The following is a 57,671-nucleotide window of genomic DNA, read 5'->3' as shown; positions in this document are numbered from 1 at the left end:
TTCTATCTTTTTGTCATGCATTAGTAAAATTGCAAGTTGCACCTGAGCCAAGTCCCTGTATATTGCATCCTGTTTTTCAGTGTACTCTTCAAGTTTATTGCTATCCTGAAGATTTTGTGCCACTTCATAGCTTGACAAATCACCAAGCAGTAAAGCCTGAGAATTTTGCAGTTTTTCCAATTCTTTTATATTTTTGCTCACAACGGCCCGGGAATAGACCCAAAGATCATGCAGGTTCGGACTTAAAGTTGCCAAAGTTGCCAGTGTCGCTTCATCTTTCGGATTTTTCTGTAATGTCAAAAGTGCCTGGTTTGCCGCTTCAAGTGTATGCTGTTTGTTAATATTGTATGCAATGTCACCGGCAACAAACAGTGCAATTGCCACAACAGAACCTATCATTACTTTTTTGTATTTTTTTACAAATTTCTCCGTAACCACTGCTTTTTCAAAAAACTTTTCTTCTGATGTCAGCTCTTCTTTTACCATTTCAATATTTTCTTTTAAACTCAAAAATTCTTCCTTATATCTATTGCCATCCAAAAGCAAACTTAAGCATACCAGCGATTAAAAGAATATGCAATTGCGAGGCACAAATTCGCAGGAGCTACTAGTAGCTTCAAGGATTTGTAACGAAGTCAAGTGTATGTTCTTTTAATCGTCCTTTGGATAACACATAAAGAGGCAACCTGCAAAGCATCTATTCCTCAACTCTACTAGTAGAGCCTTCAGAATAGCTACTTCACATCTTACCTCTTGATGAGTTACTGGTATGCTTAAGTTTACTTTTGGATGGCAATATATCAATTGTTTTATAAAGTTTCTAATATTACCCATAAATAAGTTAAAGTTTTATCAAATATATGATAAAATCAAAATAAACTATTATACAGGACAGACAATGCAAGTAGATGACACACTATTAACACGACTGGAAAAACTTTCCTATTTACATGTAAGCGATGATAAACGTGAAGAAATTATATCGCAGCTCTCAGAAATAGTAAGTTTTGTAGATAATTTAAGTGAGTTGGATACAAGTGAAGTGGATAGTACTTTTGCTATGGATGACCGAGCAACACCTTTACGCGAAGATATTCCCAAATGTGACAGTACCATCAGCCAGGAAATTTTAAAACACGCTCCAAAAAGTGCAGATGATTTTTTCATCGTTCCTAAAATCATTGAGTAGTGCCATGATAAAAGTTTATGGCATTAAAAACTGTGACAGCGTCAAAAAAGCACTCTCTTTTTTTAAAAAACACAATCTGGCGTATGAACTTTTTGATTTTAAAACACAGCAGCTTCCATGTGAAAAAGTAGACTACTGGGTGTCAAAAGTCGGCATCAAACCCCTCTTCAATACCAGAAGCACCACCTACAGAAATCTCAAACTCAAAGAACTGAACCTGGACGAGCAGCAACAACAGGAATGGCTCTGCAAAGAAAACCTGCTGATTAAGCGTCCTGTCGTAGAGTATAACGATGATGTTCTTGTCGGTTTTAATGAAGAACAATACCAAAGGAGTTTTTTATGAATGAAGAAGTAAAAACAGAGAGTTCCACGCAACGCTTAGATATCAAAAAGCTGTTAAAAAGTGTCTTGGCATTTAAATCTTCGGATTTACACCTTGTTGTAGGCAGTGAACCGCAAATCAGAATAGACAAAGAGTTGCGTGCTTTGAATCTTCCTGTCCTTACCGCCAATGATATTGAAGAGATGGCCTATTCTCTCATTGAAGACAAACAAAAGAAAGTTTTTGAAGAGCGCAATGAACTGGACTTCTCATTTGAACTCAAAGATGTTGGTCGTTTTCGTGCAAACTTTTACAGAACCATTCACGGAATTGCCTGTGCTTTTCGTATGATTCCTATAGAAATTCCGACACTGGACGAATATGGAAATCCGCCTATTTTCAAAGAACTGGTAAAAAAAGAAAAAGGACTGATTTTGGTCACCGGTCCGACAGGTTCGGGTAAATCAACAACACTCGCTTCCATGCTGCATGAGATAAATATGACAGAACGTCGTCATATTATCACCATTGAGGATCCTGTGGAATTCGTTCATAAAAACATCAAATCTCTTTTTTCCCAACGTGATGTGGGAAACAGTACAGAATCTTTTGCCACAGCACTCAAATACTCACTGCGTCAAGATCCGGACATCATTCTCATCGGGGAAATGCGTGATGCCGAAACCATCGGTGCCGCACTTACAGCAGCCGAAACAGGGCACCTGGTATTTGGAACCCTGCATACAAACTCTGCACCGGGAACAATCAACCGTATTATTGATGTCTTTGACGGAGAAGAACAGGCCCAAATTCGAGCACAACTCTCCTCTTCTTTGGTAGCGGTTATTGCACAGACACTTATTCCAAGAATAGGCGGCGGTAAAGTAGCCACACAAGAGATACTTATTACAAATCCGGCAATCCAAAATCAGATTCGAGAAGACAAAGTGCACCAGATTTATTCTCAAATGCAGTTAAACCAGCAAGAGACACATATGACAACACAGACACAACAACTCATAGAACTGCTTCAGAAAAATATTATCTCAAAAGAAAATGCCATTAAAAACTCCAACAGACCCGAAGAGTTAATGAAAATGATAGGTTCCCTTTAGGAACCTTTTCTAAAACGAATCATTTTAAATCTTTCCCCCAAAAAGTTTGGCATGATGAGCATCTTTACTTTTTCAAGTTCCTGTTTGTATATTTTTTCATCAGCATGCTCTCTAAGCATCTCCAAAAGTTCTAAAATACCCATATCAACGAGTGCGACCATCTGCGCTTTGAATTCTACAAACTTCACCCCTGCCTCTTCATAGGCATCCTTTACATGTAAGAAGGTGACATCATAGGTGATATCGCTTTTTGCAAAGAGTTCTTCTGTGTTTAAACCCTCTTCAAAGAACGGATGCACTTCATGCTTTGTATAAATTCTGAGTGAAAAATCGGGACGGGCCTGCATCTCACCGTAATCAAAGCTTATAAATTCAAACTTCTTCGCAGCATTTGCCATCTCTTTTGCAAATGCTTCATATCCTCGTGCAATTTCCCCTCTGTCTTTGTGGTATTTTTTTGCCTTTTGCTCCACCCAGTCATCTTGCTCATCAAAAATCACTTTATGGTTTTGTACCCGTGCACTTTTGCCTTTAAAATACAGTTCACAGGGAAATGCATCAAATATTTCATTGGCTATAAAAAAGGCATTGTTACATGTAAGGTCAGAGAGAGATTTGTAATGTTTCAAAGATACAGCATCACCAAAACTTTCTGAAAAATATTCTCTTTGATGTTTCTGCAAATCATCAAAACGTTCTATAATGACAAACTCAAAACTTGACAACAGCTCCGGTCGCAGAGTATAAAGAAACTCACACACATCCGCCAAAAAGTACCCATGATGTGCCCCTATTTCACAAATAACCGCATCTTTTTGTAAAAAACCTTCATCAACAAGTGAAATAATATGCCTGGCAATGGTACCGCCAAAAAATTTGCTTGTACTGACTGCCGTATAAAAATCACCCTCTTTGCCTATATTTTTGTATGTTGCATAATAGCCGTTTTCACCATACAGCCACTCTGCCATATATTCACTAAATTTTTGACTCATTCTTTTTCCCGTTTATTTTTCATTGCTGATATACATTTCATACAGATTCAAGAGTTCCAACTGCTTGTCCAGCTCATATATTTTTGTATCTATATTTTGTATCTGCAAAGAATTTGCAAGTCTTTGCACATCATATTCTGTCTTGTACCCAGCCTTAAAAAGTTTTTTTGTATCTTCCAAAAGCTTCGTATATAATACGATATTTTCATTACTCAACGCTATCTTTTTATTATAATTTTCTATATTGTGCATGACCTGTTCATACAAAGAGTTCAATTCTCTTTGTTTGTCTTTTAACACAATTTTTGCCTTTAAGTAGTCTACTTTTGCAGATTCTATATCTCTGAATGTATTGATATCGAGTGGAATTGAAAGGGCAATACCATAATCATAATAGTTTAACTCATTTGAATTGCTGACTATTGTCGGACCTACCTGAAAAGCCTGATTTGTCGTAAGCTTCCAGTTATATCCTGCTGTAAGATTTACTTTTGGAAGATATTTTGCAAGAGTAACATTTTTATTGTATCTGTTTTTCTCTGTCTGGGCTCTATCCATTTGCAGCACTATATTATGTTGTAAAAACTCGTCATGTTCTAAAAGTTTTAATTTCGGAATAGCGACTTTTGTATAATCCAAATCACTCAAAGCATGAAAGGAGCTTACAAGTTTTTCCTTCGCAGCCTGAATATCGTACAAAACAGACAAGGCTGTATTTTTTTGAATCACAGCATCATCCAAAAACCCTGAATCAAGCTGTCCGCTGAAATACTCCTCTTTTTTCTGTTGCAGATTTATTTCACTGTTTTTAATTTGCAGTTTTTGCTTTTGCTCTTTGAACTCTGTTTGTTTTATCTGCATCAAAACAGCAATAGTATCTTTAATCATTTTTCGCTTTGCCACATCAATAGAGTATTTCGTATAATATTTACTCGCATTGGCAAATTTTATGCCGTAATAGATCCCTCCGCTTTGAAAAATTGGCTGATTTATGCGAATAGCCGCATTTTGGTTTGACTGTCCAACACCAAAAGCATTGTTTTTGGAGTAACTGTAATTGATCTGAACAGGAACTATCCATGAGTCACGCAGTTTGGAACTCTCCGCTTCATTTTTTTCATAATCATACTGAAACTGCAACTGCTTGTAAGAAGATATGAATTGCTCCAGACCAGCATTGTCATCAGCTCCAAAAAGAGGGAAACTACAGCTGAGACATAGCAGAGTTAAGAGCACTGAAGCCTTCATCAATTTCCTCTTTTGTAATTGTCAGCGGTGGTAAAAATCTTAATGTGTTTCTTCCTGCTTTAAGCATAATGACACCATTTTCCTTTGCCAGGTTTATAATATTTGTCAGTGTATCTGCATCTTTGACACGCAGACCACACATCATACCAATCCCGACTTTTTGTGTAAATATTTCCCTGTTGGCATTATAAAATTTTTCCAAAGACTGATTGAACATCAAAGAGGTTATTTCCAAATCACCGCTTTGTTTTTTTTCATTGAGTATATCTACCACTTCACATACAGCACGGCTGCTCAGATAGTTTCCGCCAAATGTCGATCCGTGATCTCCTGCGCTGAGAACATGCTTGAGTGTTGTCATGACTATTCCTACAGGAACACCTCCTCCGATGCCTTTTGCCAGGGTGATAATCTCAGGGGAGATTCCATAAGCCTGCGATGCCGTAAATTCACCGATTCTATAGGCACCGGTTTGTACTTCATCGACAATCAAAGGAATTTCACGCTCTTTTAAAAGCTTTGCCAGTGCCTGTACTTTTTCTTTGTCCTGCGGCTCTACTCCGCCCTCGCCCTGAATCAGTTCTATCATTACACCTGCTGTATGGTCGTCCAGCAGTGCTTCTATTTCGTCTATACCGTCTGCATACACAAAACCGTCAGGAAAAGGTCCGAAATAGTTATGCATCGCCTCCTGCCCTGTTGCCTTGACTGTTGTAATGGTTCGTCCGTGAAAAGAGTGGTTGAGTGTAATTATTTTGTATCTTTTTATCTCTCCGTCACGCTCCCCGTGTTTTCTGGCAATTTTTATAGCTCCTTCATTTGCTTCTGCACCACTGTTTGCAAAAAAGCACTGCATATCATACCCGCTTGTCTCGACAACTTTTTGAGCAGCCAGTGCCTGGGGTGCTATATAGTAAAGATTCGATGTATGTGTCACACTTGCCAGCTGTTCGCACAAAGCCCTGCTCACTCTTTCATTTGCATGACCGACTGAAACAACACCGATACCGGAAGTAAAATCTATATACTTTTTCCCCTCACTGTCAAAGAGAGTAGCGTTTTTTCCTCTTACAAACTCTATATCTGCCCGTGCATATGTCGGTAAAACATATTTTTTATCCATTTCTTTAATGTTCATTTTGTCTACTCTCTTTATTTTTTAGCAATTTTAACTTTATTTTCTTGAAAAACAGCACATTTACCCTCATAAGAGTGCTTTGAGGATGTCAGATTGTTGACACCCGGTGTGCCGCTGTATATAAGCACAGTATCTGTACGCAGTCTGCTGTCATTTTTTACTCTCAGAACAACACTTCCGTTTTGTGAACTTATTTCAATCTCTTCACCGTCTTTATATCCATGAAAGGGATGTATATAGAGATGTTTTTCTCTGTAAAACTGAGAATTTAAACTTCTGGGACTCTTGGGTGTTATGAGATTAAACTCATCCTCAGCCTCACTCTGCTGTGTTTCAAACTCTTCCAAAAAAACAAATTCACCGTCATTGGTATCAAAACCGTTTTGATACGGAACTGCTTCTCTGTTTTCAACCTCAAAACATCCGTTAATTTTTTTCACACCAAAATTTTTAAAATACTGCAGATACTCCTCTTCTGCTTTAATTTCTATATCAAATGCCTGACACAGATACGCTGCCAAATCATACTCACTGATACCGATGTCACTCTCAATCTGTTTATGCATCACCATCAGTCCGTTATGGGCATAGGAGGTACGTATATCATCTTTTTCCAAAAATGTTTTTGCAGGAATCACCAAGTCTGCCATTGCACTTGTTTCATTCTCGTACAAACCGAAATAAACTACATTTTGTGTTTTTTGTAAAGCATTTTTGACTCTCAAACTGTCTGGCATCTGTGCAAGAGGATTTGCACCCTGAATAAACACGGTTTCAAAGGCATCAAAGTCAGTATTGACCTTGGAGACTCGTTTGGCTTTTGTTTCAAATGGAGAACTGATTCCCTCTTTGGAATTTCCAAGATATGCCACACCGCAGCCCTCTTTTCCAAAAAAGCCAAGGGAGACGGCAAAGGCATCAATACTGCGCATCACATCCGCCCCGTCTCTGTATTTTTGAATACCTACACCACAGACAATAGCAACCTTTTTATCTATAGTCATATGTAAAATATCGCCAATATCGCCCAATGTCACACCGATATCTTCAAGTGTTGCTTTAATACGCACACCCTGGGTCAATTCGTAATACTCCTCAAATTCACTTGCATACTGTTGTATAAACGCTTCATTCAAACTGTCATTAATATATACAAATCGTGCTAAAAGCAATGCAAGATATATATCTGTATGCGGTTTTATCTGTACATGTAAATCAGCCATCTGGGCAATTTTGGTTTTAACCGGGTCTATCACTATAATGGTTTTGTCTTTTATAAGCGGTAGTATGTGAGAAGAAGTCGTATGCGGATTTCTTCCCCAGAATATAATCACATCTGATTTTTCAATTTCACTCAAAGGCATATTTTTGTTGCTGCCTCTGCCTTCTATTATTCCGGCTTCTCCTGCTCCGTCACACAAGCTTCCATCCGTAAGCGTTGCCCCAAAATTCGCAAAAAAGTGGTCTGTCACTTCCTGCATCAAAGCAAAATTTCCGCTGCCTCTGTAATGTAAAACATCACTTTTAAACTCTACTGCAAGCAACTCTTTTAGTTTTAACAGTGCTTCTTCCATCGTAATTTCTTTTCCCTGAAATCGTGCTTTTTCTATCCTTTCAAATTTGTCATAATGGTTGAGATGGGGGCATAAAAATCCCTTTGTATGTCCAATTTTAAGAGGTTTGAGTTTTTTTTCATCATACACTAACCCGCAGGCGTCATAACAGTCAAGAGGACAGGCCGTAAGACTACTTTTCATTATTTCTCGCTTTGAATTCAATTTTTACCAATCCGGAAAATACTTTTTGCGCATCAATAATAATTTGCGCTTTGTATTTTGAAATATTTTTTGTATCTGCTATATAAGAAACACGTGAGACTTTATACGGTGTCTCTTTTCCGTTGATATATATCACTTTTTTCTTCACATTTTTTAAATCATTTTTATCCAAATAAACACTCAGCAGAGCCTTGGAGGTATCTGCAATTTTGGCCAAAGGGGTAGAAACCCCTACCGTTTGACCCGCTTTGACGGAGATTTCATACAATACAAAGTTTTTGGCACTGATGTTTTTGTCTTTTATGGTTTTTAGAAGCTGTTTTCGTCTTAACTCCAAATCGGCTATAGTGGTTTTTAGATTGTTTATCTCTTTTTGTGTTGCAAGAAAAGAGTTTTCACTGTTTAGCAAGTCATAAAACTCTTTGTCTTTTTCTATACTGGATTTTATCTTTAAATGCTTGATTTTTTGATAATTTTCTCGCTTTTTTTCTACAAGTTGTTGCAGGTTTTGCAGTATTTTTTCATTCAAAAGCAAGGTGTTTTTTTGATAAGAGAGCTTTTTCTCAACAGCCTTTAATTCATCTTCATCAAGTTCTGAATCAATTTTTATAAAGACTTTTGATGTGAGTTTTTTTCCAGTCATATTGTCATCTGTGTAAAGCACTTTGCCCGAAACATTTGATGCAATTGTTCTTATTTCATAAGGTTCTACTTTTGAATAGTATACGTTGGAAAACAAAAAGGTAGTGATAAAAAGTAATGTTACTATTATTTTCAAAAATTCTTTCCTGAGTGATATTATAAAGCTATTTTAACATTTCATTACTAATATTCAAGCCAAATTCATTTTATTTTCGCTACTATTAATGCCTATTTAAAATTAAAGGTATTATATGTCTGTATTAGACAATGTCGACGCTGCCACAAATCTGGCAAAAAATAATGAATTACAACTGTTGGTCTTTAGGGTAAGTGAGAAGAGAGACTCAGCTTTTTATGCTATCAATATCTTTAAAACCCGAGAAGTGGTCGAATCTAAAAATCATTTTTTGACACAGATACCCTCTGCTCATCCCTTGTTTGAAGGGACAATCGTTCTTCGAAACCTGCAAATACCCATTTTAAATCTTCCTGCATGGCTGGATGTGACATTAAATGAAAATGAAATTTCTCATTCCAAAATTTTAATTTGTGACTTTAACGGTATTATTATAGGACTGAGAATTATGTCCGCCTACAGAGTGATCAAAAAGAACTGGAATGAGATGCACGCACCGGACAGTTACAGACTCAAAGAAGACGGTGTAGTCATGAATGACACAAGGCTTGAAGATGGAAGTCTCTGTCTTATCCTGGACTATGAAAAACTTCTTGCTGATGTCTTACCGCAGGCACTTGTAAATGTAGACAAAGATATAGAATTTTTAAAAGATATTGTCATTCCCGATAAGCTGAAATACGGAACCGTCCTCATCGCAGAAGATTCAAAAACAGCACAGCGACACCTTATACAGCTTTTTCAAAAAGCAAACATCAATATCAAACTTTTTGACAATGGTAAAAAACTGATTGACTACATTAAAACGCTCGGTGAATCTGTAAAAGAGATACCGGCAATAATTACAGATATTGAAATGCCGGAAATGTCCGGTTTTACCGTCATTCAAAATTTAAAAGCCAATCTGCTCACAAGAGATATTCCTGTAATTGTCAACAGCTCAATGACAGGAGACAATAACAAAAGAGAAGCAGAAGATTTAGGCGCAAGCGGTTTTATAGATAAAACAAAAAGTCATAATGTCATCCCTTTGATTGTTTCGGTAATGGAATCATAAAAACAGTACAAGTTTTTCAGTTAGTCTTTTCTCTTAAATCTAGCATAAAACAAACTCCATCATCCCTGTTTTTAACAGTAAGTTTTCCGTTGTGATGTTCTTCAACAATTATTTTAGACATATAGAGTCCAAGTCCTGTACCATTTTTTTCACTCTTAGTAGAAAAATAAGGGTCAAAAATATTTTGTAGGATATTTTCTGAAATTCCCCCTCCATTATCACAGATTGAGAGTACTTTATTATTAACTGTTATATCAATACAAGGGTTTGAAATATTTTTTTCCCGAAAATTATCCTGTGCATTTTTTAAAATATTTAGAATAACCTGCATAATTTCGCTGTCATACATTTTTATTTTTTCTAAACGAATATAATTAAAAGTCACTTGAATATTATTATTTTTCAAAGATGCAAGAATGATATTTAATGATTTATCAATAACTTCTTCAAACGTGCATAAAATTGACTGCTTGTTTGGTTTATAAAAATTTCTGAAATCATCAATGGTATTTGTCAGGTTTTGAACAAGATTTTCAATAACATTTAGCTGTTGTAAAAAATAATTTTGACACGCTTCCTGCTCTTGTAAATTATTCAGATTATAAGATTCCAGCTCTATTTTCATAGATAAGTTAACAGATGTACTGGCAATGGCACCAAGAGGCTGTCTCCACTGATGTGCAATCATTGAGATCATCTCTCCCATTTGTGCCAAACGGGATTGTTGTTGGAGTTGCTGATCCTGTTTTCTGTTTTTCGCTACTTCTTGTTGAATCCGCTCTTCGAGTGTTTTGTTTAACTCTCTGAGTTTCTTCTCCTGCTGGACCCTTTGTGTAATATCTTCTATAATAAAAATCGTCCCGTCAAGCATCGCTCTCATTTTTATATTCAAAATTTTATCTTTAAAAGAAAACTGTTCTATATCAACGCTTAGTTGATTTTTCTGAATCATTTTCTCCACATAGATATCAATAATTTCCGGAACCTCAAAAAAAAGTTTTTTGTAATCTTTATCTATATAATTATGTAAATTTTCTTCGTTGATTTCTAAAATTTCTAATATATTACTGTTGAGCATACTAATTTCTGAATTTTCTGAAACAGTAAGAATCCCGTAGGGAATATTTGTAATGATGCCACTTAAATATTGATGCAGGGCGAGGGACTGCTTAGTTTCTGACATTGTTCTCTTCCCTCTTTACAGCTATTATCGTTGAAGCATCATCAAGATTATATTTATTGAAAATATCTGTTGCCAACTCTAAAGTTGATAAATTACAGACCTCTTTATTTAAAAAATCATTATACTCAATACCGTCACTTGCCAGTACAATACAAAACTGCTCAGGAAGCAACTCTTGTTGTACTGATAAATCTTCAGGCAATTTCAGGCAGGAAGCTTGCGTATATGCTTGAAATTTCATCTCAGGATAAGAGAGAATAAAACCATTTCCCAAAATCAGATATTCAAGTTTATCAGGCAACAAACGCAACAGCACAAGAGTGATATCTTCAAAAGCATCATTATTCGAAAGCATAAGGTTGATATACCTTACAATGTCTTTTAAAGGCAACCGGTACTCTTCCAACAGAAGTCCTTTTACACTTTGTACGGTTTTATATGCCGACAGATCATCTCCTTTGCCTTCAATAATAGCAAATAAACTTTTATCTCCATCATAATGTTTAATAAAATATGCATCACTGTTAAACTGACTTGCCTCTTTTTTTACAGAAACTGGAGAGTATTCATATGTAGGTTCATCAATATATTTTCTAAGAATAATTGATGTTCCGCTTGTATCACTTTTTTCAATCAAAAACTCATCAACCGATCTTTTTGCAGCACCAAGCCCAAATCCCAGACTGTCTTTTGCAGAAGAGTTACCATCTTGTAAGGAGTGTTGAATATTTTTTATACCTTTGCCTTTGTCTTCAATATAAACTTCCAGCCCTTTGTTGTTTTGTGTATATCTGCAACTTACTTTGACATCCTTTGCATAGCGAATACTATTAATAACAATCTCTGTAACTGCAATTGAAAACATGCCTGCATCAAACTGGGAAAAACCAAACTCTTTCGCTATTTCGTTTATTTGTCTTGCACACTGATAGGCTTCAATCTCATCTAAAATATGGAAAACAAGTGACATAATACAACTATTTTTCTGTTTTTATAAGTTCATACCCTGTAACTTTAAAACTCACAAGCAGTGCATCTTGCAAATTTCTGATTATCTGTATTCCGCTAAACTGAATATCTGTTTTTACCATCTTCTCTGCCAACTCTGCTTTAATACCGCATATAATAGGTTCAATACCCATCAGTTTAAGTATATTTCCCAATCTGTTTATATATCCGGCAACTGCTGTATCAATTGCATCAACATTGTATAAATCTAATATTACGCATACAATTTTGTCTGATTCACTGATTTTGGTTATTTTTTTTGAGACATCTTCTATACGAGCTGAATCCAACAGTCCAAATAAGCTTACATAAATACACTCATCTGTTAATTTGTTTGCAACCATAGAAGTTTCAAGTCCGATTTGCTTCTTGCTTAGTGCCATTTTTTTATCCATTTTTTTCTCCTAAATTATTTTTTCATTTGGTTCATAAAAATAAAAACCTTGATAATCATCCACCTGAAAAGATTTTAATATTTCAAAAATCTTTTTAGAGTGTACAAATTCAGCAATTACTTTTATATTGAGTTTATGAGAAAACTCCACTATCGCTTCTACAAGAATAAAAGATTTTTCATTTTTGTCAATATCTTTTATAAGCGAACCATCTATTTTAATATAGTCTGGTGCTATGTTTAAAATATTTTCAAAATTTGAAAATCCGCTGCCAAAATCATCAATGGCAAATTTTACACCATATTTCCTAAAACGATTAATAAATATTTTTATATCATCAAAATTTTCCATACTCTGACTCTCAGTAATCTCCATAACAACCAATGAACCGACATCAGGATTCTTTCGAATATAATCCTCAATCTCATCGATAAAAAGTTTGTTTTTAATATCATTGACTGTAAAATTAATGCCAATAGGTGTTTGTATCTCTTTTATCTTTTTCAGACTCGTAAATATTACATACGAAGAGAGTTGCGGGTAGAGTCCTGTTTTTATTGCAATATCCAAAAAAAAGTAAGGAGAGATCAGCGTGCCATCCTCATCACGAAGTCGCATGAGTGCTTCATATTTGACTACTTTTTCTTCCTGATTGACGATACCTTGGTAAACTGTAACAATATCATTATTCTCAATTGCATTTTTAATCTTATCTTTCCAGATAAGAATATCCTGTTTTGCAGATCGGTTATCAATAGTATTGGAATACATCATATACTGTTTTTTATGTTTTTTAGCATACTCCAATGCAATTGTTGCATATTCGTACGAATTATATTGTGAAGTTGATATACCTACAGTAACTTCTATGGAAATTATGTCCTGCTCAGTTACAACCCGAAAAGATGCAAACTCTCTGAAGAAGTCTTGTAGAAAAATTTCATATTTTTCAAAGTCAATATATTCACAGTCATCCAAAACAACAAACTCATCTGCAGAAATTCTATAGGTTTTATAGTTTTTACCTGCAGTAAAATGTTGTAAAAAATGCGCAAACTCTTGTAATACAAAAGAACCTGTCTCTGCGCCATAAATTTCATTAATAGATTTAAATCCATTGATATCTATAATAAAAATAATTGGTACCGTAATTTTTTTTAAATCTTCAAACAAAGCATAGCGGTTGCACAAACCGGTTAAATCATCAAAATATAGCTTATGCCTCAACTCCTGCGTTTGTTTTTTAATTTCTCTTTCAAGGTGTTCTTGATAATTTTTAGCAAGTGTCTCCAGGTGAATCTTTTCCAATGCTTTTTTTAAAACTGTAAGAAACTGTTGATAGATAAGCGGTTTTATAATAAATCCGTCAATCCCAAGCTGAATCGCTCGTAAAATATATTCTGCATCATTATAGGCAGATAAAATGAAGATTGGAATTTTTGTATCTTGTTGGCGAATTTGTTCTATCATATCAAGACCATTCATTACAGGCATATTTATATCTGTGATAATTATATGAAATTTTTCATTTTTAAATTTTTCTATTCCCTCCTGACCGTTTGTAACGACTGTAATATGGGTAAAGATATTTTTCAACATCTCAAATGTGCTTGTTCGCGCATCTAAATCATCTTCGACAAAAAGCAAGTGAAGTTCTTTGGCGTAATTTTTCAACTCCTGCAGTGGCACTGTTTTACTCCTCTATCATTAAATCAAGTAAATTAAAAAGCTCATTACTTGCATTTTCCATAACAGTAAAGTTTTTGATAATCTCTTCTGTGTTTTCAGGGAAAAGAGCTGTTTTACTCTCGGCAAACTTCATGTTTTTTATGGCAGAGTCATGAACTGCTTTGTGGTGGGCATCAAGTTTGTTATACACTTTTGTTTTGCCAAACTGCTTTTTACCGTCATTAAGATACCATTTTCCAAAACGGCATGAAAGATGATCTGCTAACGGTTCCGAAATATTCTGACTTAAGAGTGTCGAATACGCTTTTGATTTAAAGACTATATGATCAATTTTTGCAACGGATACAAGGAAAATATTGTTAATATGATTTGCATTATCGGCAGTTTCTTTTGCTGATTTGTTAAAACTTTTCAGTGTCGTATATAAACTCTCCAGATATTTTTGAGACTCTTTTGCTAATTCATACATTGTCTCAGACTCTTCCGATATTTCATTGGTTTCTTGTTTTAGAGTTGAAATAGTCATAGATATCTCTGTCGTAGCTTTTTGTGTTCTTTCTGCCAGTTTTCTTACTTCATCGGCAACAACGGCAAAACCTCTGCCGTGTTCACCGGCACGTGCGGCTTCTATCGCAGCATTGAGCGCAAGCAGGTTTGTCTGTTCTGCTATATCTTGAATCAATTCAACAATGGTAGAAATTTCTAATGACTGTTGATTGAGGGCATCAATCCCTTTTACTGTTTCATTTATGCTTTCGTCAAGTTTTTCAAAATTATTTTGAACAGATTCTATTGATTGAATGCTGTCCTGCGATGCTTTGCTGGTATCTTTTGATGTTTGTAAAATTGTCTTGGATATCTCATTACCAAACTCTATATCTTTTTTCACCTGTAAAACACCGCCAACACTGCCGCCTCCGATTTCATTAAATTTTTTCGAAAGATTTCCCTGTGTTCTTAACTGTATTCCTGACTTAATACCCTCTAATGATTTGTTAATCGGCTCAACTGAACGGGCAAATATACCTTTAAATCCATCTTGAAACATCACTATACTCTTATTACCATTAGTTGCAAGCTTTATAGCAGTTTCACTGTCACGCATGAATGCCTCAACCTGGTCTAATAAATTATTGTAATTCCATGCCATATTATAGTATTTGGAATCTTCCGGAATATTGGTAACTCTTTTTTCAAGGTTGCCGTTTGCCGCGTCTGCCATGACACTGTTTATCTGATCCAGTAGTGCTTCATCACTTTTTCTTTTTTTATTTTTGAAGATTGAGAATAAATTCATCGTAGTTTTTCCCTTCTTGTTGTAATTGTTTTTCCAATATTTTCAATGAAGCATCCATTCCGCCACTCGCTTCAGCTTGACGTAACTCTCTATAGAGTTTTTCAATTATATGTATACCTCTTGCAGAGGGAGCTCTTCTAACCGAATAGTAGCCTACAATATTTCCATGGACATCTAAAGATGCAGTAACATTTGCAAAAACCCAATAATAATCTCCGTTCTTTGTAAGGTTTTTCACATAAGCATTGATATACTTTTTGACTTGAATACGATCCCACAAAAGTTTAAAAATGACACGCGGCATATCGGGATGACGCAAAATATTATGCGGGGCATTGAGTAACTCTTTTTCTGAATAACCCGATATTGAGATAAAATATAAATTACCATAAGTAATCCGCCCCTTCGTATCTGTTTTTGAGACAATAAGCTCATCTTGCTTCATTTGTATTTCCATAAAATATCCTAGTAAAATTCTATTAGAAAAATTATATTATTTAGAAGTGTCAAGAAGGTGTCAAAAACTAGATACTCAGAGAATAACCTAAATCTTTGTGTGTTTGTATTAAGGATGAAGGGATTTTTTTTCTAAGGCGCTTAATAAAGCTTTTTATAGAATCTTCCGAAAACTCTTTCGTGTCTTCAAAAAGATAAAGGTGTAGATCAATAGCAGAAAAAACAGTATTAGGATAGCTTAAAAACAGATCTAAAAGTTTAGTTTCATTGGCACTCAATATAATTTCTTTCCCTTCCAAAAAAAGTTTTTTCAACTCTCTATTCCATAAAAATCCATCTTGAAAGGGGAGAATTGTTTCATATTCCTCTTTATAAAAAAGAGATACAGTCGTTAAAATATTCAACAGTTCTTGACGCTTAATAGGTTTTTGCAAAAACCCTATAACAGCTCCAGTATTAATAAGTTCAATAAAATAGCTTGTTTCATTATAAGCAGATATAACGATAAATTTTTGTTCTATATTTATAGATAATATTTCTTTTGTAAGTTCTATGCCGTTTAAGTGTGGCATCAAAATATCTGTGATTACAAGATCGATATTCGCAAGATTGTTCTTATATGCCGCTAAAGCTTCCCTCCCGTCAGATGCAGTATATACATGAGAGAAAAAATTTTTCAATAAAGCAGTTGTACTTTTTCTCATCTCCAGGTCATCTTCCGCATATAAAACAGTAAGTTTTTTTGTTGTAGATAATAATTCTGTATTTGTCACCTGTTCGCCTGATTTAATTAGTTACAATTTATTATATTTTTATTCTATATAGTGAATATTCAAAAATGTAATTGTTCGATACAATTATGCGAATATTATTTGATATGTCAGCCAAACTTCATACTTATGCATAAATATTTTCAGCTGTTGTTTCAAGTTGTAACAGCAGTATTGGGGTTTAAGATAGTAGAAATTGAGAAGGAAGTGTATTCATAGTGCGGGAAGAGGAGATAACGACGCAATTGCGCCGCTATTTGAATTTCGTGCCGATTAATTACTGAAAAAGTGAAATAAGCACACCAGCTGCTACTGCTGAACCGATAACTCCTGCCACATTCGGACCCATTGCATGCATTAAAAGCATGTTTGTACGGTCATATTCCATACCGACCTTATTTGACACACGTGCCGCCATCGGAACGGCAGAAACACCTGCTGAACCGATTAACGGATTGATTTTGTGCCCAGGGAAAAGGTTCATAAATTTCGCCATCAATACACCTGCTGCAGTTCCTACAGAAAATGCAATAATTCCTAAAACCATAATAAACAAAGTTTCAGGTACAAGGAACTGATCGGCTGCAAGCTTCGAACCGACACCAAGTCCCAAGAAAATAGTTGTAATATTGATAAGGGCATTTTGTAATGTATCATTCAAACGTTCAACAACACCTGATTCTTTTAAGAAATTACCGAACATAAATGCACCGATAAGCGGTGTAGATTCCGGTAAAACCAAAATTGCCAGCATCAAAACAAGAATCGGGAAAACAAGTTTTTCCAAACGGGAAACATGACGAAGTGTCGTCATCTTGATCTTTCTCTCTTTTTCGCTTGTCAGTGCTTTCATAATAGGAGGCTGAATAATAGGCACCATCGCCATATAACTGTATGATGCAACAGCAATAGCTCCCAAAAGTTCCGGTGCAAGTTTCGTTGCGATAAAGATGGATGTAGGACCATCCGCCCCGCCGATAATCGAAATTGCAGAAGCCTGCTGCAGAGTAAAATCAACAAAGCCGTAATGTGCAAGCGCAACAGCACCCACAAGTGTTCCAAAAATACCAAACTGAGCCGCTCCGCCAAGCAGTGCTGTTTTAGGGTTTGACAACAGTGGACCAAAATCAGTCATTGCCCCGACACCCATAAAGATGATAATAGGAAAAAGCTCATTTGAAAGTCCCATATTGTAAATTACACCAAGGAAACCATGCTCTCCTGCAATACCGGCTATAGGAATATTTGCCAGCAGTCCGCCAAAGGCAATTGGCAAGAGTAACAATGGTTCAAACCCTTTTGCAATTCCAAGATAAAAAAGCAAAAAGACGATAAGAATCATAATCACACGGCCCAGACCTTTATGAAAATCACTCATTTTTTGCCCTGTTGCACTCATCTCATCATCTCTTGGGCTTACAAGAGCGACAATTCCTGTTGATTTAAGAAAATTTACTATCATTTCACCCATTGGTTTTGGATGATAGTTTTCTTCTTTATGTGTTGATTGTGCTTCTTGAGCAACTGTTGCATGCTCTGATGCCATTGCATTTGAAAATGCAAAGAGCATTATAAGAGCTAAAAACTTAAGTACAATTTTTTTCATTCGCTTATCCTAATACTGCTACGACTTGACCTTCTACAACTTTATCGTTTGTAGCTACATTAATAGACTTAATAACACCACCGCGAGGCGCCACAACATCTATTTCCATTTTCATAGATTCTAAAATCATGATTACGTCACCTTCGTTAACACTTTGACCCGGATTTGCGACAATTTTCCAAACATTACCCGGAAGAAGTGCTTTGATTTCTACATCATTTCCTGACACAGCAGGTGCTGCCGAAGTTGTTGATGGAGCAGTGCTCTCACCATTTACTGCTGTTACCTGAATATCTGCATCACCCTCTGCTACTTGAACACTAAACTTTTGACCATCTACTACTACTGTATAATTTCCGCTACCCATTGAACTTCCTTCACAATCTTTTTCTGTTTCTTTTTTCATTTCTGATATTTTACGAACGTTTAACTCACCTTCACCTTTAAGGAAAGTGATTCCTTTTTCCTGACATGCAGCCGCTATAAAAATATTTTCTTCTGTTATTTCTATACCTTCTTCTTTAAGTCTGTTAATCCAGTTCTCTAAAGATTTTGCAGGATCCGCATCTGCCAAATCAAGTGCTTTTTTTGTTGTCGGCTCAAGTTTTAACTGCTCTGAAGCAATTTTAACAATTTCCGGATCCGGTTCAACCGGAGTTTTTCCGAAGTATCCTAAAACCATTTTTCCGTAACCAGGGGCAATGGCTTTCCATGGTCCCTGCATTACATTGTTAAGCGCCTGTTGGAAATAAAACTGAGAAACCGGCGTTACCGATGTACCGTAACCGCCTTTTTCTACTACTTCCTGCATTGCCGCGATAACATCCGGGAATTTATCCATGATGCCGTTGTCGCGCATCATTTGCGTATTTGCAGTCAAAGCACCGCCAGGCATTGGTGAAAATGGAATAATCGGAGAAACCATTGTCGCTTCAGGAGGCATAAAATAATCACTCAGACATGACTGTAACTCTTTCTCATAAGTAAGAATTTTACCAAGTTCAAGTCCGCCAAGGTCATAATTCATTCCCTTTGTTGCATGAAGCATTGTCAAAATATCAGGCTGAGATGTTCCACCGCTTACAGGAGAAGCCGCCATATCTATACCGTCAACACCCGCCTCAAGCGCAGCCATATAAGCAGCTACAGAAACACCGGCAGTCTCATGTGTATGCAGACGTATGTGTGTATCTTCTCCTAAAAGTTTTCTTGCCATTGTAATGGTCTCAAAAACTTTTTGAGGATTTGATGTCCCGCTTGCATCTTTAAAACAGATACTGTCAAACGGAAGACCGCTGTCCAGAATATCACGAAGTGTTTTTTCATAAAACTCGACATTATGAGCACCGTGACATCCCGGTGGCAAGTCCATCATAGTGACAACCGCTTCATGTTTCAAGCCGTGATGTTTGATTCTTTCAGCAGAATACTTCAGGTTTTCCACATCATTGAGTGCATCAAAGTTACGGATTGTCGTTGTTCCGTGTTTTTTAAACATTTTTGCATGCAGGTCTATCAGTTCTTTTGAACCGGTATCCAGCATTACAGTATTTACTCCGCGGGCAAGTGTCTGCAAATTTGCATCCGGACCTACAATTTTACGGAACTTGTCCATCATTTCAAATGCATCTTCTCTCAAATAAAAGTATAACGATTGAAATCTTGCTCCCCCACCAAATTCAAAGTGGTTAATCCCTGCCATTTTTGCGGCTTCTACTGCCGGAAAAAAATCTTCCATCAATACACGCCCGCCAAATACTGACTGGAAACCATCCCTGAAAGTTGTATCCATTACATCTATAAATTTCTTAGCCATTATAATCCTTAACCTTGTTTATGGTGTGCAATTGCAGCTGTTATTGCTGCAATTATCTTTTTTTTGTCTTGTTGTTGCTGTGTTGCATTCCCAGAAACAGTCTCTTCAGCTGCCTGTGGTTCAGGAAAAAATTTATGTATTATCAATGACATCAGATTGACTGAAAGAATCATTATAATTAGAAATACGAACACTGTTCCCATTCCTAAAAACATAAATTTAACTCCCTCCATAATGAGGTTTGCTTCCATAAAATTACCCTTTATTCATAATTTGTGGGCTTAGTATAGTATAAAGATGTTTAAATAAAGTTGTTGAAAAAACTTTATTTTTAAATTACTGCACAATTGTTACTTTTTGGTGACTTAATTTCATCACTTAAACTAAACACTAATTGTTTTTAGCTAAAATGTTTTTGACAGATAAAATATTAGGATGTTTTTCAGATGATAGCAGGTATGTACGAACAGAACTTCATGGCTTATATAATTTTTGGTCTTATCTTGAATTTTGTATTTTCAATTATGTTTGGAATATATTTAAGTAACAATATCGGCATGAAAGAGATGATAGAATCCAAGGGAGACAAAGAACAGCCATTACTCATACGCTTAAGTCTTTTTATTCCTTATGCAAAAATGCTTGTTACTCTTTACAGAGTTACAATTTTACAGCTCTTTTTTCTCAACAAAGGATATACACATAAAGAGTTTTGGATTTATATGACGAATGAGCAAAAAGAAAACTCCTAAAGGAACAATATGAAAGATTTTAAGCTTAAACTTGTCCTTACTGCTTTAAGCGCAATTGTTTTCTCATTTATATTTATACTTTTGGCATTTGCCTTGCCCATACACAAAAAAGAAGAAAAAATATCCATCAAGCCAAAAGGGAAACTTGAACAGATTTCTCATTCCTTAAAAAACAGATAACTGTCTTGGAGACGCTCTTTATTTATAAAGAACTTTTCACTTCAATAAGCTTGAGTGTATCATAAGCACACTTTGGACTCAGTTTGATGGCGCAAACCTTTAAAGCCTCCAGACAGGCAAGCAAATAGTCCAGGTTGTCTTTTTTCATTAATTCATAAAGAAGTATTTCTGCATCTTTTATGCGTAAATTTCTTGCGACACCGAGATTTTTATGTGCCAATTCTCTCAATGGGGTGTAATCCAAATTGTCATGATTGTCCTGTGAATCCTGAAGTGCAGCCAAATAACTCTCAAACTGCACAATTGCCTTGATTACCTGAGCAACATAATCATCAACCAGTTGAGAGACCAACTCTGTGTCTAATCCTAATTCGTGTACGGCAATCGAAATATCATACCGGTAACCGTCAATTTCCAAATCACGCAATACACCTGTTCCCAGTAAAGTGCATACCCGTTTGGCTTCATGCAGCAGTTGATCAACAGATTGTCTGTCCGATGGTTTTAAAAAGAATTTTAATTTTTTTAACATAATCATAAGATATCATATAATTTGTGTGAAACAGATAAAAAAGAAAAATAAAAGAAGAGAGTTTGGAGGAGTGCTACGATTGCACTCATCCAAAAAAGTTATAATGCTTTTGCTATAATTCTGTTGAGTCTCATTGCAAAATCTGCAGTATCATCAAGTTCTCTGCCATCAAAGAGTTTTGCCTGATCAAACAATACATGCGCTGCATCTTCAATCAGATTCTGATCACTCGAATCTTTTAATTTTGCAATCAATTCATGTTTAGGATTGATTTGTAAAATAGGTGCCGGCTCAGGCACTTCACCGCCCTGTCCCATCTGTTTCATCATCTGTGCCATCATGTAAGAAGGGTCTTCTTTGTCTGTTTTTAAAGCAACAGGAGATTCTGTCAACTCCGTTGTCACTTCAACTTCTTTTATAGCTTCACCCAGTGTCTCTTTAAACTCTTTTGCAAGGCCTTCAAACTCTTTTTCAAGTTCTTCTTTTGCTTTTTTCTCTTCTTCACTCTCTTCAAATTTCGCATCTGATGCAGGAATAAGTTTATACTCTTTATATTCTGTCACCATCGGGAAAATGATAGTATCTACCTCTTCATTTAAGAGAAGCACATCGATACCGCGTGCCTTGAATTTTTCGAGCACAGGAGAGTGTTTGAGCATGTCAACAGAGCCTTTGTTCGCAAGATAATAAATCTCTTTTTTGTCTTCATCGACATTTTTCACAAACTCTTCGATAGTCGTCATTTCATCAGAATTCAACGTATGGAATTTGAGTAATTCTAAAATCTTTTCTCTGTTGGCAAAATCATTGTAAAGTCCTTCTTTAAGTACATTTCCAAACTCTTTATAGAATGTGTCATATTTTTCAGGCTCTTTTTTCATCATTTTAGCAAGTTCGGAAAGCACTTTTTTCACCGAAGCGTTTTTGATTTTTGCCATCACCGGATTTGACTGTAAAATTTCACGACTTACATTTAACGGTAAATCTTTTGAATCAATTACGCCGCGTAAGAAACGCAGGTATGTAGGCATTAACTCTTTGTCATCATCTGTAATAAAGACACGGTTAATATAGAGTTTGATACCAGGCTGATAATCAACTCTGTAAATATCCATCGGTGCCTTGCTTGGGATGTAAAAGAGTGTCGTGTACTCTATAGCACCCTCTGCTTTATGATGCATCCATTTTAACGGTTCTTCGTTTGAATGTGCAAGTGTTTCATAAAAAGCTTTATAGTCTTCATCTTTTAATTCACTTTTGGCAATCGTCCAGAGTGCATTTGCAGAGTTAATTTGTACATTTTCTATTTCAGTACGTGCAGGCTCTGTCTCTTTGCCCTCATCATCGGTAACAGCCGGAATATGCTTCTCTTTGTCCATAAAAATCGGGAACGGAATATGGTTGGAGTATTTTTTCACAACAGCCTCTATGCGATATTCTTCCAAAAACTCCTCTTCACCCTCTTTTAAATGAAGAATAATTTCTGTTCCGTGTCCCTCTTTTGTTGCTGCTTCTACTTCAAATTCGCCGTTTCCGGTACTCGTCCATTTGTAAGCCTGATCTTCTCCTGCTTTTTTCGTGATGACCTCAATGCTGTCAGCCACCATAAATGCAGCATAAAAACCGACACCAAACTGACCAATCAGGTTAGAATCTACTTTTTGATCCCCTGTCAGATTTTCCAAGAATGCTTTTGTTCCTGATTTTGCAATTGTTCCGAGATTATTCAAAAGATCTACTTCGTTCATACCGATTCCGGTATCTGAAACAGTCAAAGTTTTTTTCTCTTTGTCTCTTTTAATATCTATTCTCGGATCAAACTTTATGCCTTTGTATGCTTCATTTGTTAAAACGAGCATATTCAGCTTGTCAAGTGCATCCGATGCATTGGAAATAAGTTCACGAAGGAAAATCTCCTTGTTGGAATAAAGTGAATGAATCATAAGTTGTAAAATCTGATTTGCTTCTGTTTGAAATTGATGTTTAGCCATAATAGTAATCCTTTTTTAAAATTTGACAGTATTTTACCAAAAAAAGTTAATAGTTGCAAGTTTTATCAATATTCTTTAGTCATTTTAACTCAAGTTTATAATATTTTTATTTTGCTATAATAACTTTATGAAAAATGATTATATAGATTTAATAGAACCTACTCCTGTTCTAAAGACAAAAAAATGTCAAATCATCGCTTTTTTACTAAAATTTTTATTGCAGTTTACTCCTGTATTTACTGCTCTTATCGTCTGGTACATGTATGATTATTTTATAGCAGGCGCTACTTTGTTGATTACATTTATAGTTGTTGGCATTGTAAGAGCTAAAATGAGAAACAGTGTCATCCCTCTTTCTCAAAGAGAATATCACTATAATGATGAAGGGATAGCAAAATGGTTTACGGCAAAAGAATTATGCCCGAAAGAGAAAGATTAAGTACCTATTAAAGCATTGCGCGAATCATAATTGCATAATGCAGAACAAAAAGATTTAAAAAAAATATGAGCAGGGAAGTTCCGCGTGACAAAATGTTTTGTATTTTCGTTCGCTCTTTCCCGTTTGTGCGAAATGCAATAAAAAAATGAACTATTGTTGCCACGATTATAACAGCTACGATTATGAGTTTTTTGCGTAACTCCTGGACTATAATATTATCATCATGGGTCAAAAGCATATGGTACAAACCATTATCTACAATCATCACAGTACCGGTCAACAGTAAAACAACAATGGAAACCAATTCAAAGTAACCGAAAATAGGCCCTATTACCGGATAAACCTGTTGTTGTTTTTCTTTATCAAGCAGTGTAACACCCAAAATAAACATAAATATGGAACCGCCTATCCAGGCAATGGCAGCAATAAGATGAATATGTATAAATAAACCCAAATAAAATCCTTTAAATGAGTCCGTATAATATTATAATTTAAATAACGAAGTCTTGATATACAACAATATTTTTTAAATTATTCTCTAAAGCATCTTCCAATCTGCAAAACAGTTCATATATCATATTTGCATAATCTTTTGCTTCATATTCTTTAGAGTGAATTGTACTTATATAATAGTCATTATTTGAGTTTAGATGCAAGAGATTGTAGTTTATGTTTTCGGCGGCTTTGATATAATGTTCCTCATCCACAGAATCCTGAATGATACAATGAAGTTTATCATTTAAGGTAATAAATTTATCGGTACTTCTTAATCTCTTTTTTAATTCGTTAAAATCTATTGCAATTTTACATTCACAATATATTGCAATGAAGGAAAACTCACTGCCATATCGCTCTTTTCTGTAAAAGAACTCTTTTCCTTCTTCTTTAAGAACTTCCATATACTGATGTTCATTTTTTCTTATTTCTGCTATTACCTGTAACATGATTCTACTCCTATGACATACAAGATTATAATCTATTAAAATAAATAAGCCCTTATTAATGACCAAAATGCTATTATCTCTATTAAAAAGTAAACTATATTATGGCATTAATTGATCTACAAAAAATCAGCAAACACTATTCGGCACAAAAAATTCTCACTGAGGTTGACTTTCATGTGGATGCAGGTGAGCGTATAGTCATCATCGGAAAAAACGGCAGTGGAAAATCCACCTTGATGAAAATACTCAACGGGACACTCATACCTGATGGCGGACGCCGTATCATCAAAAATGATTTGGAAATCAAAATGCTGGATCAGCGTCCGGCATTTGAAGAAGGCCACACTGTCCGTCAGGCAGTTGAAGCAGGTCTGAAAGAGCTCAATGCCGCAAAAGAACGCTATAATGAACTCTCACTGCTTTTAAGTGAAGATTTTGAAAACAAACTGCTTTTGGAAGAGCATGAAAAGCTCTCTCGCTATATTGAACATCATAATGCCTGGAATCTGGATGATAAAATAGAGCGTATCATTGGGCATTTTCAGCTCAAACCTTATGAAAACAAGCCTGTTATGCTCTTAAGCGGAGGCGAACAGCGGCGTGTGGCACTTGCTTCACTCCTTTTGCAAAAACCGGATGTCCTGCTTCTTGATGAACCGACGAACCACCTTGATGTTTACATGGTTGAATTTTTAGAAGAGCTGATTCTCAAAGAGAAATTCACTCTTGTTTTTATCTCGCATGACCGATATTTCATTGACCGAATTGCGACAAAGAGTGTTGAAGTCGAAGACTGCATTTTGCGTGAATACAAGGGCGGATACAATGACTACCTCACACAAAAAGAGGAGTACCTAAGAACCCTGCAAAAGCAGCATGACAATCTGCTGGGCATTCTAAAAAGAGAAAACGAGTGGTTTGCCAGAGGGGTGCGTGCAAGGCTCAAACGAAACGAAGGGCGCAAAGAGCGTTTGATGCAACTGCGCGAAGAGGCGAAAACAAATCCTGCCAAAATCAGAAAAATGTCTGTAGAACTCCAAAGAGAAACAAAACATTTTAACCGTGACAAAAGCGTCAACAAACAAAAAATGCTTTTTGAAGTCGAAGATCTGTCTCTCAAACTCGGTGACAAAGAGCTGTTACACGGCTTTACAACACGCATACTCCAAAAAGATGTCATCGCCATTGTCGGGCCCAACGGCAGTGGAAAATCAACACTGCTAAAAGCTCTGCTTGGACGCATAGAGCCGACAAGCGGCAAGATAAAACGCGGAGAATTCAAAGTAGGCTATTTTGACCAGCACAGAGAGATGCTTGATGATGACAAAAACCTCATAGAGACTTTTTGTCCGCACGGCGGAGACCGTGTCAATGTACGAGGCAGTGATTTACATGTATACGGCTACCTTAAAAACTTTCTCTTTCCGCGTGAATTTTTAGACAAAAAGATAGGTGTACTCAGCGGCGGCGAGAAAAACCGTGTTGCCCTTGCTCTGCTTTTTACACAGGATGTTGACATCCTCATTTTGGATGAGCCGACCAATGATCTGGATATTCCTACGATTAATATTTTGGAAGAACAGTTGACAAATTTTCCCGGTGCCGTCATTATTGTATCGCATGACAGATATTTTGTTGACAAAATCGCCAAAAAACTCTTTATTTTTAAGCCTGATAAAACCATTGAAGAGTCACATCAGCAATACTCCGAGTATCTGGAGATAGAAAAAGAGCTGCAAGAGCTGAACACTATGGAAAAAGAGGCGACAAAAAAAGAGGAAAAACCGCGTTTACATGTAACGCAAAAACCAAAAACACTCAAACTTACTTTTAAAGAAAAAATAGCCCTGGAAAAACTTCCGGCCGAGATAGAAGAACTAGAAGCAAAAATAGAAGAAAAAAACACCTGTTTATCCGATCCGAAATGTTATGAGGAGACAGGTCTGAGCAAACTTGCCAAAGAGTTGGCAGATATGGAAGCGTTGTATGAGCAAAAAGTTGAAGAGCTTTTAACAATTCAGGAAAAAGAAGAAGAGATTAACAATGGATGAACAAGAGTATAAAGAAAAACGCGCCCAAGAGGTCAGCCAACTCGGAGCCGGACATACAGAGTACAAATATGAATATGCACCCGAGCTTTTAGAAACTTTTGAAAATGTTCATCCTGAAATGGACTACTGGGTGACACTCAATGCAGACGAATTCACATCACTTTGCCCTAAAACAAATCAGCCGGATTTTGGAACACTCATTATCAACTATATTCCTGATGTAAAAATGGTGGAAAGCAAATCACTCAAACTCTATCTTTTTAGTTTTATCAACAGTGGTGAGTTTCATGAAGACGTCGTCAATAAAATAGGCAAAGATTTGGTCGCCTTGATGCAGCCGAAGTATCTTGAAGTTGTAGGTCTGTTTTACCCACGAGGCAATATCAGCATCCATCCGACTTTCAGTTATGCAAATGGTGAAGAAAAGTACAAAGAACTGGAAAAATACAGATTTTTAAACAGAAATCTCAATCCGCTAAGAGTAGGATAATATGCAATTAACACCTTTACATGTAAAAGAAAATACAGGCATACAGTATATGTCTCGTGAACTTCTGTTTCTGGCACACAGCGGACAGCCTTACAGAGGAACTGTTTACATCAACTTTACCAGCAGTGGTGAGACCTTTGATTTACGTGATTTTAAAAAATACCTGACCTCACTCAGAGACAAAAAGTTTACTGCCGAAGATATTGCTTTTGAAATCTATGAGACAATTACACAAAGTATACAGACAAAAAATCTGGGTGTAGTAGTTGATTTGAGCGCACGCGGAGGTTTGCAACAGCGACTCTGTTACGGAGCAGACTTTATACCTGTAAAAAAAGAAAATATCTTTCAGGTATGATAAAAAAGACGCACAGCCCAGACTGCAGTGACTCTTCGGAATCGGCACTTCCGTGCCGACTGTTCCAACTTAGGGAAAAGCTCCTTATTTATTCGCATCCTGTAAAGAATCAGCGATTAAAAATGCCAACTCTAATGACTGATCAGCATTGAGACGCGGGTCACAGTGTGTATGATAACGAGAACTTAAATCCTCTTCTGTTACAGTAAATGAACCGCCGATACACTCCGTAACATTTTTTCCTGTCATCTCCAAATGAACTCCGCCGGCAAATGTACCCTCAGCCTTATGTACCTGAAAGAACTGCTTCATCTCGGTTAATATAGCATCAACAGGACGTGTTTTATAGTTGTTGGATGATTTTATAGTATTTCCGTGCATTGGGTCACATGACCAGACAACGTTGAGTCCCTCTCTCTCAACAGCACGAATCAATGCAGGCATATGCTCGCCGACTTTGTTCGCACCCATTCTCACAATGATATTGAGACGCCCTGCTTCATTTTCAGGATTTACCGCCTGAGCCAACCGTACCAGATCATCCGGGTTCATAGTAGGTCCCGCTTTAATGCCTATAGGGTTTTTAATGCCTTTCATATACTCAACATGCGCACCGTCAAGCTGGCGTGTTCTATCCCCTATCCATACCATGTGTGCTGCAGTATTATACCAGTCACCGGTAAGAGAATCCTGTCTTGTAAAAGCCTCTTCATACGGTAAAAGCAGTGCTTCATGGGAAGTAAAAAAATCTGTTTCACGCAATGTTCTGTATGTTTTAGAAGTTACACCACAGGCTTCCATAAACTTTAATGATTTTTCTATATCCTCTGCCAATGCTTCGTATTTCTCACCCACTTCACTTTTATGGGCAAAATCCAGGTTCCACTTACTGACCTGGTGCAAGTCAGCCAATCCGCCTGATGCAAAAGCACGGAGCAGATTTTGTGTAGCCGTTGCCTGGTTATAGGCTCTTATCATACGTTCCGGATCCGGTGTACGTGACTTTTCGTCAAAGTCTATACCGTTAATAATATCCCCACGGTAAGAGTCAAGAGTAATATCCCCTTTTGTTTCCGTATCTGAGGAACGCGGTTTTGCAAACTGACCGCCGAGACGTCCTACTTTTACAACAGGAAGTCCGCCGGCATAGGTCATAACAACCGCCATTTGCATCAAGGCTTTAAAAGTATCGCGAATATTATCTGCATGAAATTCACTGAAACTCTCGGCACAGTCACCGCCTTGCAGTAAAAAAGCCTTTCCCTGTGACACATTGGCCAACTGTTCTTTCAATGAACGTGCTTCTCCTGCAAATACCAATGGCGGGTAGCTTTTCAACTCTTTTAAAACAGCTTCAAGTTTTGCTTTATCAGGATATGTCGGTTGTTGTAATATCGGTTTTTCTCTCCAGCTAGACGGGCTCCAAGTGCTCATTATCAGACCTTATATATTATTGTTTTTGGAATTTTATCAAAAAATAGCTAAAATTGCTATGAGAAAAGCTTTTTTTATGCTTAAATTAGTATAATTGTGAATATTTTTATTTGGAGATTTATGACAAAAAGTGACTTAAAATCATTAGTAACTCAAATGTATCATGAGCTGCTTGAAAATATTGACACACAACAAGAGCCTAACAAGGAACAGGTTATCACCTATTTGCAGGATGCTGTGATGACTATTCAAAATATAAATGACGGGGATATAGACTCAGTAGAACATGCAAAGCTGGCATTCACCAACACTTATAAAGAAATTGCAAATAAAACACTTTTATCATATCAACATACAAACAACAAATTTGCCAAACTGACTCAAATTCATGAAGAGACTATTCACAGCTATGAAAATCAGCTCATAGATATGCCTTCAATAAAAGAAAAGTTTGATGAGATTCAAAATCACATGGCAAAAGAGGTACAACGCGCAAATCAGGTTATATCAGAGTTAAGCACACAGGTAAAAAAACTTGAAGAGAGCTCAAACCTGGATTCTTTGACAAAAATATTCAACAGACGGGCACTTGATACATACCTTCAAAAACTCTGTGCAAAAAAAGAATTAGAGTATGAACTGCACATACTTCTTCTGGATATAGATGATTTCAAACATATCAATGATAAATACGGACATATTGCAGGTGATAAAATACTGATTTTTGTTGCCAGACTTTTAAGAAAAACATTGCGTGACGGTGATAAAGTTTTTCGTTACGGTGGCGAAGAGTTCTTGATTATACTCAACAGAATAGATGCACAAACCTGCCAAAAAATTGCAAGAAGAATTTTAACGCTTATCAGTTCAAATCAACTCTTTTATCAGGGAAAATCTTTGAAAGTAACCATGAGTCTGGGTGCGACAATGTACTATCCTGGCGATACGGCGGAAACACTTATAGAAAGAGCTGACAAGGCACTGTACAAATCCAAGCAAAACGGAAAAAATCAAATGCATATGGAAGTGAAAAATGGAATTTAACTATTTTGACATTATTGTAGGAGTTGTCATTCTACTCCTGGGTTTAAAAGGAATACTGAACGGGTTTTTTAAAGAAATTTTCGGACTCATTGGTATCATAGGCGGTATATTCGTAGCATCCAGATTTGGTGATGATGTCGGACTGTATCTGAGTAATACGATATTTAAATTTTCAAACGAATCGGCTATAAGTTTTACAGGTTTTCTGGTAACACTGGCACTTTTTTGGCTGGTAATGGTTCTTATAGGGTTTGCATTTAAAAAGTTAAGCGCAGTAAGCGGTCTTGGTCCGATAGACAAAATTTTGGGATTTATCGTAGGTTCAAGCAAGTTTTTTCTTATAGCAGCAGTTATTGCTTATGCGGTTTATAATGTCAAGGCAATAAGAACGACACTTGATTCTGCACTCAAAACAAGTATACTCTTTCCTGTTTTAGTCGAAACAGGAAAATATATTATGAAAATAGACCCTACGGATATTTCAAATGATATCAATACAACAATCTCACAGGGCAGTGCTGATATGCAACAAAAAATTGAAGACAACATCTCAGCAGCAGCCTTGCAGCAAATTGACACTATCAAAAATCAAATAAAAGAGAAATAATTATGATACATGTAACGACAAACTTCAACAATAAAACCATGGAATATGAAGAACTGCTGAATGATTTCAAAAAATTATTAAAAAAGAATAATCTCAAATTTACGATTCAGCGTGAAGTGATATTGGAAACTCTGTACAATTCGGATGAACATCTGACTCCTGAAGATTTACATCATCTCCTGCAAAACAAATACCCGGAACTAAAAACAGGTATAGCAACTGTTTACAGAACACTTTCGCTTCTTGAAGACTCCCAGGTTGTTACCTCACTTTCATTTGGAGCACAGGGAAAAAAATACGAACTTGGTGTAAAAATACATCACGACCACCTCATCTGTACAGAATGTGGAAAAATCACAGAATTTTTGGATGATGAGATAGAAAAGCGCCAACATATAATCACAAAAAAATTCGGTTTTAAAATGACTGACCACTCTATGCAGATATATGGCGTTTGTAAAGAGTGCCAAGAAAAAGAAAACAACTAAGAAAGAAGGAAAACTATTGATTTTTGAAAATAAATACATACAGCAAAGAATAGAAAAAGCAAATGCATTAAAAGATGCAGGGTACAATCCTTATGCAAATGATTCACAAAGAAATACAACTATCGAAAAATATTTGAATGTCAACTCTGATGTGGCCGAGATGGAAAACAAACGTGACGAAAAGCGTCACTACATTGTAAGCGGGCGTATAAAGTTTCTTCGTATTATGGGAAAAGCAAGTTTTGTAAAGATTGAAGATGAAAGCGGTATGCTACAGGTTTATATTACACGCGACAATCTTCCCGAGGGTTTCTACAACACTATGTTTAAAAAAAACATAGAAGTCGGAGATATCATTGAAGTCGGCGGTTTTCCTTTTGTAACAGGACAGGGAGAACTCTCTTTGCATGTAGACAGTTTCAAGCTGCTGACAAAAGCCATCTCACCGCTTCCTGAAAAATTTCACGGTATTACTGACAAAGAGATTCGTTACAGAAAACGCTATCTTGATCTGATTATGAATGCGGAAGTCAGAAAAACTTTTCAAATCCGTTCCCGCGTTATCTCTTTGACACGCCGTTTCTTTGAGGACAAAGGTTTTTTGGAAGTGGAAACACCTATGATGCATCCTATTGCCGGCGGGGCCAATGCCAAACCTTTTGTTACACATCATAATGCACTCGGTGTTGACAGATACCTCAGAATTGCACCGGAACTTTACCTTAAAAGGCTCATTGTCGGCGGTTTTGAAGCCGTTTTTGAAATCAACCGTAACTTTAGAAATGAGGGGATGGATGCAACACATAACCCTGAATTCACCTCTATAGAGTTTTACTGGGCATACAAAACATACAAAGATTTAATCGAAATCACAAAAGAGTACTTCCAGTACCTTTTTGAACATTTAAATCTGCCGACACTTTTGCCTTACGGTGATTTGGAAGTCAATTTTGCAAACTTCCAGGAGATTCCTCTTATAGAGTCTTTAACAACGATTGGCGGAGTTCCTGCAGATGTTACAAAAGACAAAGAAAAAATCATTGCCTATTTGAATGAAAAAGGTATTACGGTTAAACCCGGAATGAATTTGGGGCAGCTTCAGGGTGAACTTTTTGATGAATTTGTTGAGAAAAAACTGATAGACCCTACTTTTATTACAGAGTATCCTGTTGAAATTTCTCCGCTTGCTCGCAGAAGTGATGCACATCCTGAAATTACAGAGAGGTTTGAACTCTTTATAGCAGGCCGTGAAATTGCCAATGCTTTCAGTGAGTTAAATGACCCAATAGACCAACTTACACGTTTTGAAGGACAGATGGCTGCAAAAGAGAGCGGAGATGATGAAGCCCATGAAATGGACAGTGATTTTGTTGAAGCACTCAGCTATGGCATGGCACCAACAGCGGGACAGGGAATAGGAATAGACAGACTTGTAATGTTGCTGACAAATGAGCACAGCATAAGAGATGTTTTACTGTTCCCTGCTATGAAGCCTGTACAGGAAGAAAACACAAAAGAAGAGGAAGAGTAAAAATACTCTTTCCTCCCTCTTCTGCTGATTACAGCTTTTCTGGAGTCAGCCCTGCACTTTCTAAAAAATGACGCAGTTCTACCACTATCTCTTTTGAAATATTTGTATCTTGATGAGGAAGAGGCATAACATACTCTTTGTCATTTAAAAATATTTTTACATGATGATTTTTTGTCATCTCTGTTTTTGCACCATAATGTTCTAACGCATGTATTAGTTTTTTATAATCAATATTAGATGAAAGCGGATGCTCAAATACTTTTTCTATTTTTGCTTTGTGTTTACTCATGGGTAAATCCTTTTCTTTTTTATTTATAGTGCTATTATAACATGCAGACAGAGAAACTTTTGCTACTTAGTTTGCATTTTTTTTCAAAATCAGGAATGCAGTGCCGGAACTCACCGTTTTTCTCACAAGTCATGCTTTAGCATAGAAAATCCGGGTTCCAAAATATTCCTGAATCGGTACTTTAGTGCCGACTGTTGTTACATCCTTGTCACTCTCAGCCCACCCTAAAGGATGGGTTCCAGAAAAATAATATGCTTTTTCCCAACCTAATGCATCAAGACTGAAGTCCGAGGGTTTCGAAATATTCCGGAATCGTTACTCTGCTTTTACTCCTTCTTTGCTACTCTGTTCTTTTTTTAAAGATAAGCAGTGTTTTGTCTTGTGTATCATAAAGAGAAAAAGTCTGTTTTTCTACAAGTTTGAGTTTTGAAAGTTTTTGAAATATCTGTATTTTATGAAAGTACTGCACAATTGTATCTTGCTGTTTTGTGTAACTTCCATCTTCTTTTTTTTCAAAAAGTGTAAATTTTGTATGCAGTTCATTGTTTTGAAATATGGCATCGACATTTAAAAATTCTTCTTCATTTTCACTGCTCATCGTTCCTTCTGCCACATCACTGAAACCATAAAGCGTATTGATATCAGCGATAAAAACACCCTCATCACTGAGTTTGTCCGCAACCGATTCCAAAAAAGAAAGAAGACTCTCTCTGTCCATAAAATTTAAAACATCAAAAATACTTACAATGGCATCAAATTTGCCATCAACCTCTTTTATATCAATGCACTCGGCGTCAAATCCCTGCTCTTTACACTCAGCAACCATTACAGCACTCAAATCAATGCCTTTACATGTAACACCGTCGCTACTCATTCGCTGCATAAATCCGCCACGACCGCATCCGACATCCAGCAGTGTTTTTACACTATAGTCATCCAGTTCCGAGCGGTATAAATCATAAAGTGCCTCTGTAGCCTCTTCTATACCTAAAAGATGTTCTGCCTTGGCATAAAGATCAAGATTAGTCATTTTCTGCTTTTATAACTTCATTAATTTTTTCGTAAATATCCAAAACTTCATCTTTTTTGGCAATATAACTGTTCTTGTTTGCTATTAGATAGGTCGAACTTGTCATAATGTCCTGCACAACTTCCAAACCGTTTTGTTTCATAGTCGTTCCCGTTTCAACAATATCTACTATCATATCTGCAAGACCGATTAACGGGGCAAGTTCTATAGAACCGTAAAGCTTTATAATTTCTACACTCACAGCCCGTTCTTCAAAGTAACGCTTTGTAATGTTGACCATTTTGGAGGCTACTTTAAGCTCAGGTTTTGTCAAATCAAACTTTTCACCCTTTCTCATGCCTATCGCCACTTTACAAATACCACGACGCAAATCGAGCAAACGGACAACATCAAGGCCCTGTTCTTCCAGGGTATCAAGCCCGACAACCCCAATATCAGCTGCCTGATGGTATACATAGGTTGCCACATCTTGATTACGCACAAGTAAAAAACGAAATTTCGACGTCTCAAGAATTAGTTTTCTGTCATCAAATTTAAAACTGTCACCAAAAATAGTTTCAAAAATTTCCAAAGTTTCTTTGGCTATACGACCTTTTGGCAGTGCAACTGTTAGCATAGTCTATCCTCATTCTGTAATATAATCTTTTTCATAGAGTTGAAAATCAGTTTTTCATCGACTTTTGCATCTCTAAATATCTTTTTAAATTCCAAGGCATCGCCACCTGTCAAGATGACCGGCAGGTTATGGGACATTACTTCACTATAGAGTGTTTTTAAATATCCGTAACTTATGGCATCTTGTGAATTTTTTGGCATTATATCCAAGTCACACTCAAAGTTAAATGAATATGCCAGCGCAGGAGAAATATTCTCATAGGTTTTTTGCATTGCTTTAATTCCCGGGTAAATAAAACCGCCCATGAATTGTCCGTTTTTTACAACATCAACAGTCACAGCACTCCCCGCATCAATAATAATACCGTCGGAAACAGACTCTACGGCAAAAATTCTGTCAATTCCCATAGTCTGATAATATTTTTTTTTATCAATATATTCAGATAAATCTATCCAGTTTGACAAAGACCGCAAGTTTACATGCAGAGCCTTGTTCACACAAATATAATAGACTTTTTCTTTTATACAGGAGGGGTCAAAACTCTTTACATGTTCTTTATAGTCTCTGTTTTCATCATAAAAATGATAGGAAGTGTTGCCTATATCACACAAAAGCATTATTGGATTTTCCATCCTGCTTCTTTAAAAGCTTTTTGGGCTTTTGAGCATAAGGGTGCATCTATAAACAAAATCTTATGTTTAAAATTGTGTTCACAGTAGAGTGTCAACTTTGCATAAATCTCTTCAAATTTATGAACATCTTTCATCAATATTCTGCTCTTTTGGCTCACAGCAAAAATTGCCCAAAAATATCCGCGTATATCTGTTGCCTTATAAATTTTTATCTTATTTCTTATACCCAAATCTTTTGGAGAAATCTCCTGCATCTTTTTAAATATTTTACCCTTGTGTCTCAAAGAGTCTACAATCATTTGCATAGAAATACTATACTCCTTTGTTTTTTGCAATTATAAATGCTTCACATTCATCTACGGGTAACGGCTTGGAGAAAAAATACCCTTGAATGTCATAACATCCCTCTTGTACTAAAAAGTCCAGTTGTTCTTTAGTTTCAACACCTTCAGCTATTATTTGCAAGCCTAAATTTTTTGCCAAAGATATAATTGTTTTGACAATTGCAACATCATCTTTGTTTTTTGGAACATCTGTAATAAAACTACGGTCTATCTTGATTTTGTTTACCGGCAGTTTTTTCAGATAGGACAATGATGAATATCCTGTGCCAAAATCATCTATAGAAACGGAAATACCCAAGTTTTGTATTTTATTTAAAATATCTATAGATTTTTGAGGATCTTTCATAATCTGACCTTCAAGAATTTCAAGTTCCAAAAGAGCTGTATCAAATTGCAAACGCTCAACAGTATAAGCAAGCTCTTCAATATAATTACCGCTTTCTATCTTTTTAGTAGACACATTTACAGAAACCTTTCCAAATTCAAGACCCTTTTGCTGCCATTTCAGTATCTGTTTTATTGAATGCGTCAGCATGTATTTGTCAATTTCGAGAATTAAGCCTGTTTCTTCACAAAACGGGATAAAATCATTCGGATTAATCAAACCTTTTTGCGGGTGTATCCAACGAATCAATGCTTCTAATCCTACAATTTTTCCGTTTCTTGCATCTATTTTCGGTTGAAAGTAACTTACAAATTCTCTGTTTTTCAAGGCTTTGCGTATATCTGCATCGAGTTGAATTTTCTGCAGTGCCATCTCTGTCATTTTTTTCTCATAAAACTGATAAGTGTTCTTACCGCTGTCTTTTGCTTTATACATGGCAGTTTCAGCATTGCGTAAAAGCTGGCTCGCTTTTTTGGCATCTTGAGGATACAGGGCTACACCAATACTGAATGTAGTATATATTTCTATATTTTTTATATTAAACGGTTTTTTCATCTGAATCAAGATAGATTCAATCAGATTTATTGTACTGAAATGAGTTGTATTTCTGTGCAATATGGCAAACTCATCTCCGCCAAGCCGTGCCAGAGTATCATCATTTTTTATACACTTTTGCAGCCTTTTGGTAATTTCTAACAGCAATTCATCGCCTACTTCATGTCCGTAGGTGTCATTGACATCTTTAAAGCTGTCTAAGTCTAAGAAAAATATACTCAACTGTTCGCCGGTTGCTTTGTAGTGTTTTATAGCCTCTTCAATTCTGTCTAAAAGCAACACTTTGTTTGGCAGTTCTGTCAAATGGTCATGATGCGCAATAAATCGCAAAACATTTGACTGCAGTTCCAGCTCTTTGGTTTTTTCCTCTACACTTTGTTCGAGTATCTCATTTTGTTCTTCTATAAAGCGTTTGTAATTTACATTATAAGCATAATACAAGAGCACAATGATCAATAAAAAAATGAGCAGTGTTACTTCCAAAATACTGTTTTTAGCCTGTTCAATATCTGAAAGATCAATCAGTCTCAAATCTTTTGCAATGATAAAATAGCCCATGGATTTTGCATTCAAATCCGGCAACCGGAAGGTTGTAATCAAAAGAGAATGCTCTTTGTCTACTCTATATTCAGGAATATCAAGGTATTTTGTAATTGACGAATTTTTGACTATTTCAAGCAGCCTGTTGCTCTTAAAGGGATTGACTATATAATAATTTTCAACAAAAGTATTTGAATAGGCTTCACTCAACTGCTTTTTATAACTTTTGTCAACAACTATCAGCAGATCATTGCCACTGCGTTTCATTTTTTCACTTATGGAGTCAAATTTTGCGATGGTCTCAACAATACCTATGAACTTGCCTCTTTCATAGATCGGCACCATTGCTTTAAAAGTCATATCAAATTTTCCGGTACTGACGGTGGAGATAACTTTAGGGTCATGAATAGCCTGCTTTACATCCTGTCGCACAAGAGAGAGATCATCTCCTCTTTTGTCACTCCAGCTTCTGTAAATGCTTCTCCCGTCGGATGCGATAAACTGTATCCAGATATTTTTTAAAGAGGAGTAGCGTTGCAGAGTTGTAATTAAATTATCAAGATAAAGACTGCTGTGATTTTTCTGTTCTAACGCATTTTTTATATTCTGATTTGCAGAAAGTGCCAAAGTCACCAGCAAAATCGCCTCAGATTTTTCTTTAATCAGACTCTGCAGTTCATTTTTCATATCTTTACTGACTTCAAAATACTTTTCATTTTTTAAAGTCTCTACTTTATTGGTCACATAAAGATAGCTTCCTGTCAAAAAAACTGTAATTAACAATACAGCTATGACAATGATTCTTAAAAACTGCGTCATAAAAAATTATTTACTCAAACCTAATTCTGCAAATAAAACTTCAAAATATTCACTGATATTCAGAAGCTCTTCCATAAGCGTTCCAAATGCTTTATCCTCTTCTATCCACTCTTCAATTCTTTTGACACTGTCACTTTTTTGACTCTCATCCAGCTTGTCACTGTTGACAACTGCATCTTTGATTTTTTCTAAATGTTCTTTGTGTTTATGTGCGCTCATTTCTTTTTCCTTTGTGATTAATAATTTTCATATTTTCCGGCTTTTACATCTTCTCTAAGCTGTTGAATCTTTTTTTCCATAATATTTAAAATAATATCCGCCGCCTCTGTATCATCCGCTTCGGGAACATCCCAGTCTGTTATTTTCATATTCATTTTAAACAGTAATTCCAACTCTTTTTCTATTTCAGCCTTTCTTTCCGCCAATTCCTGTATAACTGCATCTGACATTTTCAATCCTTACTTTTTCTTTTAGTATACATCAAATTTTATTTAATATCTATATACTTTGGAATGAAACTTTTGATTTTTTTGTAAATCCTTTCAAAATCTGTTGAGTAGACTCTTGTATGAGCAACAGCAGTGATAAAGTTCGTATCTCGCTCCCATCTTGGAACAAGATGCATATGAATATGCTCGGCTATTCCTGCACCCGCCGCCTTGCCCAAATTCATACCGATATTTACGCCGTTGGCACCTAACCCCTCTTTGAGCAGTTTGACACTCTGCTGTGCAAGTTTGGACATATTCAGCCAAACTTCACTCGGCAGCTCTTCAAGTTTGTCCGTATGCATATGGGGGATAATCATAAAATGCCCCGGAGTATAAGGATATTTGTTCATCACCATAAAACAGTGTTCATTTCTGTAGAGTACATGTAAAGACGCATCCTCTTGCGGGTGTGTACTGATATGGCAAAAAACACACCCTTTTATTTTTTCCTGTGTAACATATTCATCCCTCCAGGGAGCATATAAAATATCTTCCATTCATTCTCCTTCAAAAATTATAAATCGCTATGGCAACAGTAATAAAACCAGCCTAAAGCCCGCACTGAAGTACGGGTTCCGAAAAAAGCACAGACTCACCCGGAATCGGTACTTTTAATACCACTCTCAGCCCGCAGTGAAGTACGGGTTCCAAAAAAAAACACAGACTCACCCGGAATCGGTACTTCAGTGCCGACTATTGCTACTTTCTTGCCACTCTCAGCCCGCAGTGAAGTACGGGTTCCGAAAAAAATACAGACTCTCTAGGAATCGGTACTTTAGTGCCGACTGATGGCGACAGCATTACAAAAATGCAAAAACCAGATCAGGAAAAGCCACGACAAGCCCCAGACCTAACAACTGCAAAGCGATAAAAGGGATAATACCTTTGTAAATATCCATCGTTGTAACACTGTTGCCGGCGGCCCCTTTTAAAAAGAAAAGCGAAAGTCCAAACGGCGGTGTTAAAAATGATGCCTGCAGATTCATGGCTATTAACACGCCAAACCAGATGGGATCTATTCCAAAAGCAGCCATAACAGGGACTAAAATAGGTACAATAATGAAACTTATTTCTATAAAATCTATAAAAAATCCGAGTATAAAAATACTCAGCATTGCCACAGCTATAAATACCCAAACATTTCCTATGTCTTGCGAGAAAAATTCCAAAATCAAATCAGTTCCGCCGAGTTCGTTAAAAACAAGACTAAAAGTTGTCGCACCGATTAAAATCATAAAAATCATACCGCTGAGCTTCATCGTCTCAAACAGAGCATATTTTATCATTGCAAACTTAAGTGTTTTGTTATATGCCGATAAAATGACGCCACCGAGTACGCCAAAAGCCGCTGATTCTGTCGGAGAGGCGATACCTGCAAATATACTTCCAAGAACGGCAAACATCAACAAAAGCGGTGGGATAATGGCAGTTACAACATCAGTCAGCGTTGTTTTTTCATCGCTCATCAGTGCCGGGGCATCTTCTTTGTTCATGAAAGCACGAATGAGAATATAGGCTATATAGAGTGAAACAAGTGTCAGTCCCGGCAAAACCGCACCTTTGAACAAATCACCGACACTGACGCTCATCACATCTCCCAGCACGATAAGAATAATCGAAGGTGGTATAATCTGTCCAAGCGTTCCGCTTGCCGCTATAGTTCCGGATGCCAGGCTTTTATTGTACCCGGCACTGAGCATCAAAGGCAGAGCGATCACGCTCATCATCACCACAGAAGCCGAAACTATTCCCGTAGAAGCAGCCAAAATCGCACCCACAAGAACAACACTTACACCCAAACCGCCGCGAACACTTTTAAAAAGCGCACTCATCGAAATCAGCAGCTTTTCCGCCATACCTGACTTTTCGAGAATCAGTCCCATCATAATAAAAAGCGGCACTGCCATAAGCGTAGTATTGCTCATAATGCCGTAAATTCTAAAAGGCAGTATATTAAAAACATCAAATCCCAAAGAAGGAATGAAAAAGGCAAAAAACATTGCCACACCGCCAAAGGCAAAGGCAACAGGGATTCCCCAAAGTAAAAGTGCAAGCGCCACACCAAACATTACAAATGCCATTAGAGTGATTTCCATTTTTCAATGTCGCTTACAAGCTCTTTGAGTGCCTGCAACACCAAAAGAACAAAAGCAAACGGCATCAAAGATTTGACAATCCAACGGTATTGCAAACCGCCCGGATCTGAAGAGGCTTCATGCTGCACAAAGCTCATCTCCACAAATCCTATTCCTATATAAATAATCAAAATTGAAAGAGGGAGTACAAAAAAGAGAACCGAGACAATATTAATGAGGGCCTGTGTCTTTGGCGAAAATTTTTCATAAAAAATATCAACACGGACATGGGCATTATGACGCAGAGCAAAGGCAATACTGAGTAAAATAACCACATCAAAAAAATGCCACTCCAACTCCTGCAGTGCCGTAGAACCGTGAGAAAAAAGATAGCGGCTTGTTGCATCAAATACAACCAAAACAACCAGTAATGCCAGAATCACTGCAGTCAAATAAGATATATACTTCATAAATTTATCGACAGCATTTAACATACAAAAATCCTATATAAAATTCGGTGCATCATTGGCAAAGAGTATGATGTCGCCTGATTTTGTCTGACTGGCCAAAATGTCAACCATTGATGCTTTGTCTTTGAGTATTATTTTGTTCTTTACATGTAAATGCCTGTCAAAAAGATCTGCATTTAAGGAGCCGGTAACAATCACTATGTCAAAGACTTTGTTGATTGCTTCAATCAGCTGCAGATTCAATTCATCCGTACTTTCAACAAGTCCCGGTGTAACGATGACTTTTCTGCCCTCATGCAGTGAACACAAACGTATACCTTCAAGCATACCGTCAATATTTCCGTTATATCCGTCATCCAAAATGATTTTTCCACCGGCTTTTATGAGTTGGAGTCTATGCTCAACCGGTTCGAGATTTTTGACAGCCTCAACTATCTCTTCATCACTCATTCCAAAACTTTTTGCTATTCTTACCGCTACGGCAATATTCATCGTCTGAAAAGCACCCAGAATATCTGTATGCAGTTGTAAAGTTCTCCCATCTGATTCAAGTTCAAAATCAGTACCTTCGAGCGTTGCCTGTACGTTTTTTATCTCATCACCGAAAAAAGTCACCTTTTCATGCGGTTCATCTGTCACAGAGGTATGAATAAATGCCTGCTCCAACCTTGGTGATTTAATAATTTCGAGTTTTGTAGCGATAATATTTTTCAAAGATTTAAAATACTCTATATGTGCCTCACCCACACGCCCGACCACAACTCTCTGTGGTTCCAGAAAAGTCGTAATTTCATAAATATCTCCGCGCTCTCTTGCGCCTGCCTCACATACATATATCTGTGTATCTTCAGGAAGATTATTGTTTATATCCGCAACAATTCCGCCTAAAGTGTTTACACTTCTTGGTGTTGCATAGACATTAAATTTATACGAGAGAATCTTGGCTGTAAAGTTTTTAATGCTTGTCTTGCCGTAACTACCGGTAATGCAGACAATCTCTAAATCCTTCATAGATTGCAGTTTTTTCTTCGCCTCTTTCATGTAGACTTTGAAAAGAAACTTCTCTATTATATAACTGCCGATATAGGCAAGTGCCAAAGGCATAAAAACACCGTATGTTGCACAGCCCTCTTTAAGCGTACACAGTACATCCTGAAACAGTGTCAGAGAAACCAAAAGAATCAAAAATCTTTTGACACGCCATGTCAGAACCAGCTTTTTATCAAGCTTTTTATACCAGATAATAATACTCGGGACAAAAGCAAATATAAAAAATATAATAAAGAACTTCCCTGTTGTGTAATAGGCGATAAAAGGAATAATAAAATACAAAATATGCCAATGCGGTTTGTGGTGTCTGAAAATCACTCTCTCAATTTTATAATCATACCACTGCAGGTTTGTAATAAGGTACCAGCCTAAAAGTGTGACAAAAAGAACATTGGTTACAAAGGCCAGCAGTGTTTCATACTCTTGCATTGCATACTCCCTTTTAGTGTTGCATTGTTTCTAAAAACGCAGTTTGAATTTTTAAAGAAATATCCTCTGCATTTTTCATAAAAAAATAATGATCGCCATTATATACTTCCAAAGCAGAATCATTGATAAGCTCTTGGATTTTTCTTCCCGAATCAAGTGGTGTGGCACTGTCCTCTTTACCCCAAAAAAGCAATGCTTTTTCTTCAAATCTTGAAAATTCATCACTAAAATCTTCATTGACCACATTTTTAAAAGTCTGATACATGTATTCGCTGAGTTGCCTGGCATCATCTGCCACAAAGAGCGAACGGAATTTGGATAAACCAAGAACTTTCAATGTCTTAAAAAGTGCTATTTTTGCCTGTACTTTAAAAGGCTTTGGTATATAAATACCGGCACTTGCAACCAAAACAAGCAGTTTCGGCTCCAGCAACAAAGCAACTTTTCCGCCAAAAGAGTGCCCCATTACAATATCTTTTGAAGCATTCATATGAATCATCAGTAATTCTACAATTCTTGCTACATCAGCAGTTGTTAAAGCATCATTACATGTAGAATTGCCAAAACCCGGCAAATCTATATAGATGTGGCGAAAAGTGTCCATATAGGGAGAAAATGTCTGTTTCATCAGATTTTTATTGCTTCCCCAGCCATGTAAGACTATCAGGTCTATCTTGGCATGAGGATTCACTATTTCATAACTAATGTCAAAAGTATGCTGCTTATACTGTATTGACTTTACCGCCATCTATTTGCCTTTGGCCTGAGAAATAGAGTGAATATAATCATAAGTCACTTTTGGACGTTTTGAATGGGGTAAAGAGGAGGCAAGTTCTTCAAGAGAGGCTGCAAAATCTTCAAAAAGATAATTTGCCATAGAACCCGGAATAGGATTGATTTCATTGAGCAGTACTTCATCATTGAAAACAAAAAAGTCACAGCGTATCAAAGCACCTTCAAACAAACCACGATAGACTTTTTCAAAATTTGTTTTCAGACGCAGTGCCAACTCTTCACTGACATCCGCCTGAAGCACCTGTTCACTTCTTGAAAAATCCATATACTTTTTCTCAAAATCTAAAAATTCTTCTTTTTTCGGTTCTTCGACAATGGAGTAATGCATCATCCCGTTTGCGTAATATCCTGCCAGATTATACTCTTTGACACCCTCTAAAAACGGCTCTACAATGAGTGTGTCATCAAATTCAAAAGCAACATCGAGTGCATAATCAAGTTCACTTTCATCTTTGACTACACTTACCCCGATTGAGCTGCCAAGAGAAGCAGGTTTGACTATAAAAGGATACGGTATCGTTATATTGCAATGTTCATTTTTATGAATAACTTCATATTTGACATACTTGACACCTGTGGCTTCACACAAATATTTTGTATAACGCTTGTCATAAGAGAATGTACAGGCATCCACACGCGGACCGATATATTTTACAGAGTAAAAATCAAACAGTGCGGCTATTGTCCCGTCTTCTCCATCCGCCCCGTGAATTAAATTTAACACGATACTGTTGTATTGACTCTTTGAAAACATGCTTTTTTGGACAAAAGAGCCCTGTGCGAGTGTGAGGAGAGGCATCTTTTTATAGGCACCTTTTGAAAAAGTGACTGCTTTCATTTTTGCAGGTTCTATGAGATAAAAAGTATGATCACTGTCACAAAATACAAATGTCAAATCAAAACCTGCTAATTTCTCTTTTAATGTTATGGCACTGACAATGCTTATTTCATGCTCGAAACTTGCACCGCCAAATAAAATTGTTAATTTCAATAGATATTTCCTTTTAAATTGTTTGGAGTTGTTTAAGGGCACCTTTTACAAGTGAAGCGGTATCGTCTCCCTCACATGCGCTCAATGCCTTTGCTATTTTATCTTTTTTAAAGCCTAAAGCTTCCAGTGCTTCACTGGCTTCGTTAAATGCCTGTGAGGCCTGCGGTGTTGCATTGTCACCGAGTATTTCAGCATCAAAACCGTTAAGTTCCACTAAAATTCGCCCGGCACTTTTAGGCCCTATTCCGGGTACTTTTTTGACACCGTTCACATCTTTGTTATTTATAATCGCAGCAAACTGCGAAGGTGTATAGGTAGAACAGATTGCCATAGCAACCTTGGGACCGACGCCGTTGATTTTGATCAAACGGGAAAACATTTTTTTCTCTGCCATATCCATAAAACCAAAAAGCAGCTGTGCATCTTCGCGAATGATGTGTGTTGCAAACAAAGAAACATTTTCTTTTGGCAAAGCAGAAAATGTGTGCAAAGAGATAAAAACCTCATATACAATTCCCTGTACGTTTACATGTACATATTTTGGTTCTTTATATTCAATTTTTCCGTGTAAGCCTACTATCATATTTATTTCATTTCCTCTTCATTTATAGGACGTATGGCATATTCGCCTTCGTCCAGTTCAACGAGTCCAAAAACCTGTTCACGGGAACCTTCCATAGGTTTATAAACCAGTTCCATAGGAGGGTCAACCAGTTTAAATCTAATTTCGTTGTACCCTATCCACCTGTCTCTGTTTATAATCCTTGCATCAAAAATATTTTCTTGAAAAGAAGAAGTTTTTGTTGTTAAAAGGTTTAACGCATCCTGTGTCACTGAAACTTCGGTCTTTAAATTCTTTACATTTTCCTGCATGACCTGAAACTGTTTGTATTTTTTTACAAAAGAAGCAGGCATTTTCACTCCGTTTTTTTTGTAATGCAAAAGTCTTTTTTTAATTTCTATAAAAGCCGGTGTTGCTTCTTTGAGCAAATGCATCTGTTTTTTTAATTCTTCTCGTAATTCTTTGAGCTGCAGCTCCAGTTTTTCTATTTTTTGCTGATTCTCGTCCAGGCTTTCTTTGGCTTCTTTTTGCAACAAAGGATCAATCGTAAAAATGTTTTCACTGCCCTGAAGTTTTTGAATTTCAATGCGTTTTGTTGCAATTGCTTTGACATGAGAAGTACAAATTTCTATATCTATTTCCCGGCCTCGAATTATACCACCTAAAGCTTGTGCAACCTTTACCTGCTCACCGTCAATTTCACCATGCTCGAGTCTCGTAACCCGGATATTTTTCCCATAGGCTTTCCCCTTATGGACATTTATTTCCAAGTTGTCTGCTTTGATAACAGCAGTTTTATGCGTTTGTCCGTTTACAGTAGCCTCTTTTGCTATAACTTTTGCATTGGAGCCGACATTTCCTTCAATTTTTATTTTACTTACCTCAACAGTCATACCTGTTCCAACAGCATCTTTGACGGCATCTGTCTCTTTTACAGACATCTCCACATCAGAGTCCACACCGCTTTTGATAGATCCTGTCGTTTTGAAACTGACTTCTCTTACATCAACGTCATTTTTTATCACATAAGTATCGTTTTCAAAAGCAATATAGCCATTTTCATTGGCAATATATTTTATTGATTTTTCATCTTCAACGACTCGTATCGTACTGTCAACTTTAAAAGTCGGTTCATGTTTGACGACAGGCTCGGCAGGTTTTATATATTCGCCACGACAGTTACGCCCGGGTTTTCCGGGTTTTGGTTTGATATACTCTATAAGCACTTCATCTTTTTTGACACTTTGTATAAACCCTCTTAACGCATAATCAATTCTCTCGTTTTCATCAAGCTCTTTATTTTTTTCAAAATAGAGTATCAAAGCATCATTTGTTGTAGGTGTCGGCTCAATCCCTTCTGCTATCAAATGTGTTTCATTTTGCAGAAATTCAAGGTGCTGCGCCACTCTGACTCGTGCAGAGATTTTTGAGACCACATCAGAAAGCATCTCATCAAAAATATGCACAAGAATTCCTGCCCGTATTTTTTTCTTATTTATAAGATCCAAAAAACTGTCTTCGAATCTCGGAGAATACTCAACACTTGATCCCGCTGCAATACTCAGATACACTTTACACTTTGTAGCATTGGCCCCAACTGCTGTTTTGAAATTTTTACAGAGTTCATCTTCATCCAGCCTTTTGGAAAAAATTTCCACCTCATATGTCTGTTTAATCTGAAAGTCAGGGTTTAAAAAGCTCTCTTCATTGTTGAGTTCACGCAGGGCTTCGGGTGTAACTTCTTCCCATTCACTCTCTTCTTTGTCTTTTTTTATTCTTGTATAAGTCTGAATATCAAGTATGTTAAAATCCAGTAATTCCGGCTTTATATCGTATGATTTTGCAATGTTAAAAATCTCTTTTGCAACATTTTGCGTTCGTACGACAGTCGGACGAACTTTTCTTACTGTTTTAGTCTTTTTATCAGAACCAAATAATGCCATAATGAAATTACCATACTTTTTTTAATTTTTTTTATGAAAGATTTTAACCAAAGATTTGTTAAAATTATGTAAAACTTATATTATATCGACAAAGAAGCCTATGTTTAAAGCAATTTTCACCAACAGTTTTGGAATTCTCATCTCCCGTGTATTGGGATTTTTCAGAGACCTTTTAACCGCATCCGCACTTGGTGCAAACATATACAGCGATATATTTTTCATCGCCTTTAAACTCCCCAATCTTTTTCGCAGAATTTTTGCAGAAGGTGCTTTCAGTCAGGTTTTTATACCTGCGTTTACACGAAGCAGACACAAGGCGCTCTTTAGCATCAATATACTCCTTGTTTTCACTTCTGTCATACTTATACTCACCCTTCTTGTCAATCTCATACCGCAGCTTTTTACAAAAGCAATCGCCACAGGTTTTGATGCGGACACCATTGCCCTCGCCGCTCCCTATGTTGCCATCAATTTTTGGTACCTTCCGCTTATATTTTTTGTTACATTTTTGAGTGCTATGCTGCAGTACAAACACCATTTTGCAACCTCGGCATTTGCAACTGCCCTGCTCAATCTTTCACTCATTGCTGCTTTGTACCTCTCTCATGACAAAAGCCAAAGTGAAATTGTTTACTATTTAAGTTACGGGGTCATTATTGGCGGAGTGTTGCAACTCGGCGTCCATCTGCTGGCCATATACAAACTCGGACTGGCAAAACTGCTTCTTGGCGGCGTGAAGTATTTTGGAGTCAAATCTAAAAATATAAATGAGGATACCAAAAAATTTCGCACAAATTTCTTTCCGGCGGTCTGGGGAAACTCTACCGCACAGGTTTCTGCTTTTTTGGACACTTTTTTAGCCTCGTTTTTAGTCACCGGTTCTATCTCCTATCTTTACTATGCCAACCGCATTTTTCAACTGCCTTTGGCACTTTTTGCCATTGCCGTATCTGTTGCGCTGTTTCCAAGAATCGCACGCTATTTAAAAAACAATGATGAAGCAAAAGCGCTTGCAAATCTGCAAAAGGCTTTCTGGTTTTTGGCATTTCTGCTTACATGCAGTACTCTTGGAGGCATCATCCTTTCTCATGAAATCATCTGGCTTTTGTTTCAAAGAGGTGCCTTTGACGCCCAGGATACCCAAAACACAAGTGCCGTACTGCAAATGTATATGCTCGGACTTTTACCTTTTGGCATACAAAAACTTTTTGTTCTCTGGCTCTATGCAAAAGAGATGCAGGCAAAAGCCGCAAAAATAGCGACTGTTTCTCTTGTCGCCTACATTACTTTTGCCTTGGCTTTTATTGGCCCTTTTGGCGTGGCAGGTTTGGCACTGGCAAGTACCATCGGCGGCTATGTGAGTCTCTTTTTTACCCTCAAAGTTTTTGGGATAAAAAACTTTTTTGCTATACTTCGTTCAAAAAATCTCATCTATCTGGCTGTAAGTTCTGTTGTACTTATCGCATTACTACTCTATTTAAAGGAAATTCTCCGTGCATATATTTGATTCTGTACAAAAAACAAAACGAAAATTCATTCCGCTCAAAGAAGGAAAAGTCACACTCTATGTCTGTGGTCCTACCGTTTATGATGATGCCCACCTCGGACATGCAAAATCAGCACTTGTGTTTGACTTGCTTACGCGTGTTTTGGAGGCAAACGGATATGAAGTCATCTATGCACGCAACATTACCGACATAGATGACAAAATCATCAAAAAAGCGATAGAGCAGAAAAAAGAGATACAAGAGATTACAGACTTTTATACAGAGGCATACCACAAAGAGATGGAAGCTATCGGTGTAAAAAAACCGACCCTGGAGCCAAAAGCAACACAAAACCTTGAAGCGATGGTTGATTTGATACAAAAGCTCATAGACAAAGGACATGCCTACACAACACCTGATGGCGATGTCTATTTTGATACGGCAAGCGACAGTGAGTATCTGACGCTTTCACACCGCAGCCAAAACGAAGAAGACAAGCAGGAGCGGGTCGCGAGTTCTAGCTACAAAAAAAATCATGCCGATTTTGCCCTGTGGAAAAGTGTCAAGGACAACAGTGTTACCTTTTCTTCTCCTTTTGGTGCAGGTCGTCCGGGCTGGCATCTGGAGTGTTCTGCCATGATAGAAAAGCATTTGGCCTACAAAGATACGCCTTTTGCCATAGACATCCACGGAGGCGGAGCTGACCTGCTTTTTCCCCACCATGAAAATGAAGCGGCACAGACACGGTGTGCCACAAAACATGAACTTGCCAACTACTGGATGCATAACGGATTTGTCAATATTGAAGGCGAAAAGATGAGCAAATCACTGGGCAACAGCTTTTTTCTCAAAGATGCCCTCAAAGAGTATGACGGCGAAGTATTGCGGTTTTACCTCTTAAGTACACATTACCGCAGTAATTTTAATTTTAACACGCAGGATCTGGAAGCTTCCAAAAAGCGTCTTGACAAACTCTACAGACTGAAAAAACGTCTTTTTGGTTTGTCTGCGTGTAATGATGAAACACCCTTTAAAAAAGAGCTTTTAAAATCTCTTAATGATGATATGAATGTCTCAACGGCTCTGGCCCTTATTGATGAGATGATAAGTAAAGCCAACGAAACACTCGACACTGCAGGAAAACACAAACTGCTCAAGCGTGAGACTCTGGCAAATTTGGCATACATAGAAGAAATTTTGGGCTTTGGTGTACAAAATCCTTTTGAGTATTTTCAGTTTGGCATAGATGACAATACAAAAGAGAAAATAAATACCCTCATAGAACAAAGAGACAGCGCAAAAAAAGAGAAAGATTTCGCGCTCTCGGACAAGATTCGAGATGAAATTCTTAGCCTTGGTGTTCATCTAATGGATACCCCGCAGGGAACTTTTTGGGAAAAAGTATAAATGACACTCAAAGAACTCCAACAGCACCTTGAGAAAAACGCCCTTACATGTAATGAAGAGTTTAAACGCTTGTTTCATGGTCGTGGCGGACTTTACGAGGAGTGGAAGCATCTTACAGTAGACTCCATTGACACTATTTTGAGTATTGCTTTGTATTTTGAAAAAAAGAATGAGACAGAACTTTTAGAGATGCTCAAAGCCTTTACATGTAACACGCGATATACAACACTTGTAATACAAAGACGATATCTTAAAGATGCACCGAGTGAAGTGATTACAGGAGAAATTCCGCAGGATTTACATGTAACAGAAAACGGCATGCAACTCAAAATCAACCTTCTCTCCAACAAAAACAGCGGTTATTTTCCCGATATGAAGAACGGGCGTGCCTTTGTACGCGAAAATGCCAAAGGCAAACACATTTTAAATCTCTTTTCCTATACCTGTGCATTTAGTGTTGCGGCAAAGCTCGGAGGTGCAAAGAGTATTGTCAATGTCGATATGAGCAAAGGTGCCCTAAAAACAGGAATGGCAAACCATGCTTTAAACAATCTCGACCCAAAAGGTGTGAGCTTTCTCTCATACAACATACTCAAATCATTCTCTTCACTCAAAAGAAAAGGTCCTTACGATATGATTATCATCGACCCGCCGAGCTTTCAAAGAGGCAGTTTTGAAGCGACAAAAGATTATGAAAAACTCATAAAAAAACTGCCGCAGCTTGCAAGCCAGAACTGCATACTTTTGGCATGTCTGAATTCTCCTGAGCTGGAAAGTAACTTCATTATAGAGATGATAGAAAAATTCGCACCGAGTTTTACATTTGAAAAACGACTGGAAAACCTGCCTGAATTCGCAAGTAATGACGAAGAAAAAAGTTTGAAAAATCTTGTTTTTACAAGAGTTGCTGTATAATCAATTATGAAAAAAGAGAACCAAATCAAATATGAACTGATGCGACTGATGGCATTGGATTCTTATGCCTCTTCTGTTTCATTGCTTTTTATAGTTACCGTAGTTGCCGCTCTTTTTTGGCAAGAGACAGCACTGAGGGTTCCGCTTGCTGTTTGGTTGCTCTCTCTTTATACTGTTCTCATACTCAGAAGCTACTATGTAAGACAGTTTTTACAAAATAAAACAAACCTTCAAAAAGCACAAACAATTTTTAATTTTTCCACCATTTTTTCAGCTCTGCTCACCAGTGCAGGTTTTTTGTTTTTATTTACAGTTGCTGATCATGTGCATCAGACATTTATTATAATTATTATTTCCGGAACTTCAGCCGGTGCTGTCATTACACTCTCTTATTTCAAAAAACTGAGTATCAGTTATTTGTTTGTCCTGCTGCTTCCGCTTGTTTACACTCTTTTGGCACATAAATCGAATGCTTTTAATGCACTGAGCTATCTTATCATTTTGTTTTTGGTTATGCTCTCCATTTTTTCGGCAAAATACAATAAAAATATTGTAACAACATTAATAAGCAAATATAAAATTTTAGCAACAAAAAAAGCACTCGAAGTTTCAAAAAACAATTTTGAATCAATTTTCAAAGAACTTCCTATCGGTGTTTTCACCTACAGCAAAGACCTCGTACTGACCCAGGTGAACAAAGCATTTGCAAAAATTATAAAGGTTCCTCAGGAAAAACTTTTCAACCTTGACATGAAAACACTCAAAGACAAATCTATAATAGAACCCCTGCAAAAAGTTTTTAAAAATGAAAAAGCCGTTTATGAGGGTATTTACCATACAACACTCACTGACCTGGATCTGTGGATACGGTTGCATGCAATTCCCATGTATGATGCACAGGGCAATATCATTTCCGGACTGGGCATGGTAGAAGACATCACAACAGAGGTACAGAATCAAAAAAAACTGGAGTACCAGGCTTTTTATGATTCTCTGACCGGTTTAACCAACAGAGCCTCTTTTCGCAACTATTTAGAGCAGTTTATGAAAAAAATTCACCGCTCAAAAGAGTATGGTGCCCTGCTGTTCATTGATCTGGATGACTTTAAGAATATTAATGATTCTATCGGACATGATGTCGGTGATTATGTATTGCAGATATTTGCACAAAGAATCAGAAAAGTTCTCAGAGCAGAAGATATTTTTGCCAGACTCGGAGGGGATGAGTTTGTCATTCTCCTTTCGCAAACTGATGCAAATCTTGCAAAGATGCATGAAACAGCTCTGTACTTATCGGAAAAAATTCATACAACCCTCAAAGAACCGATACACAAAGAAAATGAAACACTCTATATATCACTCAGTATAGGCATAAAAATACTCACACCCGAAGAGCTTGATACTACCACTATACTCAAACATGCAGATATAGCCATGTATGAATCAAAAAAAGGAGGAAAAAACAAAACCTCTTTTTATGACAGTGCAATGAGCAGACAGATACAGGAGCAACTGCTTTTACACAATGAACTCAAAATTGCCATACAGGAAAAACAGTTTGAACTCTACCTGCAGCCTATTGTAGAGACAAAGACAGGTAAAATTGTTTCTGCCGAAGCATTGATACGATGGAATCACCCGACAAAAGGGCTTCTGTTTCCAGATGCTTTTATAGAGTATGCAGAACAGTCCAGCCTTATCATCAACATAGGCAGTTGGGTGATAGAGAACGCTTTTGCAATGTATAAAGAACTCGAAGATACGCTTGAAAATATTGCTGTAAATATCAGCTTGAAACAGTTTTCCCAGGATAATTTTGAAGAACTTTTGCTTGCGAGTGCAAAAAAACACAATGTACATCCTCGCTGTATCAAACTTGAACTTACAGAATCTGTGATGCTGAACAATCTGGAAAAGACCATTGACAAAATGCTCCATATCAAAGCGCACGGATTTGCATTTTCCATGGATGATTTTGGCACAGGCTACTCTTCACTCTCCTATCTGAAAAATCTGCCGTTTGACTATCTCAAAATCGATCAAAGTTTTGTACGGGATATGCTTGAGAATGAAAATGACAAAAAGCTTGTCAAAATTATTATTGATGTGGCAAAACAGTTTGATTTTTCAGTAATAGCCGAAGGGGTAGAAACAGTCGAGCATGCTCACTTTATAGAGGAAAACGGATGTGACTACTATCAAGGCTATTTGATATCCAAACCTGTTCCTTTGGCAGAATTTAAAAAACTCTTCTAAAAGACTTATTATTATGTAAGTTAATAAAATTAATAACTTACATTTATTAATTGTTAATGCTGATTGGAATAATATTCCGCCATGAAAACACATATCACAAACTTTTTTCGATCCGTTTTCTATCTGTACTATGATGGTTTTGTAAATATGAGAACAGGCAAAACCCTTTGGATTCTCATAGCTGTAAAACTATTTGTTATGTTTGCCGTTATAAAATGGCTGTTCTTCCCAAATATATTGCAGGAAAACTTCAAAACTGATACACAAAGAAGTCAATATATTTTGCAACAACTCACAAAGGAAAAATAATATGGAACACACTGACGTGCTTGTTGACTGGTCACGGGCGCAATTTGCTCTTACAGCACTCTATCACTGGCTTTTCGTACCGCTTACACTTGGTCTGACATTTATCGTTGCCATTATGGAAACTCTTTATGTCAAAACCGGCGATGAAAAATGGAAACAGACAACAAAATACTGGATGGGACTTTTAGCCATTAACTTTGCCATAGGGCTGGCTACCGGTATTATTATGGAGTTTGAGTTTGGTACCAACTGGTCGAACTACTCCTGGATTGTCGGCGATATTTTCGGTGCACCGCTTGCTATTGAAGGGCTTATGGCATTTTTCATGGAATCGACATTCTTTGCCGTTATGTTTTTCGGCTGGGACAAAGTCAGCAAAAAAATGCACCTGACCTCCACATGGCTTGTTGCGATCGGTTCAAACCTCTCTGCACTGTGGATTTTGGTAGCAAACGGCTGGATGCAGCACCCTGTTGGTATGAAATTCAATCCCGATACGGCAAGAAACGAAATGTTGAATTTTTGGGAAGTATTTTTCAACCCGAATGCAGTCAGCAAGTTTTTGCATACAATAAGCAGCGGTTATGTACTTGCTTCACTTTTTGTTATAGGAATCAGTGCCTGGTATCTGCTTAAAAAACGCGATACACAGTTTGCACGACGCAGCATTATTGTAGCCTCAAGCTTCGGGCTTATTACCTCACTTTTTTTGTTAACCACAGGTGATGAATCAGCCCACCAGGTAGCCCTCAACCAGCCCATGAAACTTGCCGCTATGGAAGGTTTGTATGATGGAGAAAAACGCGCCGGAATTGTTGCCTTTGGTGTACTTGATACCGCAAAAGAGATAGGTGACGACTTAAATCCCTTTCTTTTCAGTTTTGAAATCCCGGGTGCGCTTTCTTTCCTTGGCTACCATGATTTGAATGCTTTTGTACCGGGTATAGACAACCTGATGCAGGGAAGCGAGAAATACGGCATTATGTCCATACCGCAAAAAATGCAAAAAGGAAAAACTGCCGTGGCCGCTTTAGGCGCCTATAAAAAGTTCAAAAAAGAAAGCAATCTTGTTGAGGCTGAAAAAGCACTCAAAACTTTTGAAGCAAATCAGGCTTATATGGGCTACGGTTATTTGAAAAAACCGCAGGATGCTGTCCCCGATGTTGCACTGAGCTTTTACAGTTTTCACACAATGGTAGGGCTTGGCACATGGTTTTTGGTTCTTTTTATGGTGACCCTTTATTATGCCATGACCAACGAAATGCACAACAAAAAGTGGCTGCTCTACCTCGCAGTGGCAACCATTCCGCTTGGATATATCGCACAGGAAGCCGGATGGATAGTAGCAGAAGCAGGACGTCAGCCCTGGGCTATTCAGGATCTGCTTCCGGTAGGCATGGCAGCTTCCAACATTGCCTCAACAAGCGTTATGATTACTTTTTGGCTCTTTGCAGTGCTTTTTACAGCACTCTTAATAGCCGAAGTAAAAATCATGTTAAAACAGATAAAAATCGGGCCGGAGGGACATTAAATGTTTGACTTACTCACTTTACAACAATACTGGTGGTTCTTAATCAGTCTTTTAGGAGCACTCTTTGTCTTTATGACCTTTGTACAGGGCGGACAGACACTGCTGTATACTCTGGCAAAAACAGAAGATGAAAGAGATGTTTTAGTCAACTCTTTAGGGAGAAAATGGGAACTTACTTTTACAATGCTTGTCATGTTCGGCGGTGCGCTTTTTGCCGCAATGCCGCTTTTTTATGCAGTAAGTTTCGGCGGTGCCTATTATGTCTGGATGGGCATCCTTTTTTGTTTTATTATTCAGGCTGTCGCGTATGAATACAGAAAAAAACCGGACAATTTTTACGGGGAACGTTTTTATGAGACCCTGCTCTACATCAACGGCTCCCTCGGGATATTTTTAATCGGTGTGGCAGTGGCGACACTCTTTAGCGGCGGTAATTTCATTGTCAATGAAAACAACCTCTCACACTGGACGATGCAGAGCTACGGGCTTGAAGCACTTTTAAACCCTTTTAATGTTGCCTTTGGATTGATGCTTGTTTTTCTTTCACGATTTCAGGGTGCTTTGTATTTTTTAAATAATGTCGATGTGCCGACTGTTACGGCAAGAGTCAAAAAGGTTGTTATTGTAAACTTTGGAATGTTTCTGATTCTTTTTCTTTATGTTTTGGCAACAATATTGTTTATGGACGGTTTGCGTTATGATCCTGATACCCTTGTTGTCAGTGTTGAAAGTATGAAGTTTTTACACAGCTTTATGGATATGCCGGCTTTAGCAGGTTTACTGCTTGTCGGTGTTCTCACATTGTTATACGGAGTAGTTATCGCAGTAACGAAAAAAGCACAAAAAGCCATCTGGTTTAGCGGATTGGGCGTTATACTTACAGTGCTTGTATTGTTTTTGATTTTGGGACTGGACGCTTCTGCCTTTTACCCGTCACTTGCAGATATACAAAGTTCACTCACCATACAAAACAGTTCAGGAAGTCACTACACACTTGAAGTGATGAGCATTGTCTCTGTCCTTGTTCCGGTTGTCCTGCTTTATATTATATTTGTATGGCGTTCAATGGACAAATCACAAATCACAATAGATGAAGTCAAATCTGACCCGCATCATTACTAGGAGAAATTATGGAATATTTAGCAGAATCAATTTGGTATTTAAGCTGGCCGGTCATTATTTATCTCTCATATAAATTTGTCAGTCTCAACCTGCATCATTACAAAAAGATGGAAAGACTCGAAGAACTTGAAGAAATACATACTGAGAACTCACTAAAAATCTCTTGATTTTTAGGAGTGTTCCAGCATACCTTTTTCTTTGTTTTTGTAACGCTCTTGAATATCTGTAAAAACTTGTATATTTTTTAAAAAATTTTCCACTAAAAATGGATCAAATTGTTTTGCTTTACCAGATTCAATATAATTCAAAATTTTATCAAGTGGCCATGCTTTTTTATACACTCTGTCATGTCCCAATGCATCAAAAACATCTACTATTGCTATAATACGCCCATAAATATGAATGTTTTCGCCTTTTAGACCTCTTGGATATCCGCTTCCATCCCATTTTTCATGATGTTCATATGCAACAATTGCTGCAGTTTGTAAGAGTTTTTGTTGAGAACCGCTTAACATTTCATAACCCAGTAAAGAGTGTTGTTTCATAATTTCAAACTCTTCTTCTGTAAGTTTTCCCGGTTTGTTTAAAATAGCATCTTCAATCCCTACTTTTCCAATATCATGCATTGGTGCTGCCATTCTTAGTTCTTCTGCTTCTTCAGAAGAGAGTCCAATTATTAATGCCAATGCTTTTGCATATTCACCGACTCGTAAAACATGATCACCCGTCTCCTTTGATCGTGTCTCACCAATTGCTCCCATCGTTGCAATAACCTCACGTTGTGTTACAATAATATCATTTGTGAGACGCACATTTTTTTCAACCTCTTTTTCAACCAGTTCTGTTATATGTTTATTGTATTTTGCAAGCATTCTATTCGCTTTATCAAGTTCCAAAACAAGCAACTCTTTATCGTTTCTGTCTTGAATAGATTTCTGTTGCATCTTCACAAAGTCAGTCACATCTTCAAATAAAATAATAATTGTTTCGATTGCTTCAAATTTGTTTTTTCTTCCTGCTTGAACACTAATGGTAACATAATCACCATTCTTGTAAATCAATGGTAGTTCTAAATTTGCTCTTTCTCCTTTTCCTATTTGCATCAGTTCTTTCTCTAAACCAATCAATTCAGGAATAAGTTTCATAATACTGACATACATTTGTGAAGCTTCTTCTATATCAATATATTTTATAACTTTGTCAGAGAATTCAATACATTGCATATTCATATCTGCCACTATATATTCATACTGATGCCGTTCATAAATAGCATTAAAGACCTCTTGTATATGCATTTGAACCTCCTTTTTCAACTCTATTGTTTTAGTATAGCTTTACTCAGTGAGAGAAAAAGTTCTTCCACATTCCTGCCATCTTTTGCAGAAGTTTCAAAAATTTCTTCTACTTTTTCAAGAGAGTCGCGAAGTTGTGAAACTGTACTTTTTATTTGAGTATTTTCTATAAGCAAATCAGCCTTATTCAAGGCTACAACAGCAGGAACATTTTTCAGTAAATTTTGTGCTAACTTTAGATGCAAAGATATATTGTCTATACTTGATTGGCGTGTAATATCTCCCACAACAATCACACCATGTGCTCCTAAGACATAGGCAGGATTTGTATCTTTTACATCTGTCCGCCCTTCAATATCCCAGATCATAAGCTGTAACTCTAATTCTTCTGAAACTTGTACATATTTTTTAGATATTTTAACACCTATAGTTGTAAGGTAATCATCACTGAACTGGTTATCAACATAACGACGTATTAAACTTGTTTTTCCAGTTGCAAAATCGCCAATTAAGACTACTTTTTTAGTTATCATTTTTTATCCATTTAATCTGCACTAAGCGTCCTTCATGATTTTTTTTATTCTCCATCTCTGCTAAAGGAACAGGCGAAGCAATAAAACTTATCCTACTAGACGGTATCCCTTTTTCTATA

General features: G+C 37.0%; 62 protein-coding genes (2 of these 62 only partly in view). 22 read left to right on the top strand and 40 right to left on the bottom strand.

Translation table 11 applies throughout. The features are described from left to right. Window positions 1-510 carry the 5' portion of a hypothetical protein gene (locus MLC52_RS04660; protein WP_418641272.1) on the bottom strand. It extends 87 nt beyond the left edge of the window, so the window shows 510 of its 597 coding nt (coding positions 1-510); the start codon lies at window positions 508-510; its stop codon lies beyond the left edge, outside the window. A 388-nt stretch (window positions 511-898) separates the two neighbouring features. On the opposite strand from MLC52_RS04660, the gene gatC reads away from it, so the two are divergent. Genes gatC through MLC52_RS04645 form a run of 3 tightly spaced genes read left to right on the top strand, consistent with a single transcriptional unit; the run spans window position 899 to window position 2,629 of the window. After that, entirely contained in the window at window positions 899-1,189 is a 291-nt protein-coding gene (gatC, locus tag MLC52_RS04655) for an Asp-tRNA(Asn)/Glu-tRNA(Gln) amidotransferase subunit GatC (protein WP_151900600.1), read from the top strand. A 4-nt stretch (window positions 1,190-1,193) separates the two neighbouring features. Further along, on the top strand, window positions 1,194-1,535 hold the full coding sequence (locus MLC52_RS04650) for an arsenate reductase family protein (protein ID WP_346388612.1): 342 nt from the start codon (window positions 1,194-1,196) through the stop codon (window positions 1,533-1,535). Next, on the top strand, window positions 1,532-2,629 hold the full coding sequence (locus tag MLC52_RS04645) for a type IV pilus twitching motility protein PilT (RefSeq protein ID WP_151900602.1): 1,098 nt from the start codon (window positions 1,532-1,534) through the stop codon (window positions 2,627-2,629). The genes MLC52_RS04650 and MLC52_RS04645 overlap by 4 nt, the downstream gene beginning before the upstream one ends. Here the strand turns inward: MLC52_RS04645 and MLC52_RS04640 are convergent. From MLC52_RS04640 to MLC52_RS04620, 5 genes are read right to left on the bottom strand one after another with little or no spacing between them, the layout of a single operon-like run. Next, window positions 2,626-3,624 carry an SAM-dependent methyltransferase gene (locus tag MLC52_RS04640; protein ID WP_151900603.1) on the bottom strand — a complete coding sequence of 333 codons (999 nt, stop codon included), beginning with the start codon at window positions 3,622-3,624 and terminating at the stop codon, window positions 2,626-2,628. The two genes, MLC52_RS04645 and MLC52_RS04640, sit on opposite strands and share 4 nt — an antisense overlap. Window positions 3,625-3,636: 12 nt before the next feature. Then, complete coding sequence (locus tag MLC52_RS04635) at window positions 3,637-4,872, bottom strand: TolC family protein (RefSeq protein ID WP_434581440.1); 1,236 nt, start codon at window positions 4,870-4,872, stop codon at window positions 3,637-3,639. Then, window positions 4,829-6,010, bottom strand: a complete 1,182-nt coding sequence (locus MLC52_RS04630) for an acetylornithine transaminase (protein WP_418641270.1) — start codon at window positions 6,008-6,010, stop codon at window positions 4,829-4,831. Before MLC52_RS04630 ends, MLC52_RS04635 begins: the two co-directional genes overlap by 44 nt. Window positions 6,011-6,024: 14 nt before the next feature. Continuing rightward, complete coding sequence (locus tag MLC52_RS04625; RefSeq protein ID WP_151900606.1) at window positions 6,025-7,767, bottom strand: molybdopterin-containing oxidoreductase family protein; 1,743 nt, start codon at window positions 7,765-7,767, stop codon at window positions 6,025-6,027. Next, the gene (locus tag MLC52_RS04620) at window positions 7,757-8,566 is read right to left on the bottom strand and encodes an HlyD family efflux transporter periplasmic adaptor subunit (RefSeq protein ID WP_434581439.1); all 810 of its coding nucleotides are present in this window, start codon (window positions 8,564-8,566) and stop codon (window positions 7,757-7,759) included. Before MLC52_RS04620 ends, MLC52_RS04625 begins: the two co-directional genes overlap by 11 nt. Window positions 8,567-8,681: 115 nt before the next feature. Between MLC52_RS04620 and MLC52_RS04615 the strand changes: the two genes are divergently transcribed. Next, the gene (locus MLC52_RS04615; RefSeq protein ID WP_151900608.1) at window positions 8,682-9,623 is read left to right on the top strand and encodes a chemotaxis protein; all 942 of its coding nucleotides are present in this window, start codon (window positions 8,682-8,684) and stop codon (window positions 9,621-9,623) included. 16 nt (window positions 9,624-9,639) lie between these two features. Here MLC52_RS04615 and MLC52_RS04610 read toward each other — a convergent pair whose 3' ends face one another. From MLC52_RS04610 to MLC52_RS04565, 10 genes are all read right to left on the bottom strand, one after another. Further along, on the bottom strand, window positions 9,640-10,806 hold the full coding sequence (locus tag MLC52_RS04610; protein ID WP_151900609.1) for a sensor histidine kinase: 1,167 nt from the start codon (window positions 10,804-10,806) through the stop codon (window positions 9,640-9,642). Beyond that, window positions 10,793-11,776, bottom strand: coding sequence for an ATP-binding protein (locus MLC52_RS04605; protein ID WP_434581438.1), 984 nt, complete (start codon window positions 11,774-11,776; stop codon window positions 10,793-10,795). The genes MLC52_RS04610 and MLC52_RS04605 overlap by 14 nt, the downstream gene beginning before the upstream one ends. 7 nt (window positions 11,777-11,783) lie before the next feature. After that, window positions 11,784-12,209 carry an STAS domain-containing protein gene (locus MLC52_RS04600; protein ID WP_151900611.1) on the bottom strand — a complete coding sequence of 142 codons (426 nt, stop codon included), beginning with the start codon at window positions 12,207-12,209 and terminating at the stop codon, window positions 11,784-11,786. A 9-nt stretch (window positions 12,210-12,218) separates the two neighbouring features. Further along, window positions 12,219-13,898, bottom strand: a complete 1,680-nt coding sequence (locus tag MLC52_RS04595; RefSeq protein ID WP_151900612.1) for an EAL domain-containing response regulator — start codon at window positions 13,896-13,898, stop codon at window positions 12,219-12,221. A gap of 4 nt (window positions 13,899-13,902) precedes the next feature. After that, the gene (locus MLC52_RS04590) at window positions 13,903-15,195 is read right to left on the bottom strand and encodes a methyl-accepting chemotaxis protein (protein ID WP_434581437.1); all 1,293 of its coding nucleotides are present in this window, start codon (window positions 15,193-15,195) and stop codon (window positions 13,903-13,905) included. Continuing rightward, window positions 15,167-15,652, bottom strand: a complete 486-nt coding sequence (locus MLC52_RS04585; protein ID WP_434581436.1) for a PAS domain-containing protein — start codon at window positions 15,650-15,652, stop codon at window positions 15,167-15,169. Before MLC52_RS04585 ends, MLC52_RS04590 begins: the two co-directional genes overlap by 29 nt. Window positions 15,653-15,719: 67 nt before the next feature. Then, window positions 15,720-16,424, bottom strand: a complete 705-nt coding sequence (locus MLC52_RS04580) for a response regulator transcription factor (RefSeq protein ID WP_346388602.1) — start codon at window positions 16,422-16,424, stop codon at window positions 15,720-15,722. A 274-nt stretch (window positions 16,425-16,698) separates the two neighbouring features. Next, complete coding sequence (locus MLC52_RS04575; protein ID WP_346388601.1) at window positions 16,699-18,027, bottom strand: sodium ion-translocating decarboxylase subunit beta; 1,329 nt, start codon at window positions 18,025-18,027, stop codon at window positions 16,699-16,701. A gap of 4 nt (window positions 18,028-18,031) precedes the next feature. Beyond that, a complete protein-coding gene (locus MLC52_RS04570) occupies window positions 18,032-19,843 on the bottom strand; it encodes a biotin/lipoyl-containing protein (RefSeq protein ID WP_151900617.1) in 1,812 nt (603 codons plus the stop codon). 8 nt (window positions 19,844-19,851) lie between these two features. Continuing rightward, window positions 19,852-20,094, bottom strand: a complete 243-nt coding sequence (locus MLC52_RS04565; protein WP_193151606.1) for an OadG family protein — start codon at window positions 20,092-20,094, stop codon at window positions 19,852-19,854. Window positions 20,095-20,289: 195 nt separating this feature from the next. Here MLC52_RS04565 and MLC52_RS04560 point away from each other — a divergent pair, with 195 nt between their 5' ends. Continuing rightward, window positions 20,290-20,595, top strand: a complete 306-nt coding sequence (locus MLC52_RS04560; RefSeq protein ID WP_151900619.1) for a hypothetical protein — start codon at window positions 20,290-20,292, stop codon at window positions 20,593-20,595. A 9-nt stretch (window positions 20,596-20,604) separates the two neighbouring features. Further along, window positions 20,605-20,775 (top strand): hypothetical protein, encoded by a 171-nt coding sequence (locus MLC52_RS04555; RefSeq protein ID WP_188109962.1) that lies wholly within the window; start codon window positions 20,605-20,607, stop codon window positions 20,773-20,775. A gap of 22 nt (window positions 20,776-20,797) precedes the next feature. Here MLC52_RS04555 and MLC52_RS04550 read toward each other — a convergent pair whose 3' ends face one another. Further along, window positions 20,798-21,307, bottom strand: a complete 510-nt coding sequence (locus MLC52_RS04550) for a hypothetical protein (RefSeq protein WP_434581435.1) — start codon at window positions 21,305-21,307, stop codon at window positions 20,798-20,800. Between the two features lie 98 nt (window positions 21,308-21,405). Beyond that, a complete protein-coding gene (htpG, locus tag MLC52_RS04545) occupies window positions 21,406-23,298 on the bottom strand; it encodes a molecular chaperone HtpG (RefSeq protein WP_434581434.1) in 1,893 nt (630 codons plus the stop codon). Window positions 23,299-23,425: 127 nt separating this feature from the next. Here htpG and MLC52_RS04540 point away from each other — a divergent pair, with 127 nt between their 5' ends. Next, window positions 23,426-23,737 carry a hypothetical protein gene (locus MLC52_RS04540; RefSeq protein WP_151900622.1) on the top strand — a complete coding sequence of 104 codons (312 nt, stop codon included), beginning with the start codon at window positions 23,426-23,428 and terminating at the stop codon, window positions 23,735-23,737. A gap of 7 nt (window positions 23,738-23,744) precedes the next feature. On the opposite strand, the gene MLC52_RS04535 is transcribed toward MLC52_RS04540, so the two are convergent. After that, complete coding sequence (locus tag MLC52_RS04535) at window positions 23,745-24,191, bottom strand: hypothetical protein (protein WP_151900623.1); 447 nt, start codon at window positions 24,189-24,191, stop codon at window positions 23,745-23,747. Between the two features lie 37 nt (window positions 24,192-24,228). Next, on the bottom strand, window positions 24,229-24,681 hold the full coding sequence (locus tag MLC52_RS04530; protein WP_434581433.1) for a hypothetical protein: 453 nt from the start codon (window positions 24,679-24,681) through the stop codon (window positions 24,229-24,231). A 101-nt stretch (window positions 24,682-24,782) separates the two neighbouring features. Here MLC52_RS04530 and MLC52_RS04525 point away from each other — a divergent pair, with 101 nt between their 5' ends. The 3 genes from MLC52_RS04525 to MLC52_RS04515 are packed head-to-tail and all read left to right on the top strand — an operon-like array spanning window position 24,783 to window position 27,580. Next, a complete protein-coding gene (locus tag MLC52_RS04525) occupies window positions 24,783-26,732 on the top strand; it encodes an ABC-F family ATP-binding cassette domain-containing protein (RefSeq protein WP_434581432.1) in 1,950 nt (649 codons plus the stop codon). Beyond that, window positions 26,725-27,222, top strand: coding sequence for a preQ(1) synthase (gene queF, locus MLC52_RS04520; protein WP_346388596.1), 498 nt, complete (start codon window positions 26,725-26,727; stop codon window positions 27,220-27,222). Before MLC52_RS04525 ends, queF begins: the two co-directional genes overlap by 8 nt. A gap of 1 nt (window position 27,223) precedes the next feature. After that, complete coding sequence (locus MLC52_RS04515) at window positions 27,224-27,580, top strand: hypothetical protein (RefSeq protein WP_346388595.1); 357 nt, start codon at window positions 27,224-27,226, stop codon at window positions 27,578-27,580. 84 nt (window positions 27,581-27,664) lie between these two features. On the opposite strand, the gene MLC52_RS04510 is transcribed toward MLC52_RS04515, so the two are convergent. After that, window positions 27,665-29,014 (bottom strand): class II 3-deoxy-7-phosphoheptulonate synthase, encoded by a 1,350-nt coding sequence (locus MLC52_RS04510; protein WP_151900628.1) that lies wholly within the window; start codon window positions 29,012-29,014, stop codon window positions 27,665-27,667. A 120-nt stretch (window positions 29,015-29,134) separates the two neighbouring features. Here MLC52_RS04510 and MLC52_RS04505 point away from each other — a divergent pair, with 120 nt between their 5' ends. The 4 genes from MLC52_RS04505 to lysS are packed head-to-tail and all read left to right on the top strand — an operon-like array spanning window position 29,135 to window position 32,684. Further along, window positions 29,135-30,058: a GGDEF domain-containing protein gene (locus MLC52_RS04505; protein ID WP_151900629.1), complete on the top strand. Its 924-nt coding sequence runs from the start codon at window positions 29,135-29,137 to the stop codon at window positions 30,056-30,058. Beyond that, window positions 30,048-30,665, top strand: a complete 618-nt coding sequence (locus tag MLC52_RS04500; protein ID WP_151900630.1) for a CvpA family protein — start codon at window positions 30,048-30,050, stop codon at window positions 30,663-30,665. Before MLC52_RS04505 ends, MLC52_RS04500 begins: the two co-directional genes overlap by 11 nt. A 2-nt stretch (window positions 30,666-30,667) precedes the next feature. Next, window positions 30,668-31,153, top strand: a complete 486-nt coding sequence (locus MLC52_RS04495; RefSeq protein ID WP_151900631.1) for a Fur family transcriptional regulator — start codon at window positions 30,668-30,670, stop codon at window positions 31,151-31,153. A 16-nt stretch (window positions 31,154-31,169) separates the two neighbouring features. Beyond that, on the top strand, window positions 31,170-32,684 hold the full coding sequence (gene lysS / locus MLC52_RS04490; RefSeq protein ID WP_346388593.1) for a lysine--tRNA ligase: 1,515 nt from the start codon (window positions 31,170-31,172) through the stop codon (window positions 32,682-32,684). 28 nt (window positions 32,685-32,712) lie between these two features. Here the strand turns inward: lysS and MLC52_RS04485 are convergent, their stop codons facing one another. The 16 genes from MLC52_RS04485 to MLC52_RS04410 form a co-directional block, all read right to left on the bottom strand. Continuing rightward, window positions 32,713-32,973, bottom strand: coding sequence for a hypothetical protein (locus tag MLC52_RS04485; RefSeq protein WP_346388592.1), 261 nt, complete (start codon window positions 32,971-32,973; stop codon window positions 32,713-32,715). Window positions 32,974-33,313: 340 nt separating this feature from the next. Beyond that, the gene (locus MLC52_RS04480; protein WP_151900635.1) at window positions 33,314-34,003 is read right to left on the bottom strand and encodes an SAM-dependent methyltransferase; all 690 of its coding nucleotides are present in this window, start codon (window positions 34,001-34,003) and stop codon (window positions 33,314-33,316) included. Further along, window positions 33,996-34,619 (bottom strand): ATP phosphoribosyltransferase, encoded by a 624-nt coding sequence (gene hisG / locus MLC52_RS04475; RefSeq protein ID WP_418641256.1) that lies wholly within the window; start codon window positions 34,617-34,619, stop codon window positions 33,996-33,998. Before hisG ends, MLC52_RS04480 begins: the two co-directional genes overlap by 8 nt. Then, window positions 34,613-35,251 carry a type III pantothenate kinase gene (locus tag MLC52_RS04470; RefSeq protein ID WP_418641255.1) on the bottom strand — a complete coding sequence of 213 codons (639 nt, stop codon included), beginning with the start codon at window positions 35,249-35,251 and terminating at the stop codon, window positions 34,613-34,615. The genes hisG and MLC52_RS04470 overlap by 7 nt, the downstream gene beginning before the upstream one ends. After that, the gene (locus tag MLC52_RS04465) at window positions 35,236-35,556 is read right to left on the bottom strand and encodes a hypothetical protein (protein ID WP_151900637.1); all 321 of its coding nucleotides are present in this window, start codon (window positions 35,554-35,556) and stop codon (window positions 35,236-35,238) included. The genes MLC52_RS04470 and MLC52_RS04465 overlap by 16 nt, the downstream gene beginning before the upstream one ends. A 7-nt stretch (window positions 35,557-35,563) precedes the next feature. Continuing rightward, complete coding sequence (locus MLC52_RS04460; RefSeq protein ID WP_434581431.1) at window positions 35,564-37,894, bottom strand: EAL domain-containing protein; 2,331 nt, start codon at window positions 37,892-37,894, stop codon at window positions 35,564-35,566. A 6-nt stretch (window positions 37,895-37,900) separates the two neighbouring features. Further along, complete coding sequence (locus tag MLC52_RS04455) at window positions 37,901-38,113, bottom strand: hypothetical protein (RefSeq protein WP_151900639.1); 213 nt, start codon at window positions 38,111-38,113, stop codon at window positions 37,901-37,903. 17 nt (window positions 38,114-38,130) lie between these two features. Continuing rightward, window positions 38,131-38,343: a hypothetical protein gene (locus MLC52_RS04450; RefSeq protein ID WP_151900640.1), complete on the bottom strand. Its 213-nt coding sequence runs from the start codon at window positions 38,341-38,343 to the stop codon at window positions 38,131-38,133. A 38-nt stretch (window positions 38,344-38,381) separates the two neighbouring features. After that, window positions 38,382-38,882, bottom strand: a complete 501-nt coding sequence (locus MLC52_RS04445; protein WP_151900641.1) for an HIT family protein — start codon at window positions 38,880-38,882, stop codon at window positions 38,382-38,384. Between the two features lie 303 nt (window positions 38,883-39,185). Further along, a complete protein-coding gene (locus tag MLC52_RS04440; protein ID WP_346388589.1) occupies window positions 39,186-40,466 on the bottom strand; it encodes a TRAP transporter large permease in 1,281 nt (426 codons plus the stop codon). Further along, a complete protein-coding gene (locus MLC52_RS04435) occupies window positions 40,466-40,954 on the bottom strand; it encodes a TRAP transporter small permease subunit (RefSeq protein WP_434581430.1) in 489 nt (162 codons plus the stop codon). The genes MLC52_RS04440 and MLC52_RS04435 overlap by 1 nt, the downstream gene beginning before the upstream one ends. 9 nt (window positions 40,955-40,963) lie before the next feature. After that, window positions 40,964-42,409, bottom strand: a complete 1,446-nt coding sequence (locus tag MLC52_RS04430; RefSeq protein WP_346388587.1) for a UDP-N-acetylmuramoyl-tripeptide--D-alanyl-D-alanine ligase — start codon at window positions 42,407-42,409, stop codon at window positions 40,964-40,966. Between the two features lie 13 nt (window positions 42,410-42,422). Further along, window positions 42,423-43,157, bottom strand: coding sequence for an alpha/beta fold hydrolase (locus MLC52_RS04425; protein ID WP_434581429.1), 735 nt, complete (start codon window positions 43,155-43,157; stop codon window positions 42,423-42,425). Further along, window positions 43,158-44,195, bottom strand: a complete 1,038-nt coding sequence (locus MLC52_RS04420; RefSeq protein ID WP_151900646.1) for a D-alanine--D-alanine ligase — start codon at window positions 44,193-44,195, stop codon at window positions 43,158-43,160. Window positions 44,196-44,208: 13 nt separating this feature from the next. Next, complete coding sequence (gene ruvA / locus MLC52_RS04415) at window positions 44,209-44,778, bottom strand: Holliday junction branch migration protein RuvA (protein WP_151900647.1); 570 nt, start codon at window positions 44,776-44,778, stop codon at window positions 44,209-44,211. 2 nt (window positions 44,779-44,780) lie between these two features. After that, the gene (locus tag MLC52_RS04410; RefSeq protein ID WP_434581428.1) at window positions 44,781-46,700 is read right to left on the bottom strand and encodes a flagellar assembly protein A; all 1,920 of its coding nucleotides are present in this window, start codon (window positions 46,698-46,700) and stop codon (window positions 44,781-44,783) included. Between the two features lie 100 nt (window positions 46,701-46,800). Between MLC52_RS04410 and murJ the strand changes: the two genes are divergently transcribed. The 8 genes from murJ to MLC52_RS04370 all read left to right on the top strand — a co-directional run bounded on the left by murJ (window position 46,801) and on the right by MLC52_RS04370 (window position 55,894). Further along, window positions 46,801-48,207, top strand: coding sequence for a murein biosynthesis integral membrane protein MurJ (murJ, locus tag MLC52_RS04405; RefSeq protein ID WP_418641247.1), 1,407 nt, complete (start codon window positions 46,801-46,803; stop codon window positions 48,205-48,207). Then, window positions 48,194-49,594, top strand: coding sequence for a cysteine--tRNA ligase (gene cysS, locus MLC52_RS04400; protein WP_151900650.1), 1,401 nt, complete (start codon window positions 48,194-48,196; stop codon window positions 49,592-49,594). The genes murJ and cysS overlap by 14 nt, the downstream gene beginning before the upstream one ends. Next, complete coding sequence (locus MLC52_RS04395; RefSeq protein ID WP_434581427.1) at window positions 49,595-50,509, top strand: class I SAM-dependent methyltransferase; 915 nt, start codon at window positions 49,595-49,597, stop codon at window positions 50,507-50,509. It abuts the gene before it with no gap. A 6-nt stretch (window positions 50,510-50,515) separates the two neighbouring features. Next, on the top strand, window positions 50,516-52,765 hold the full coding sequence (locus MLC52_RS04390; RefSeq protein WP_434581426.1) for an EAL domain-containing protein: 2,250 nt from the start codon (window positions 50,516-50,518) through the stop codon (window positions 52,763-52,765). Between the two features lie 81 nt (window positions 52,766-52,846). Further along, window positions 52,847-53,074, top strand: coding sequence for a DUF4492 domain-containing protein (locus MLC52_RS04385; RefSeq protein WP_346388580.1), 228 nt, complete (start codon window positions 52,847-52,849; stop codon window positions 53,072-53,074). A gap of 1 nt (window position 53,075) precedes the next feature. Further along, a complete protein-coding gene (locus MLC52_RS04380) occupies window positions 53,076-54,605 on the top strand; it encodes a cytochrome ubiquinol oxidase subunit I (protein ID WP_434581425.1) in 1,530 nt (509 codons plus the stop codon). Then, window positions 54,606-55,727: a cytochrome d ubiquinol oxidase subunit II gene (cydB, locus tag MLC52_RS04375; RefSeq protein WP_434581424.1), complete on the top strand. Its 1,122-nt coding sequence runs from the start codon at window positions 54,606-54,608 to the stop codon at window positions 55,725-55,727. A gap of 8 nt (window positions 55,728-55,735) precedes the next feature. Further along, the gene (locus tag MLC52_RS04370) at window positions 55,736-55,894 is read left to right on the top strand and encodes a hypothetical protein (protein WP_188109963.1); all 159 of its coding nucleotides are present in this window, start codon (window positions 55,736-55,738) and stop codon (window positions 55,892-55,894) included. Between the two features lie 3 nt (window positions 55,895-55,897). Here MLC52_RS04370 and MLC52_RS04365 read toward each other — a convergent pair whose 3' ends face one another. The 3 genes in view from MLC52_RS04365 to MLC52_RS04355 are tightly spaced (at most 20 nt apart) and all read right to left on the bottom strand, a layout consistent with a single transcriptional unit that may run on beyond the window. Next, complete coding sequence (locus MLC52_RS04365) at window positions 55,898-57,022, bottom strand: HD-GYP domain-containing protein (RefSeq protein WP_151900656.1); 1,125 nt, start codon at window positions 57,020-57,022, stop codon at window positions 55,898-55,900. Window positions 57,023-57,042: 20 nt separating this feature from the next. Beyond that, entirely contained in the window at window positions 57,043-57,552 is a 510-nt protein-coding gene (locus tag MLC52_RS04360) for a Rab family GTPase (RefSeq protein WP_151900657.1), read from the bottom strand. After that, window positions 57,542-57,671: the 3' portion of an OmpA family protein gene (locus tag MLC52_RS04355; RefSeq protein WP_151900658.1), read on the bottom strand. Its footprint extends 1,670 nt past the window's final position; only the last 130 of its 1,800 coding nucleotides appear in the window; the start codon falls outside the window, past its right edge; its stop codon occupies window positions 57,542-57,544. The genes MLC52_RS04360 and MLC52_RS04355 overlap by 11 nt, the downstream gene beginning before the upstream one ends.

It is taken from the genome of Sulfurimonas sp. NW15, from assembly GCF_051132285.1.
Lineage (GTDB): Bacteria > Campylobacterota > Campylobacteria > Campylobacterales > Sulfurimonadaceae > Sulfurimonas > Sulfurimonas hydrogeniphila.
This window is presented reverse-complemented; position numbering and strand designations above follow the sequence as displayed.

Excerpts from the sequence above, each read along its gene's own strand:
- MLC52_RS04550 (WP_434581435.1), bottom strand. The coding sequence starts at position 21,307 with ATGTTAAAAAAATTAAAATTCTTTTTAAAACCATCGGACAGACAATCT.
- MLC52_RS04440 (WP_346388589.1), bottom strand. The coding sequence starts at position 40,466 with ATGGCATTTGTAATGTTTGGTGTGGCGCTTGCACTTTTACTTTGGGGA.
- MLC52_RS04625 (WP_151900606.1), bottom strand. The coding sequence starts at position 7,767 with ATGAAAAGTAGTCTTACGGCCTGTCCTCTTGACTGTTATGACGCCTGC.
- MLC52_RS04370 (WP_188109963.1), top strand. The coding sequence starts at position 55,736 with ATGGAATATTTAGCAGAATCAATTTGGTATTTAAGCTGGCCGGTCATT.
- MLC52_RS04530 (WP_434581433.1), bottom strand. The coding sequence starts at position 24,681 with ATGTTACAGGTAATAGCAGAAATAAGAAAAAATGAACATCAGTATATG.
- MLC52_RS04360 (WP_151900657.1), bottom strand. The coding sequence starts at position 57,552 with ATGATAACTAAAAAAGTAGTCTTAATTGGCGATTTTGCAACTGGAAAA.
- gatC (WP_151900600.1), top strand. The coding sequence starts at position 899 with ATGCAAGTAGATGACACACTATTAACACGACTGGAAAAACTTTCCTAT.
- MLC52_RS04425 (WP_434581429.1), bottom strand. The coding sequence starts at position 43,157 with ATGGCGGTAAAGTCAATACAGTATAAGCAGCATACTTTTGACATTAGT.
- MLC52_RS04390 (WP_434581426.1), top strand. The coding sequence starts at position 50,516 with ATGAAAAAAGAGAACCAAATCAAATATGAACTGATGCGACTGATGGCA.
- MLC52_RS04500 (WP_151900630.1), top strand. The coding sequence starts at position 30,048 with ATGGAATTTAACTATTTTGACATTATTGTAGGAGTTGTCATTCTACTC.
- MLC52_RS04485 (WP_346388592.1), bottom strand. The coding sequence starts at position 32,973 with ATGAGTAAACACAAAGCAAAAATAGAAAAAGTATTTGAGCATCCGCTT.
- murJ (WP_418641247.1), top strand. The coding sequence starts at position 46,801 with ATGTTTAAAGCAATTTTCACCAACAGTTTTGGAATTCTCATCTCCCGT.
- MLC52_RS04460 (WP_434581431.1), bottom strand. The coding sequence starts at position 37,894 with ATGACGCAGTTTTTAAGAATCATTGTCATAGCTGTATTGTTAATTACA.
- MLC52_RS04410 (WP_434581428.1), bottom strand. The coding sequence starts at position 46,700 with ATGGCATTATTTGGTTCTGATAAAAAGACTAAAACAGTAAGAAAAGTT.
- MLC52_RS04525 (WP_434581432.1), top strand. The coding sequence starts at position 24,783 with ATGGCATTAATTGATCTACAAAAAATCAGCAAACACTATTCGGCACAA.
- MLC52_RS04395 (WP_434581427.1), top strand. The coding sequence starts at position 49,595 with ATGACACTCAAAGAACTCCAACAGCACCTTGAGAAAAACGCCCTTACA.
- MLC52_RS04465 (WP_151900637.1), bottom strand. The coding sequence starts at position 35,556 with ATGCAAATGATTGTAGACTCTTTGAGACACAAGGGTAAAATATTTAAA.
- MLC52_RS04510 (WP_151900628.1), bottom strand. The coding sequence starts at position 29,014 with ATGAGCACTTGGAGCCCGTCTAGCTGGAGAGAAAAACCGATATTACAA.
- MLC52_RS04585 (WP_434581436.1), bottom strand. The coding sequence starts at position 15,652 with ATGGAAATACAAATGAAGCAAGATGAGCTTATTGTCTCAAAAACAGAT.
- MLC52_RS04610 (WP_151900609.1), bottom strand. The coding sequence starts at position 10,806 with ATGTCAGAAACTAAGCAGTCCCTCGCCCTGCATCAATATTTAAGTGGC.
- queF (WP_346388596.1), top strand. The coding sequence starts at position 26,725 with ATGGATGAACAAGAGTATAAAGAAAAACGCGCCCAAGAGGTCAGCCAA.
- MLC52_RS04590 (WP_434581437.1), bottom strand. The coding sequence starts at position 15,195 with ATGAATTTATTCTCAATCTTCAAAAATAAAAAAAGAAAAAGTGATGAA.
- hisG (WP_418641256.1), bottom strand. The coding sequence starts at position 34,619 with ATGCTAACAGTTGCACTGCCAAAAGGTCGTATAGCCAAAGAAACTTTG.
- MLC52_RS04600 (WP_151900611.1), bottom strand. The coding sequence starts at position 12,209 with ATGGATAAAAAAATGGCACTAAGCAAGAAGCAAATCGGACTTGAAACT.
- MLC52_RS04385 (WP_346388580.1), top strand. The coding sequence starts at position 52,847 with ATGAAAACACATATCACAAACTTTTTTCGATCCGTTTTCTATCTGTAC.
- MLC52_RS04380 (WP_434581425.1), top strand. The coding sequence starts at position 53,076 with ATGGAACACACTGACGTGCTTGTTGACTGGTCACGGGCGCAATTTGCT.
- MLC52_RS04640 (WP_151900603.1), bottom strand. The coding sequence starts at position 3,624 with ATGAGTCAAAAATTTAGTGAATATATGGCAGAGTGGCTGTATGGTGAA.
- MLC52_RS04515 (WP_346388595.1), top strand. The coding sequence starts at position 27,224 with ATGCAATTAACACCTTTACATGTAAAAGAAAATACAGGCATACAGTAT.
- MLC52_RS04365 (WP_151900656.1), bottom strand. The coding sequence starts at position 57,022 with ATGCATATACAAGAGGTCTTTAATGCTATTTATGAACGGCATCAGTAT.
- htpG (WP_434581434.1), bottom strand. The coding sequence starts at position 23,298 with ATGGCTAAACATCAATTTCAAACAGAAGCAAATCAGATTTTACAACTT.
- MLC52_RS04635 (WP_434581440.1), bottom strand. The coding sequence starts at position 4,872 with ATGAAGGCTTCAGTGCTCTTAACTCTGCTATGTCTCAGCTGTAGTTTC.
- MLC52_RS04605 (WP_434581438.1), bottom strand. The coding sequence starts at position 11,776 with ATGTCACTTGTTTTCCATATTTTAGATGAGATTGAAGCCTATCAGTGT.
- MLC52_RS04555 (WP_188109962.1), top strand. The coding sequence starts at position 20,605 with ATGAAAGATTTTAAGCTTAAACTTGTCCTTACTGCTTTAAGCGCAATT.
- MLC52_RS04570 (WP_151900617.1), bottom strand. The coding sequence starts at position 19,843 with ATGGCTAAGAAATTTATAGATGTAATGGATACAACTTTCAGGGATGGT.
- ruvA (WP_151900647.1), bottom strand. The coding sequence starts at position 44,778 with ATGATAGTAGGCTTACACGGAAAAATTGAATATAAAGAACCAAAATAT.
- MLC52_RS04505 (WP_151900629.1), top strand. The coding sequence starts at position 29,135 with ATGACAAAAAGTGACTTAAAATCATTAGTAACTCAAATGTATCATGAG.
- MLC52_RS04560 (WP_151900619.1), top strand. The coding sequence starts at position 20,290 with ATGATAGCAGGTATGTACGAACAGAACTTCATGGCTTATATAATTTTT.
- MLC52_RS04615 (WP_151900608.1), top strand. The coding sequence starts at position 8,682 with ATGTCTGTATTAGACAATGTCGACGCTGCCACAAATCTGGCAAAAAAT.
- MLC52_RS04575 (WP_346388601.1), bottom strand. The coding sequence starts at position 18,027 with ATGAAAAAAATTGTACTTAAGTTTTTAGCTCTTATAATGCTCTTTGCA.
- MLC52_RS04650 (WP_346388612.1), top strand. The coding sequence starts at position 1,194 with ATGATAAAAGTTTATGGCATTAAAAACTGTGACAGCGTCAAAAAAGCA.
- MLC52_RS04455 (WP_151900639.1), bottom strand. The coding sequence starts at position 38,113 with ATGAGCGCACATAAACACAAAGAACATTTAGAAAAAATCAAAGATGCA.
- MLC52_RS04565 (WP_193151606.1), bottom strand. The coding sequence starts at position 20,094 with ATGGAAGCAAACCTCATTATGGAGGGAGTTAAATTTATGTTTTTAGGA.
- MLC52_RS04645 (WP_151900602.1), top strand. The coding sequence starts at position 1,532 with ATGAATGAAGAAGTAAAAACAGAGAGTTCCACGCAACGCTTAGATATC.
- cydB (WP_434581424.1), top strand. The coding sequence starts at position 54,606 with ATGTTTGACTTACTCACTTTACAACAATACTGGTGGTTCTTAATCAGT.
- MLC52_RS04470 (WP_418641255.1), bottom strand. The coding sequence starts at position 35,251 with ATGGAAAATCCAATAATGCTTTTGTGTGATATAGGCAACACTTCCTAT.
- MLC52_RS04540 (WP_151900622.1), top strand. The coding sequence starts at position 23,426 with ATGAAAAATGATTATATAGATTTAATAGAACCTACTCCTGTTCTAAAG.
- MLC52_RS04450 (WP_151900640.1), bottom strand. The coding sequence starts at position 38,343 with ATGTCAGATGCAGTTATACAGGAATTGGCGGAAAGAAAGGCTGAAATA.
- MLC52_RS04630 (WP_418641270.1), bottom strand. The coding sequence starts at position 6,010 with ATGAACATTAAAGAAATGGATAAAAAATATGTTTTACCGACATATGCA.
- MLC52_RS04435 (WP_434581430.1), bottom strand. The coding sequence starts at position 40,954 with ATGTTAAATGCTGTCGATAAATTTATGAAGTATATATCTTATTTGACT.
- MLC52_RS04480 (WP_151900635.1), bottom strand. The coding sequence starts at position 34,003 with ATGACTAATCTTGATCTTTATGCCAAGGCAGAACATCTTTTAGGTATA.
- MLC52_RS04445 (WP_151900641.1), bottom strand. The coding sequence starts at position 38,882 with ATGGAAGATATTTTATATGCTCCCTGGAGGGATGAATATGTTACACAG.
- MLC52_RS04495 (WP_151900631.1), top strand. The coding sequence starts at position 30,668 with ATGATACATGTAACGACAAACTTCAACAATAAAACCATGGAATATGAA.
- MLC52_RS04430 (WP_346388587.1), bottom strand. The coding sequence starts at position 42,409 with ATGCAAGAGTATGAAACACTGCTGGCCTTTGTAACCAATGTTCTTTTT.